We start from the raw sequence: 53529 nt of genomic DNA on the forward strand, positions 1-53529 counted from the left end.
CGGATGCCATGGGCTGGCGCAGCGCGATGACGCGCACCGCGCGCGCTTCGATCTCGGCTTCCAGCGTGTCGATTCGGCGATCTTCCTGCACGGTGCGTTCGGCAAGCTCGCTATCGCGGCGCGAGACGCTTTCGATGGCGCCTGCCAGCTGCGCTTCGGTCAGCCCACCCATCTGGGCGATGCTCGCGGTGATGCCGTCGAGCTCTTCCTGGAAGGACTTCACTGTGTGATCGGTCACGCCTCGTCTCCTCTTGCCCTCAAGCCGGCCCCGCGGCCGGTTTCCGCCCCGTCGCGCATCGTTATGCGGGGGCAAACTAATGCGCCGGTACAAATAGTACGTGACGCTTGGGTGTCACTTTTATGACATAAGCCATTTTACCCCCGAAATCTGCGATCTGCCGAGTGGGTAGGCGCAAAATAAAGGGCAGGCCTCAGGCGGCGGGCTTGGCCTCGCCGGCGGCGGGAATCAGGACCGAAAACACGGTGCCCCTACCGACTTCGCTGTCGACCGCAAGCGTACCCTGATGACGGTTCACGATGTGCTTCACGATCGCGAGCCCCAGTCCCGTTCCGCCCTTGGCGCGGCTGGCTGCGGCGTCCACCCGGTAGAAGCGCTCGGTAAGGCGCGGCAGGTGTTCGCGGGCGATGCCGGGACCGAAATCGCGGACGGTCAGCCGCACGACGGGCTTTCCGGCCTTGGCGTCAGGCGCGAGGTTGATCTCGACGCGCTTGCCTGAGCGGCCATAGCGCAGCGCATTGTCGGCGAGGTTCTGCACCACCTGTCCAAGCTCGTCGCGATCGCCGCGCACCTTGGGCAGGTCCGGCGCCGCCGTAACGACGATTTCGACCGCATTTTGTGCCGCCAGCGGCATTAACCCGTCCGTCACATCGTTTACGACGCCGAGAAGATCGACCACGCTGTCGGGGCGGACATGCTCTCTCAACTCGATGCGCGACAGCGACATAAGATCCTCGATCAGACGGCGCATGCGGCCCGCCTGATCCGACATGATTTCAAGGAACCGCTCCTGTGCCTGCGGATCGTCCTTCGCATGACCTCGCAGCGTGTCGATGAAACCGGAAAGCGAGGCGAGCGGCGTCTTCAGCTCGTGGCTGGCATTGGCGATGAAATCGACGCGCATGGCCTCGACGCGGCGCATATCAGTCACGTCGCGCAGCAGCACCAGAACCGGGCGGTCGCGGCGGCGGCGCGCCGGATCGACGCCCGGCACCGCCGCTGCGGCCTCGGTATCGATCGGCGAGATATAGGCATCGTAGTGGCGCTCGACCGGCACGGGAACGCTGTATTCGACGCTGCGCGCCGCGCCACCCCGCATCACCTCCTCGATCGCGGTGATGAGCGGCGCACTGCGGATGGCCGTCGCGACATGCTTACCGACGGGCGAGGGCCCCAGGATCGGCGTCGCCGCACGGTTGGCAAGCGCCACCCGCCCGGTACCGTCAAGAATAATGAGCGGATCGGGCAGTTCATTCAGGATGGTGAGGCCCGCTCCGGAGCCCAGCAGGGCGGCGGCTGAAAGCGGCTGTGTCGTCGCTGTCCGCATCATCGTCCCTCTTGCTTCGCCCGTGAGAATGCTCTGAAGGACCGCTACCCCGGCAAGTACGACGAAGGCAATGAGCGAGGACCACAGACCCAGCGCGCCCACGGAACCCAGAACGACGAAGACGATGGCCGCGGCGGCGATGAAGGTACGGGTGCTGTTCCAGCGTCCGGCGAATTCGCGCGCCTTCTCCCGCATCAGGTTCGCATCTCCGTCCGTGGTCGCCATATCTATTCGCCCGCCTCGTCTCGCCACACGCAACCCGACACCAGAATTCCGACTCAAGCGGCTCTGTTAGCATCTGAGTATGCCATTCGCGATGACAATACGATGAAACTCTTCAACCACCACGGCCTCTGAAATCCCTGTTTTCGGGCCCGGGGCCCGCCCGCTTCAAAAGCCAGCGCCGGGCGACAGCCCATTTCGCCATATTCGGGTTGATGACATTCGTCCGGTTTTCCGTAAATTCGATCCATTGGCGCGGTTCGCGCGGGTTCGCTTCGAGAGGCCATTTCAAATGACCGATATCAAAGGCAAGACAGCGGTGATCACTGGCGCCGCCAGCGGCATTGGCCGGGCGACCGCCGTTGCGCTGGCACGGGAAGGCGCCCGCGTCGCCGCCGTCGACCTCGACCGGGCTGGCCTTGCGGAAACTGCATCGCGTATCGCCGCCATCGGAGGCGAGGTCACGACCTATCTTATCGACGTCGCCTCGCGCGATGCCGTCTACGCCTTCGCGCACGAAGTGGAGAGCGCCTTCGGCGGCGCCGATATTGTCATCAACAATGCGGGCGTCGCCCAGGTCGCCACGGTCGAGGAACTTGCCTATGAGGACTTCGAATGGGTGATGAACATCGACTTCTGGGGCATGGTCTACGGCACCAAGGCCTTCCTGCCGCAACTTCGCGCCAAGGGCCAGGGCCACATCGTCAATGTGTCGAGCGTCTTCGGCCTTTTCGCCGTACCGACGCAGGCGGCCTATAATTCCGCCAAATTCGCCGTGCGCGGCTTCACCGAGGCCTTGCGCCACGAGATGCGCGGCTCGGGCATCGCCGTTTCCTGCGTCCATCCAGGCGGCATCAAGACCAACATCATGCGCAATGCGCGCTTCCTTCAGAGTGTGCAGACGACGGTGCGCGAAGAGGCTGCCACCGGCTTCGACAGGCTCGCCCGCACCACGCCCGAACGCGCCGCCGAGGTCATCATTTTCGGCATCAAGAAGAACAAGGGCCGCATCCTCATCGGCCCTGATGCGAAAGTTCTCGACATCATCCAGCGCCTCATGCCGGCGTCCTATGGGCGGATCCTCTTTCGTGGCCCCAACAACGGCGGCCTCGGCATGCTGACCAGCGGCGAGGCGCCCAAGACGACCGTCTGAGGCCCGGTTGGGTTTCCGCCCCCCGATGGACTAATCTGTCGCAAAGAAATGAAAAACAGCGGAAGCGTCATGTCGTCATCGGCCTCCGGCCTCATTGGTCCCAGTTCGCAATTCTATTTCTCCCAGCGCCTTCGGCTTCACTATGTCGACTGGGGCAACGAGAACGCGCCGCCGCTGCTGCTCGTTCATGGCGCGCGCGACCATTGCCGCAACTGGGACTGGGTAGCGGCCGAACTGCGCGACCGCTACCACATCATCGCCCCCGACCTGCGCGGCCATGGCGACAGCCAGTGGATGGTGGGCGGCACTTATGAAATGAACGATTACGTCTACGATATCGCGCAGCTCATCCATCAGAAGGGATTGGCGCCGCTGACCATCCTCGCCCATTCGATGGGCGGGGCCGTTGCTTTGCGCTACGCCGGGCTCTACCCCGACACGGTCAAGAAGCTCGTCGCCATCGAAGGACTCGGTCCCTCGCCCAAGATGCTGGCGGAGCGCACGAAGGACAGCATCGACGAGCGTCTTCGTAAATGGATCGACGAAATGCGCGCCATGTCTGCGCGCCAGCCGCGGCGCTACGCCTCGATCGAGGAGGCATGGAAGCGGATGCAGGCGGAAAACCCGCACCTTTCGCCGGAACGCGCGCGACACCTCACCATTCACGGCGTCAACCAGAACGAGGACGGCAGCTACAGCTGGAAATTCGACAATTATCTGCGCGTCCTTCCGCCTTCAGGCTTCGACCCGCAGATGGCAACCTGCCTCTGGGCGCGCATCGATTGCCCGACGCTGCTCGTTCGCGGCAAGGAAAGCTGGGCGAGCGATCCCCTCGCAGATGGCCGCGCCGCTCATTTCCCGAATGCGCGCGTTGCCAATATTGATGGCGCGGGCCACTGGGTGCACCACGACAAGCTCGACGAGTTCATGAGCGTCCTGAACGAATTCCTGAACGAATAATCTTATTCGGGAATGGCGTCGCCGCGGCAGGGGATGAGCGCTTGCCAGGCAAGACCCGCCTCGCGATGAGCCAGCGCCGCCTGATAGTCCGGCATGGCAATCATCTCAAGAAAAGCCTTGCGCGACGGGTAGCGTATGATGGCGACCATATCCCATTCGTCGGTCTCGCTGCCGATGAGCGGCGCGGAACTCGGCGAGCCCCAGAAGAAGCGGCCGCCGACCGCCTTGATCTTCTCCATCGCGACCAGCCCGTAAAGCCCATAGGCGTCCTGGCCAGAAAGCCCGCCTGCGTCGCGACCGTCTTTATATTCCGCCTTGTCGCGGAACTTGAGCAGATTGAGCATGCCGATGGGCGCCGTCTGGTCGGCCTTCATGAAGGCCTCGAGTTGCGGCTCGGTAGGCTCAATGGCTCGTGTCATTTCCTGTCCTTCTTTTTCGTGGCGCGCTTCAGCGCAGCGAGAGTTTCCGTCGACACCGGCGCGGTCAGGAAACCAACAATCGAGTCGAAGAGATTGGCGAGGAAAAGCGCTCGCGCCACCGTGTCAGTCGCTGCCCCATGGTGGCGCGTCCAGATCGCGAGCGAGCTCACGGTCATTTCGACAAGGAACCGCTGGCGCTGGATGGCGATCTCCGGCGGCAGGTCGCCCAGCGCCGCCGTCAGCAGCGACGCCGTCTGCCGGATGCCCGCGAAGTCGCTCCGCAGCGCAATAGCGGGCAGATCGATTTCAGGCTCGTTGAGCACCTGCGCGAGGAAGCGCACGAAGCGGACGCCCTCTTCCGAATCGAGAAGCTCGGCCATTGGCAGGAATGTGGCGGAGACGACGGCGCGGAGATCATGCTCGCCGCTCTTGCGCATCAATTCGTCGAGATAGGCAACCCGCCGCTCGTCGATCGCCTTCACGCGATGTTCGAGGATCGCCTCCAGCAATGACGCCTTCGAGCCAAAATGGTAATGCAGCGCCGATTCATTGCGCTGACCTGCCGCCTCATTGATCTGCTTCAGCGTGACGCCATGAATGCCGTGCTCGCCGAAGAGCTTCTCTGCGGCGAGGATCAGCCTTTCGCGCGTGTCACCGCGCCTGGTCGTTTCTTTTTGCTGCATATGTCCACACTAATGTTACTCATTAAACAGGTCAAGGCGGCTTCGGAAGGCGCTCAATCCCTGTATGATCGCATCATGCTTCGATCGGGATTGCACGTCCTCGGGCGCTGGCGGGGGCGTTTTCTTTGCGCAGCCGCCAACCGGCCCCAGTCTGGACCGGGCCAGCACCGGCCTCCAAGGGAAAGCCGACGGCTGCGGATAGTCCTTGCCGCGCTACGCCATGAACTCGCGCCTGCCACGGGCATTGCGCTCCTCTCCTGCCTCGCGGCGGTCTCCATCTTCTCACCACTCCGCGCCGCGCCGCCGGAAGCACAGACAAACACCACGGCGAAACAACCCTCCACACTCGCCTTCGGCACACGCGTCGAGGGAACGAAAATCCCCGACGACCTGCGCGCGACACTCACCGACAATATCCAGCTCGGCAAGGGCAAGGCCCCCTCGCCCGCGACGCTCGGCCAACTGCGCCGCCGCGCCACGGAGGACGCAGCAAGACTCAACGACGTGTTGCGGTCCGAGGCTTATTATAACGGCCGTGTCGATGTCGAGATCGAGGAGGCGCAGGGTGGCCGCCTCGACGTCGCCTTCAGGGTGACGCTCGGCCCCCGCAGCATGATTCGCAGCTTCATCATCCAATATACCGACAGCCCTTGCGACATGGCCTCGCTGCCGAAGGACGGCACGGCGCTCGGCCTGAAGTCCAACCGCGCGGCACGGGCCCAGCGCGTCATCGACCTGACCGCCGCCGCCATGAGCTTTCTCGAAAATCACGGCCATCCGCGACCGAAGCTCGCGGAGCGCAAGGTCATCGTCGATCTCGCCGCCAATCAGGCCGACATCACGCTGACCATTAAGGCGGGCCCGCCCGAACGCTTTGGCGATCTCACCATCGCGAATGAAGGCCGCACGAAGGACGACTATGTGCGCTCGCTCACGAAGTTCAAGCCGGGCGATCCCTATGATCGCAGCAAGGCCGACGCCACCGTATCCGAACTCCGCAAGACCGGCCTCTTCGATCGCGTGACGCTCGATGCCGTCGATACATCTGGCGACACCGTGCCGCAAAAGCTCACCCTCACCGAGCGTCCCCACCGCTCCGTCGGCGTGGGTGCGCGCTGGTCGTCGGATCAGGGAGCCGGCGTCACCACCTTCTGGGAGCATCGCAATTTCTTCAGCGCAGCGGAAAAACTCCATCTCGATCTCACCATCGCGCAGGAGTTGCAGCTTCTGGGCGCGCATTTCAGCAAGCCGCACTTTCTGCGCGACGACCAGACCCTGCTCGCGGATTTCGAGGTCGCACATGAAATCACCGACGCCTATCACGAGAACCGCGTAAAGACGGCGGCGGGCATCGCGCGGAAACTCCGCGAAACCCTCAATGCAAGCGCAGGCCTCTCTTTTGAAATAGAGCGCACGACCGACAGCACGGGCTACCACGCCTATGAACTCTTCGGCATTCCGATGACCGGGCGCTATGACGGCAGCAACGATCTTCTCGATCCGACGAAAGGCATGCGCCTCGGCCTTGCGCTCACGCCCTATGCGGGCAGCGCCGATGGCGCGGCGACGACTTTCGTGAAACTCGACGCAACGGGCTCGACCTATTTGAGTTTCAGCCGCAAATTCACTCTCGCGTTGCGCGCCCGCTACGGCTCCATGCTTGCGCAGCAAACGGGCGATGTGCCGGGCTCGATCCGCTTCTATGCCGGCGGAGGCAGTTCCATCCGCGGCTATGGCTATCAGCTCGTCGGCCCGATCAATGCCAAGAAGGAGCCTCTCGGTGCGCGCTCCGTCTTCGAGGCAAGCGCGGAGACACGATATCGCGTCAGCCGCGACATCGGCCTCGTCGCCTTTCTTGATGCGGGCAATGCCTGGTCCACACCTACGCCGAAATTCAGCGAACAATTGCGGCTCGGCGCCGGCGTCGGCGTCCGCTACTACACGGTCGTCGGGCCCATCAGGGCCGATATAGGCATTCCACTCAACAAACGGCCCGGCATCGACGATTCTTTCCAGCTCTATTTCTCGCTCGGACAGGCTTTCTGATGGCTCGCGCGCAATCGCCCAATCTCAGCCATACGACGGGCCTTGTTCGCGCCATTGGCGCCATCGCGCTCGGCATCTTCGCCATGCTGCTCGGCCTCGTCGCAATTATGGTCGTCGCGCTGCAAGTGCCGGATGTCCGCGAGCGGCTGCTCGCCCTCGCGCTCGGCGCGGTCAATCAGGGCGGCACCCGAGTCGAAATCGGCGAGATCGGCGGCGCATGGCCCCAGCACCTCGAAGTCCGCAACGTTACCCTCAGCGACGCCGAAGGCGTCTGGCTTTCGCTTGAGGAAGCGAAGCTCGACTGGCATCCAGCCTCGCTTCTCATCGGCACGTTCCACGTCGAAAATCTCTCCGTCGTGGCGCTCGGCATTTCGCGCAGCCCCGCGAGCGACACGCCCTCCACCTCCAGCGGCTTCAGTCTCCCCACGCTTCCCGTCGCGATCCGCATCGATGCAGCAAAGGCCGAGCGGCTGACGCTCGGCAAGCGACTCACCGGCATCGCGGAGAAGGGCATGCTGGCGCAACTCGACGCGACAGCGCAGCTCGGGTTCAGCGCAAACCGTCTCTCGCTGACACTTGCCGCGCAGCGCACCGACCGCGTGCCCGGCAAGATAGACGCGACGATTTTTTTCGACCGCCGCACTCAGGAACTCGATGCGAACGTCTTTGCCGAAGACGGCAGCGTGGCCAAGCCCGGTCTTATCGCCACGCTCGGACATGTCGCGGGCGCAGAGCATGTAACGCTTACGGCACGGGCGCGGAACGACAATGGCAAGGTAACGGGCGAAGCCAAACTTGACGCTGGCAGCGCGCTCTTCTTTTCGGCCAATGCGCAAGGCAGCTGGAACCGGACGCTCGCCCTTGGCACAAGCATGAGCGCCGAAGGCAATCTCGTCTCCAATGCGCTTTCCGATCTGGGCCGCGCTCGCCGTGTCGAGCTCGCGACGAATATCGCTCTCGACCCAGACGACACACTGACATTGAAAGACTTCCGCCTCGACGCAGCTCCTTTCGCGCTTATAGGCGGCGCGCGATTGACCGACGCCTTCGGCTCCGCATCGCGCGACCTCGCTGCCGATGGAACGCTTTCAGGCCTCGACCGCTTCGCAGGCAAGTCGGGCAACGCCGCACTCGCATCGCTCGAATGGCACATCGCGGGCCAGATCGACACCGCGTCCAACCTCGCCCATATCACGGAAGCCACACTCGCCACGCCCTCTGGCAAGCTCATCCTTTCGGGAGATGTTTCGCTCGACGGCACCAGCGTGAAGGGCGGGGCCGAGGCGACACTTACCGACCTCACGCCCTATGGCGATCTCGTCGGGCAAAGCATGAGGGGCGCCGCGCAGATTACCCTCTCGCCCTTCGCGCGCGCTCCGGATGGCGACGGCGCAGGCGACCTCGTCATCAAGACTAGCGGCGTCGATCTCAACGATGCGACGCTCAACCCGTTTTTTGGCGGCGATGTCGCGATCGATGCTTCGCTCATCCTGCCGAAGGCGGGCGGCTTCGCCTTTCCCTCCATCGCGCTTACGCCTTCGACGGGTGCCTATCGCTTCCACGCGTCCATCGCGCAAAGCGCCAACGACGTTCTTTCCGGAGAAGCGCATTTCGAAACCGGCGAAATCGCGACGCTGCTTCCCGGAGAGGACGTTGCGGGCCGTTTCGCCGCTGACGCCACGCTGGCCGGTAGCCTCTCCGCTCCCCGCGGGGCCGTGAAGGCGCGGCTGGCCGATGGCTCACTCTATGGCTTCGGCACAAAACTCGCGTCGCTCGATCTCGCTGCCGATGAAGGAGGCGCCGGCCCCGTCGCCTTCCGCTTCGAAGGACCGGATGGCAAGGCCGCGCTCGACGCCACGCTCGCGCTTCCGAAGGAAGGCGGTGCGAGGCTCGATACTCTGAAGGCCGATCTCTTCGGTACGTCGCTCGACGGCGCGCTCGCTATCTCCAATGATGGGCTTCTTTCCGGTACGCTCAAGGGAGAGCACACATCGCTGAAACTCTTCACAGCGGTGACCAGCCTCGACATCGGCGGAAACGGCACGGTCTCGCTCACCGTCGAGCCCCGCGACGGCAAACAGCACGCGGCGCTTACCGTCGATACGCAGCGCATGACCGTCGATATGATCGACAGGATCGAATTCGACCGCGCCGCGCTCTCCGTGAAAATCGACGATCTTTTCGGGGCCATGGACATCGACGGAACATTCACAGCGCCCACCGGTCAGGTGGGCCTCACACGGCTCGATGTGACGCGGCTGACGGCAAAGGGCCCGCTCGCCAGGCTCGCGCTCAACCTCGATGCCGCAGGCACACGCGAGTCCTACAAGGTCGAACCTGTGTCCCTTTCCGCTGCTGCGATCTATGCGGAAAAAACCGAAACGATTTCCGTTTCGAAATTCGACCTTGCTCTCGGCGCCGCGTCGCTCGCGCTTGCGAAGCCCGCAAATATCGACGTTCGCGGCGGCGTCGATGCAAAGGCGGTGACATTTGATGCGAAGGGGCCTTCCGGCAGCGGCGCGATAAAAGGCGGGCTTGTCTTGCAGTCTCGCACGGTGCGCCTCAACGTCGAAGCGAACACACTGCCGCTCGAACTCGTGAGCCCCTTGCTCCTCAGCGAAACCGCGCATGGCTTGGGCGATGCGCAGCTCGCGCTCGACAGCGGCAAGGGAACGGGCTCGCTCTCGCTCAAACTCTCGAAACTCACCCTCGCTCAGGCAGATGAAACGGAACGCCCGGCCTTCGACGCAACGCTCGACGGCACCTGGGCGCGGGGCCGCCTCGATCTCTCCGCCAATGCTATGGGCGTCTCGACACGGCCATTCGAACTCAAGGCCTCGCTTCCCGTCAGCCGCGCTTCCGACAGCGCGTGGCCCGCGCTTGCGAAACGGGGTGCCGTATCGGGCAGCCTCGACTGGGAGGGGCCAGCCGCATCGCTGGTGGCGCTCGCCGATCTGACGACGCAGCAGCTCGGCGGCGATGCGAAAGTCGCGCTGCGAGCGAGCGGCGACATTTCAGGCCCGCTGATCAATGGCCAAGCGAGCGTCACGAATGGCACTTACGAGAATTTCGACAGCGGCACGGTATTGCGCGACCTCTCGCTTTCGCTCACCGGACGCAACAGCCAGACCGTGAACTTCACCCTCGATGCGAATGACGGGGCGAAGGGCCATGTCGCGGCGAGCGGCGAAATCCATCTCGCAAAAGGCGCCTTCCCCGCCATTTCCGCCAACGCGACATTCGACAATGCACATCTGGTGCGACAATCCGAAGCGGATATCGCAGTCAACGGCGCGCTCGAACTTGCGGGCGCGACCTTCCCGCCCGGACCCGACGCGCCATTGAGCCTCAAGGGTAAGCTCACGACGACGCTCGCCCAGATCCGCATTCCCGAAAATCTGTCGAGCAGCGTCGCACAAATCGATGTTGTCGAAATCAATGGCGCCCCCTCACGCATCGCGGCCGTCGGCCGGTCGACGCCGGTGCCCATCGACCTCGATGTCGCACTTGGCTTCGGCGAGCCGCTCAAGGTCAGCGGACGCGGACTCGACTCGCTGTGGGACGGTGACCTCAGGATCGACGGAACGGCGATGGATCCGCGCATCGACGGCGCACTGACAAGCCGGCGCGGCACACTCGATTTCGCCGGCAAGACCTTCACCCTGACCAAGGGTGCCGTCCATTTCCTCGACCGGCCCCCCATCGATCCCGACATTGACACTACGCTCACCTACAAGCGCACGGACCTCACCGCGTATGTCGCCGTCACCGGTCGCAGTTCCGCGCCGCAGGTGACACTCACCTCCGATCCCGAACTCCCGCGCGACGAAATCCTCTCGCGCATCCTTTTCAACAAGGGGGCGGGCGAACTCTCCGCCATGGAGGCGGTGCAGCTTGCCAATACACTCGCCCAACTCTCCGGCAAGGGTGGGCTAAGCGGCGCAGGCATTCTCGGTTCCGTGCAGAATACGCTCGGCCTCGACGTGCTCAGAATCGATCAGGCCGAGTCGGGTGCGACCACAGTCGCCGCGGGCAAATATATCCAGAAAGGCATTTACGTCGGCGTGGAACAGGGCGCTCTGTCGAGCGACAGCTCCGTGAAGGTCCAGATCGAGGTGACGCCGCAGATCACCGTCGACACACGCATAGGGCAGAGCACCGGCGGAGACGTCGGCGTCAACTGGAAGTGGGACTATTAGAAAGTCTCAGTAGGACGAACGGGGCGGGAAACCGTCGTCCACGCTACCGCGCTGGCCGCCGGGTGCGATCTTGTTGCCGCTGTTTAGCAGCTTCTGCCGCCGGGCTTCTTCTTCCTGACGCCTCATCTTGTACTGGTCGGCATACATCTCGGCGTCGTGCTGGGCCTTCGTGTCGTAACGGGGATCCTGATCCGAACGGTTGTTCACGGGCGGAGAATCGGCCTCGTCCTTGAGTTCATAGACCTTGTGACCTGCCTGCCCCGCCGACTCCGACGGAGCGGTGTCCTGTGCGAATGCCGACGAAACCGCCAAAACCGTGGCAAAACTCGCCACGCCCAGGGCCAACAGAGGCCTCGCGATTCGATTCTTCATGATCTCAGCACCTTTTTTCAGGACCGTTTGCGGCCTCAATATAGGAATGCGCCGCCGTCTCGCATAGTTGCATTTGCATCACGGTTGCATTCGTTCAGTTGCACCCCAGGGAACGACACTATCCGCTTACGGATGATAACGAATCGCAGCCTCCGCCGTCCCGTTTGGCTGGACTATCTGTCGCACCCGTCACTGGGCTTGCGGACATTGTGACGCAGCGTCAACTTTCGCGTCATAGATCACATTTCTCCTATGGGTATTGCCTGCGTGAGAACAAGCCGCTCGAACGGCCAACCGCCAGGCAACAGGAAACCGCGGGAAGTGAAGTCGCGATGGCGAAGATTAAATACATCGAATGCGACGGGACCGAGCATCAGGTCGATGTTCCCAATGGCCTCTCCGTGATGGAAGGCGCCATCCGCTACACCATTCCGGGCATTGACGGGGATTGCGGCGGGGCCTGCGCCTGCGCCACCTGCCACGTCTATGTCGAGAATGGCTGGATGGAGAAGCTCGCACCGATGGAAGACCTCGAGCGCGACATGCTCGACTTCGCCTTCGACGTCAAGGAGAACAGCCGCCTTTCCTGCCAGATCAAGGTGGACGAAACGATCGACGGTCTCGTCGTTCGCACGCCCGCCCGCCAGTACTGACGTTGACGTGAGATAGCGGACGCTCGCGCCCGCAGAGCTTCACCGGCCGCCGACAAGAACAACAAGCGGCCCCATGACGGAGGAAGGTCTATGAACGCTAAGGCAGAGGCAAAAATCGTCCAGAAGGGCGATTGGAAAGTCAGCATGACGCCGGACGACATCTATCGTCACCCGATGGATATCGCATGGCACTTCGCTTACGAGTTCGGCGAGGAAAAGGTCGCCGATCTCTACAAGCGCGCGAAGCAGAACCAGTGGGATTCCGACGACCTCCTGCCCTGGGACACACCGGTCGATCCCTCGAAGCCGCTCATCAACAACGAGCAGGACATCTACCACAAGATGTCTTTCTTCAAGAAGCTGTCGAAGTCGCAGCAGGAAACCTTCACCGCTCATTCGACGGCGCAGCTGCTCTCGCAATTCCTGCATGGCGAACAGGGCGCGTTGATGACGGCGGCCTGCGTCACCCATTCGGTGCCCGACTCCGGCGCCAAGCTCTATGCCGCAACCCAGACCATGGACGAAGCGCGCCATGTCGAGGTTTATTCGAAATATTGCGACAAGATCGCCATGGTCTATCCCATGTCGCCCTGGCTCAAGGCGCTCATCGATGCGACGCTTCAGTCGGATCGCTATGAGAAGGTCATGATCGGCATGAACATGATCGTCGAAGGCCTCGCTCTCGGCGCCTTCAACAACATGTACCGCTCCACGACCTGCCCGCTGCTGAAGCAGCTCACCTTCAACGTGATGCGCGACGAGTCGCGGCACGTCTCCTTCGGTCACGTCTTCCTCGGGCCGGTCATCAAGACACTGCATCCCGACGATGTGGAAGATCTCGCCGAATTTGCCTTCAACGCGGTCAATATCCTCGTTCAGGCGCAGACGGCGGGCACGATCGCCAACAAGGTCGATCCGGGTTTCATGGAGGTGCTGCAGAATAGCGGCATCGACGCCGATGACTTCTTCAAGGGCCTCGCGGAAGCGGCCGACGAAGGCATCGCCCAGACGCTGCCTCCGGGGCAGGTCCACGCGCTGAAAGATCTGATGATGCCCGCCATCGCCCGCGTCGGCCTGCTCACGCCGACCGTACTGAAGAAGTACGAGGAAGCCGGCATTCCGGTGTTCGACGATCCGCGCGTTCTCAACGCCATGGAAGGCGGCCACCCGACCGGCGAAAGTGCCGCCGCCGAGTAAGCGACATGCGGCCCGCCCCGGCACGATGCCGGGGCGGGACTTTTTCGACGGGACGACAAAGATGACGAGCAGCAGCGAAATCGGCGACGCAAAGACGGGCGAAAGCTTCCGCGCCATTGTGGAGGGCTTGCCGGAAGCGGTAGTCGTGTCGACGCCGGAGGGGCTGATTACCTATTTCAATCCCGCCGCCGAAAAGCTTTTCGGCTTTGCCGCCTCCGAGGTCGTCGGCAACAACGTCACCATGCTTGTGCCGCGCAATTCGCGCCGCCATGCCGATCCGCTGAAATGGCTCACGAGGTGGGCGGCGGAGCCGGAACACACGCAGTCGCGTTTCCTCGATCTCATCGGCACCACGAAGGCGGGTCACGAGATGCCCGTCGATGTCCGTGTCTCGGAAACGGTGCTTAATGGCGAACGACGCTTCCTCATCACCGTGCGCGACAACACGGCGCGGCGTGAGGAACAGGCCGCCTTCAAGGAGGCGCATCTCAAGGCATCACGCATCCTGATGATCGCGGAGGATGGCATTGTCTCCGCCGATGAAGATCAAAAAATCACATTCTTCAATCTCAAGGCCGAGGAAATCTTCCGCTACCGCGCGGAAGAAGTTCTGGGAAAGCCGCTCGACATGCTTCTGCCTGAACGCTACCGCGCACATCATGGCGATCAGGTGCGCGGCTTCGGCACGGGCAAGATCGCGTCGCAGCTTATGAGCCAGCGCGGCGAGGTCGTGGGCCTTCGCAAGAATGGCGAGGAGTTCCCGCTCGAGGCGACGATCACCAAGGTTTCCGTCGGCGGACACATCACCTATACGGCGCATCTGCGCGACATCACCGAGCGCAAGGCCGCTCAGGCTCGCCTCCGGGAAAGTGAACGCCGCTTCCGCGCGGTTTTCGATCACGCTTTCGAGGCCATCGGCCTCTTGAGCCCGGATGGCACGGTGCTGGAAATCAACCGCGCAGGCCGCGCGCTCACGGAAGGCATTTCGAGCCTTGAAGGCCTGCCGCTCTGGGAACTGCCCTGGGCGGGCGGCGAATTCGCCACGGACGATTTCGCCCGTCAGCGCCTCAAGGCCGCGATTGCCGCCGCCGCAAAAGGCGAGACCGTGCGCTACACCGCGGAAATCAAGAAAGGCGACGAAGTTCACAAGATCGACCTTTCGCTCGTGCCCGTGAAGGATGAGAGCGGAAAGGTGATCTACATCGTGCCCGAAGGCCGCGACGTGACGGGGCAGGCCTTCTAGGCCAGCCCCGCTTTTGCCTTGCTCAGACGTTCGCCGGATCGACGATCTTCACGATGAGCTTGCCGATATTCTCGCCGTCAAAAAGCTTGTTGACCGCGACCGGCGCCTCCTCGAGCCCATCGACGATAGTTTCGCGATGCTTGATCTTGCCTTCAGCCACCCATTGCGCGAGTTGCATGGAGCCTTCGGCATATTTCGACATGAAGTCGATGACGATGAAGCCGCGCACCGTGATGCGCCGCATGAGGATCGGCGAGAAGTCGGCGCGCATCGGCTGGTCGGTATTGTAGCCAGAGATCATTCCGCAAAGCGGCATGCGACTGAAAAGGTTCATGCGCGCCATCACGGCTTCCATGATCTCGCCGCCGACATTCTCGAAATTGACATCGATGCCATCAGGGGTCGCCTCTACGAGACGCTCTTTCCAGTCCGCCGCCTTGTAGTCGACCGCCGCATCGAACCCGAGATCCTCGACGAGGTGACGGCATTTTTCCTTGCCGCCCGCAATACCGACTGCGCGGCAGCCCTTGATCTTCGCGATCTGACCGACGACGGAACCGACCGCGCCGGCGGCCGCGGAAACGACAACGGTTTCGCCGGCCTTTGGCTGGCCGAGTTCGAGCAATCCGAAATAGGCGGTGAGGCCCGTAATGCCGCAAGCGCCCATCATGGCGGTGAGCGGCACGGGCAGGCCCTTGGGAATCACACCCATACCCGTCTCGACCGTCTCACCTGCGATGGTGTAGTCCTGCCAACCGACGAGGCCCGTCACCTGATCGCCGACCTTGTAGGCGGATGAATTCGACTTCACGACGATACCGATACCACCGCCGCGCATGACCGCGCCAAGCTCGACGGGCGGCATGTACTGGTCCATGTCACTCATCCAGATGCGGTTCGTCGGATCGAGGCTCAGATAGACATTGCGCACCAGCGCCTGGCCGGGGCCAGGCTCCGGGATCGGCGCTTCGACCAGATCGAAATCGGATTTCCTGATGCGCCCCTGTGGCCGCGCCTTCAACCTGAACTGGCGGTTGATGTCGTTCTTCATTTTGTGCTCCCTCGCCTCACGGCATTACGATTTCGAACCAGAAGTCGAAGACATCGAGGAGTTCGACGAGATCGTCGAATGCCTTGCCATTGCCTTCGACCGAAGCGGTATTGGCCGCGACAAGATCGGCGAGCGTCTTTTCGCGCAGCACGATGTCGGCGAGCCCCATCCGCGTGAGCTTGATGCTCGCATCGGCCTTCGGATCGATGCGGTCACGGCGATGGTGAAGCACGCCGTTTTCGACGCTGAGAAGAAATGTCTCGCCTGTATCGGTGAAGCCGAGATTGAAGGCGAAGTGGCGCGCGCCCGCCTTTGGCCCGTTGAGACGCACGGAAAGCGAGTCAAGAATCCGCTCGACCGGCAAAGTCCGTACCTGTCCGGCAGCACCGGGGCGCGGCGTGGGCGAGGCCGGACGCGGATTGCGAAGTTCCATCGCGGCCGTGAGATAGAAGGCGCGCCACGGCCCCGATTCCGCCTGATAACCAAGCTGTTCCAGCGCATCGGCCTGCAGGTGCCGCGCGTCCGCGTTGGCGGGGTCCGAGAAGACGAGATGGTTCACGACTTCCGCCACCCAGCGATATTCGCCCTTGTCGAAACATTCACGTGCCTTCCGCAGCACGGCGGCCGGGCCCCCCATGAACTCGACATAGCGCTTCGCGGCATCGACGGGCGGCAGCGGATGGAGATGCGCCGGGTTGCCATCGAACCAGCCGAGATAGCGCTGATAGACAGCCTTCGCATTGTGATTGAGCGTGCCGTAATAGCCCCGCGTATACCATTCGGAGGCGAGCGTCGGCGGCAGCGCGATCTCTTCCGCGATTTCAATGGGCGTCAGCCCGTGGTTCGCGAGGCGCAGCGTCTGGTCATGCACATATTTGTACATGTCGCGCTGCTTTTCGAGGAAGGCGATGGCGACATCGCGGCCCCAGCGCGGCCAGTGATGGCTGGCGAAAAGCACTTCGGTCTTGCCGCCGAAAATGTCGATCGCCTCGTCGATATAATGGCTCCACGACTTCGCGTCGCGCACCTGGGCACCGCGCGGCGTATAGAGATTATGCATGTGGCAGGAGCAGTTCTCCGCCATGCAGAGCGCCTTCATCTGCGGAAAGAAGAAGTTCATTTCCGCAGGTGCTTCGCTATCGGGCGTCAGCTGGAAAACGATCTCGACGCCATCGACATTGAGCGTCTCGCCGGTGTGGGTGATGATTTCATTCGGCGGCACGAGGCTCACCTGACCGAGAGATACAGTCTTGCCAAGGCCCGCATCGACATGGCCCTTCGGCCCGCGCGGCAGCAGCGCGCCATACATATAGGTCGCGCGGCGGCCCATCGCATTGCCCGCGAGCACATTCTCGCTCACCGCCTCTTCGAGGAAGCCTTCCGGCGCAATGATGCGAATGTCGCCCCGCGCGATATCCTCATCGCTCAGAACGCCCTTGACGCCGCCATAATGATCGACATGGGAATGGGTGTAGATGACCGCAACGACGGGCCGTTGCCCCCTGTGCTCGCGATAGAGCGCGAGCGACGTCCGCGCCGTTTCAGACGAGATCAGCGGATCGATGACGATGATGCCCGTCTTGCCTTCAATGAAGGTGATGTTCGAGAGGTCGAAGTTGCGGACCTGATAGATGCTCTCGGAGACCTTGAAGAGGCCGTGGATCGAATTGAGCTGTGCCTGCCGCCAGAGGCTCGGATTGACGGTCGCGGGCGCCGGGCTACCTTCCTCAATGAAGGAAAAGGCTGACATGTCCCAGACGGGAAAGCCCGCTTCGTTCAGCGATTTCGCATCGGGGATCGTGGCAATGAAGCCGCGCCGCGCGAGCTCGAAATCTTCGCCCGTTTCCTTCGGCAATTGGCCATGCAGGTATCCATGCGCCCGGCAGGTGGCCTCGCTCGCTTCCTTGGGTGCGTTCGCTTGCGGCTTGTTCATCGTCTCTCCCTCATGTTCCGGTACCTTTACGGCTCTTGCCGGGAGAGTAGAACGAGGGTCGCCCAAAACGTAATACTTATTGCGCGAAAAACGCCGCTCTGAACCTCACATTTTCGGCGAAATGCGTTCAGGGCTGCTTCACGTAACGGCCCGGCGCCGGCTCAAGCGGCGGATAATCGGCAGCGCCCATGGCGGGCGGCGCGACCTTGTCACCGCCATGCGTATCGAGCCAGTCCACCCAAGCGGGCCACCACGAACCCTCGCTTGTCGGCGTCACCTCGACCCAGCGCTCGGAGTCGACATGCTTGTCCGTCGCGTTTCGATGCGCAAGGCGGTAGTGCCGATGCGGGTGGCCGGGCTCGCTGACGATACCCGCATTGTGGCCGCCGCTCGTGAGCACAAAGGTCACATCCGTGTCCGCGATGAGGTTGATCTTGTAGACGGACCGCCAGGGCGCGACATGGTCCGTCTCTGTCGCAACGGCGAAGAACGGCGCACGAATATCCGTCAGCGCCACCGGCGCACCGAGCGCCGCAAAGCGCCCCTCGAAAAGTTCGTTGTCGAGGAAAAGGTGCCGCAGATATTCGCTATGCATGCGATAGGGCATTCGCGTCGCGTCCGCGTTCCATGCCATCAGATCGTTCATGGGTTCGCGCTCGCCAAGCAGATATTCCTGCACCGCGCGCGACCAGACGAGATCGCGCGAGCGCAGCATCTGGAAAGCGCCCGCCATCTGCTTCGTATCGAGGAAGCCCTTGTCCCACATGAGGTCTTCGAGAAGCGCAAGCTGGCTCTCATCGACGAAGAGAAGCAGCTCGCCCGCTTCCGTGAAATCGGTCTGCGCCGCAAGGAGCGTAACGCTGTTGAGCGGGCCGTCGCCGTCCCGCGCCAACCATGCGGCGGCGATCGAGAGCAGCGTGCCGCCGAGGCAGTAACCTGCGGCATTGATCTGGCGGTCAGGCACCACGGCGCGAACGGCATCAATCGCGTCGAGAATACCAAGTTTCAGATAGTCGTCCATGCCGAGATCACGATCCTCGGCGTCGGGGTTCTTCCACGAGATCATGAAGACGGTGTGGCCGCGATCGACGAGATATTTGACCAGCGAGTTCTGCGGCGACAGATCGAGAATGTAGTACTTCATGATCCATGCCGGCACGATAAGGATCGGCTCTGCGCTCACCGTTTCGGTGGTCGGCTTGTACTGGATGAGTTCGATCAGCCGATTGCGGAAGATGACTTCGCCCGGCGTCACCGCCACCGCCTCGCCCGGACGGAAAGCCTCGGCGCCCGCAGGCCCCTGCCCCCTGAGCCCACGCTGCAGGTCGTCCGCCATGTTCATCGCGCCTTGCAGCAGATTCTGCCCGCCTGTCTCCAGCGTCTTTCTCAGCACCACCGGATTGGTGAGGATGTTGTTCGATGGCGACATCATGTCGAGCGCCTGGCGCGCCATGAAGGAAACGACATTCTCATGATGGCGGTCGACGCCGCGCACCTCGGTCGTCGCGACATGCCACCATTGCTGCGTCAGCAGAAACCCCTGATAGAAGCAGTCGAAGGGCGGCTTGCGCCACGCCGGATCGTCGAAGCGATGGTCCTGCGGCAGGGGCTCGATGCAGGCATCCATCTTCTTGCCGCTCAGGCTCTGCATGGCGTGGGTCGCAAGCCGCGCGGTCTTCGTCACGGCCTTGGTCGCCAGTTCCTGCTGCTTGCCGGGCGAGCTTGCCAGATGCAGCGCCCAGTCGAGCGCGGCGAGGCCGGCGCTGGCGGGCGAAATGCCAAGCGACGACTGCGCGACGGTCGCGCGCAGGAGCCGATCGAGGCTCGACCAATTGTGATGATGCAGGGCCAGCGGATCGGGCGCAGAACGGCGCGATGCAGCGGGTGCGGCAGGCGGCACGTCATCAATGAGTTTTCGCGGATTGCGCTTCGACGCCTTGAGCGCGGGGCGTTTACGGGCTGGTTGTTTCGGGCCTTGCGCCATGGAGCCTCCGGCATTGGCGCCGGAACATCCGGCGCGAAACTCCCCCCATTTCACATCCTACCCGTGATGTTTCAATGAACAAGGCTTCGCTTGGGCTGAAACGCCGCATCGGAGCATCCCCTCGGCGACTGGCGCCGGTCAGTCCATATATTGTTCGTTGCCGACGAAGCCGATGCGGGTGACGCCGAGCCTCTGCGCGGCGGCCAGCACCCGTGCCACATAGTCGTATTTGACCAGTCGGTTGGGCTTGAGATGGATTTCGGGTTGGGGCGTCTCTGCTGCCGCCGATTTGAGATATTCGTCGAGCTTTGCCGTATCGGGCACCGCGACGCCGTTCCAGAAAACGGTGCCGTCGAAATCGAGTTCGAGATCGACCACCTTCGGCTCCCGCTGCGGCGTCTGCACGTTGCGCGGCATGTCGAGCTTCACGGCATGGGTCTGAATCGGAATGGTGATGATGAGCATCACCAGAAGCACGAGCATCACGTCGATCAACGGTGTCGTGTTGATCTCCATCATCGGCTCGTCGTCCTTGCCGCCTCCGATGTTCATCGCCATGCTCGTATCTCCCCCGGAGCCAACATTACTGTGCCACGCCGCGATCGGGCTCGGTGATGAATGCGACCTTCTCGATGCCGCCGCGCTGGCAATCGACGATCACCTTGCCGATGAACTCGAAGCGCACTTCCTTGTCGCCGCGCACATGAATCTCGGGCTGCGGCTGCTTCGCCGCCGCTTCCTTGATCTTCGCCAACAGCGCCGCGTTGTCGGCCATTTTGACGCTGCCCCAGTACACCGCGCCCTCGCGATCCACCGCCACGACGATGTTCTCGGGCTTGGTCTGCGTCGCCACGTTCGAAGCCTTGGGCAGGTCGACCGGCACGGTCTGGATCGCCACCGGAATGGTGATCAGGAAGATGATGAGCAGCACCAGCATCACGTCCACCAGCGGCGTCGTGTTGATCGCGGAGATGACGTCGTCCTCGTCTCCGCTGCTGCCAATATTCATCGCCATGCCGTCATTCCCCGAACGTCAACCGAACCGCCTTCGCGTCGCCTTCTCAGCCCTTCGTCAACAGGCGCGTCTCGACTTCCGCCGCGAAGCGCCGCACCTGATCGAGCGCGGCCTTGTTGCGGCGGATGAGCCAGTTGTAGCCAAGCACTGCCGGCACGGCGACGGCGAGGCCGATGGCCGTCATGATCAGCGCTTCGCCAACGGGCCCTGCAACCTTGTCGATCGAGGCCTGGCCCGCGAGGCCGATCTGGATCAGGGCGTGATAAATGCCCCAGACCGTGCCGAAAAGACCGATGAAGGGCGCCGTCGAACCAACAGTCGCGAGGAAGGCGAGACCGCCCTGCAGCCCGGATGCAACGCCATCGATGCCGCGGTTGAGCGCTGCGGTCGTCCAGTCGATCAGCGTCACCTGCGCCGCCAGGCCACGGCCATGCTGCTCCGACGCCGCGATGCCCTGTTCCGCAACGGCGCGGAAAGCCGAATTCTTCGCGAGCGTGTCCGTCGCCTCCTTGAGGCTTGAAGACCTGGCAAAGCTCTTCTGGGCCGCGCGAGCCTGAGCGAAAAGGCCGCGCTGTTCCCAGAGCTTGGTGAAGAGGATGTACCAGCTACCCATCGACATCAGCGCGAGGATGAGCAGCGTGACTTTCGCCACGAGGTCGCCCTGCGCCCAGAGCGCGGCCAGACCATAGGGATTGGCAGCCGGCTCCGCCGCCGTCTCGGCAAGCGGGCTTTCCGCGCCGGGCACGGCAGCGGGTGTTGTCGCATCAGTCGTGGCAGGCGCCGCTGGCGCTTGTGTTCCCGCCGCGGCGGCGGGGGCGGCCGGAGCTTCCGTTTCGGCGCGCAACGGTGTCGACAGCGCGAGGCTCAGCGCCACCAGCGCACCCGCCGACATCAGCGTCAGCGCCCGCAGCCGCGAACCAAAGCAGGCCTCACCCGCATTGCGCGCCATACTTCCAGTCGTCATGGGACACTCCGAACAATTGTTAGACATTCCCGGCGCGGATCAATATCCACCTGCCGCATCCTCCTGATGCGCCCGATCGCCGGACGCCCCCTTTTATTTTCGTTGGCCGCGCCCGCAACATGAGCAGGAAAACCCGGCGCAGCATTTCGCCCTCCTTCATTGACCTCGTCAATGCGGAAAGTCGCCGGCCGCCTCGGCAGGCGGCTGTTGGGGTGGCTACGGACGGAGAATGGAGGGTCCCGCGCGCGGTGTCAGGCGGCGGAGGGTGCAGAGGCGCCTATTTCCACGTCAGCGTCGTGGTAAATCCTCGTCATCATAAAGGATGCGCTCGGCGGCACCGTCGAGATCATCATACTGCCGCGACTTGAGCGACCAGAGAAAGCCGAGCAGGCCAAGAAAGCCAAGAAGCAGCGCCGCGGGCATCAGATAGACAAGGATATCCATTAGTCTGCCTTCCGAACCCGCCCGAGGCGCAATGAATTCAGTGTGACCGTAATAGACGAGGTCGACATCGCCACCGCAGCGATCAGCGGCGTCACAAAGCCCGCGAAAGCGAGCGGGATCGCGACGGCATTATAAGCGAGCGCAAGCCCGAAGTTCTCGAAAACCAGCCGCCGCGATTTTTTTGCCACCTCGACCGCCTCGATCACTGCCCCGAGCTTCGCACCCTGGAAGATGAAATCTGCCGCCGTCTGGCTGATATCCGAGGCGTCCGCGGGCGACATGGAGACGTGCGCCACGCGGAGGGCAGGCGCATCGTTGAGACCGTCGCCGACCATCAGCACCTTGCGGCCCTCGCTCGCGAGTTCCTTCAGCCGCGCGATCTTTGCATCGGGCCGGGCGCCTGCACGCCAGACGGAAATGCCGAGCGCTTCTGCCGCGGCGCGAGCGGCAGGCTCGCGATCGCCCGATAGAAGCTCGATGGAGAAACCGAGCACCTTGAGCGCGCGAACAGTTTCGATTGCGTCGGGGCGAAGCTGATCCATGAAGCGGAAGCAGCAGGGCCGCGCGATCCCACGGCGCAGCCAAAGTTCCGGGCCGCCATGCGCATTGCCGTCAAAGTCCGGCGCGCCGACCCATTCGCGGCTGCCGAGACGCACCACTTCCTCGCCCAGCCGGCCTTCGAGACCCTGCCCCGGCTCCTCACGAATATCGGTGAGAACGGGGAGCGGCTTCGTGCCTGCACTTTCGACGAGCGCGCGCGAGAGGGGATGGCGGCTGGAGCGCGCCAGTGCCGCTCCGACCGCAAGATCGGTAGCAGACACCACGCTGTCGACGAGACGGGGACGACCGACAGTCAATGTGCCGGTCTTGTCGAAGACGATCGTGTCCACTTCCGCCAGACGTTCGAGCCCGTCCGGAGCCTTGAGCAAAATGCCATGCTTGAGCAGCCTGCCGGTCGCGACGACCTGCACCACGGGCACCGCGAGCCCCAGCGCGCAAGGGCAGGTCACGATCAGAACCGCAATCGCATTGGTGAGCGCGGTGACGAAGCCCGCCCCCATGGCAAGCCAGAAGAGCACGGTGGCAAGCGCCAGGATATGAACGGATGGTGCGTAAATACGGGCTGCGCGATCGGCGATGCGTACATAGGCGGAGCGGCCCTGCTCGGCAGCCTCCATGAGCCGCACAATCTCGGCAAGCAGAGATTGGTCATCGCGCGCTGTCACAGTGACCTGCATGGGCGCGGTGATGTTCATGGTGCCAGCAAAAACATGTGCGCCGGGGCGGACCACTTCCGGCAGGCTCTCGCCTGTGACGAGGCTCGTATCGACGTCGCTGATACCGGAGGCGACGACACCATCGGCAGGCACGCGGGCACCCGCCGCGACGGCGACCAGCATGCCCGGCTCAAGCGCTTCGACGGGAACGGAGCGCTGCGACCCGTCGGCCTCCATCACCGTCGCCGCGACAGCCCGGAGCCCGAGCAGGTTCTGCGCAGCCTCGCAGGCGCGGTTGCGTGCCTGAACGTCGAGATAGCGTCCGATCAACAGGAAAAAAAGAAGCGTGATGCTTGCATCGAAATAGACGTGCTCGGCATTCGCGATCGTCTGCACCAGGCTCATGCTGGTCGCCAGCGTCACCGCGAGCGAAATCGGCACGTCCATGTTCATCTGCCGATTGCGCAGGGCTGCAAAGGCGGAGCGAAAGAAGGGCTGCCCGGAATAGACTATGGTCGGCAAAGCAATGAGCGCGGATATCCAGTAGAAGAGCGCCCGCGTCTCCGGCTCCATGTCGCTGACAAGGCCGGCCCAGACGGATACCGAGAGCAGCATCACATTGGCCGCCGCAAAACCCGCGACACCCATGGCGCGCAGCAGCTTGCGGCCTTCATTTTCATCGAGCGCGCCGATGAGCTTGGGATCGAAGGGCACGGCCTCGAAGCCAATGGAGGCAAGCTTTTCGACGATGGCAGCGGGCTTCAGGCGGGAAGGATCCCACCTCACCCCGACGCGCTTCGTCGAAAGATTGGCACGCGCGAAGGAAACGCCATCGAGCTCGCCCAGCGCCCGCTCGATGCGGCGCATGCACCCCGCGCAATGCATGGACTGAACGACGAGATCGAGCTTGGCCTCCCGGCTACCTTCGTCGACGCGAACGAAAAGACCAGGATCGGCGCGCGAGGTCAACGGCGTGGCCGTCTCTCCGACTGTCTCTCTTGCAGCGTCGCTCATCCAGGCCTCCGACTCTGCGGCGTTTAACGAGCCGGCTTGATAAAGGCGCGTGTTTCCTGGGCAAACTTCTCGTTGCTGGCGCCAAGCGCGGCGAGGCGAACGATCCAGTTGCCATCATAGTCGAGCTTGAAATCAGCCTCGTAACGGCCAGGTGCCGTTTCGCGCATGACTGCCGTCTGGTCGACACCCACCATGACCGGGCGGAAGAAGGTCGCATTCACCTTGAGGCCGATGAGCGGCGCGCCCGTCTTGTCGGTGAAGCGCACGGCGAGATGCGTGACGCCGCCAGCCGCACTCACGGGGTCTGAGAGTTCCGCCTTCCAACCCAGCGCCTTCTGCGCCTCCATGGCGGCGAGATCCTTGTTGTAGGCACGACCGCGCTGATAGGCGTCGTCGGCCTCAATGCCATCAAAAGTCGACAGGGCTTCATAGATAAAGATGCCGTTGACCGCAAAGATCACGCCGAAGCTGAGGATCATGATGATCAGTACGTGACGGCCGGTAAGCTTGCCGAAGCGCTCTGTCGGGCGATAGTCCGTATCCTCGATGCTCATTGGGCCGGTCCTCTGAAAGTCGTCTCGCTAACGGTGCGCCGTCCGGTCTCATCTGTCACGACGAAGCTGAGCTTCGCCAAGCCGCCATCGAGAGCGGAGAGGCGGTCCTTCGGCAGGCTTACATAGAAGCGCACATTCTTGAGCGCGTCGGGGCCGATCTCAACCTCTGTCGGGTTCGCTTCTTCAGCGGAGATCCCGGCAAGGCTCGCACCTTCCGGACCCTGGATCGCAACATGAAAGACATGCGCCGCAGTATCCTTGTTGATGATCTTGATGCCGTAGCCGTTCCGGATACTTCCATCCGACAAGGTGACGAAGAGCGGATTTCGATCTCGAAGCACGTTGAGCTGCAAGGTCTGACGATTGGCAAGCGCTATGAGCATGGCGGCCGAAACGACCAGCAGAGCTACCGCATAAACAATGGTACGCGGGCGAATGATGCGGAAACGCAGCGGCTCGCCGGCCTTGCGGCGTTCCCGATTGTTCAGCGTGTCATAGCCGATGAGACCGCGCGGGCGGCCCACCTTGTCCATGATCTCATCGCAAGCGTCGATGCAGAGCGCGCACTGGATGCATTCGAGCTGCATGCCGTCGCGAATATCGATGCCCATCGGGCAGGCAGCCACGCACTGGCCGCAATCGATGCAATCGCCGCGGCCTTCCCAGCTCGAGCCCTTCTTGTGCGGCCCACGCTTCTCGCCACGGTCGTCCTTGTAGCTCACAAGGAGCGATTCCTCGTCGAACATCGCGCCCTGAATGCGCGGCCAGGGGCACATATAGATGCAGACCTGCTCACGGGCAATGCCACCCAGCGTGTAGGTCGTCGCGGTAAAGAGGCCGACGAAGATATAGGCCGTTATCGGTGCGGAAAACGTGACCATCTGCGTGGCCAGCGTAGGCGCATCGGCAAAATAGAAGACCCAGGCACCGCCGGTGAGGATCGCGATGAGGAGCCAGACCACATGCTTGCCCGCCTTGCGCGCAAGCTTGCTCAGGCTCCAGCCTTCCTTGTCGAGCCTGATGCGCGCGGAGCGATCACCCTCGAAGAGGCGTTCGACAAAGACGAAGAGATCGGTCCAGACCGTCTGCGGACAGGTATAGCCGCACCAAACACGACCGGCGACGCTGGTCGCGAGGAAGAGGCCGAGCGCAGCAAGGATCAGCAGACCGGTGACGTAGTAGAATTCCTGCGGCCAGATTTCCAGAAAGAAGAAATAGAAGCGCCGCGCCGGAAAATCGAGCAGGACCGCCTGGTCGGGCATGCCCGGCCCGCGGTTCCAGCGAATGAACGGCGTCACATAGTAGATGGACAGCGTGAGCGCCATGACCAGCCACTTGATGCGGCGGAACGTGCCATGGACGAGCTTTGGCTGAACCTTGATCCGGCTCTGGTATAAAGGCCTGTTCAGCTGTGAATTGACCGCGACCGCGCTGTCATCGTTCAGCGCGGAAGAGGAAGCGGCGGAGGCTGCACCAACAGCCTCCGCCACCAGGGTTTCAAGATTCGCGGCGGGTTCGCTCATAACTCACTCACTCCTTCGGCGCAAAACTCACGCCGTTATTTGCCTCCGCCCAGCGAATGGACGTAAAGGGCCAGTTCTTTGATGGTCGAACCCGAGAGGCGGGTTCCCCAAGCCGGCATCACGCCGCCGCGACCATGCGAGACCGTCGTAACGATGGTGGCCTTGTCGCCCCCATAGAGCCAGATCGCATCCGTCAGGTTCGGCGCTCCGAGCTCCTGATTGCCCTTGGCGTCCGCTCCATGGCAGGAGGTGCAATTCGCCTCGAAAACCGCAGCGCCCCGCTTGGCAGCTTCGGCATCGTCCGCCTTGTTGCTCAATGAGAGGACGTATTCCGCGGCGTCATTGATCTGCTCGCGCGTCAGCATCTGATCGTCAAGGAAACGAGGCATCATGTTCTGGCGCGTGTCGGCATCGGCTTCCCAGCGAATGCCGTGCGTCACCGTGGTCTGGATGTCGGCGAGCTTGCCGCCCCAGAGCCAGTCGTCGTCATTCAGGTTGGGGAAGCCGTTGCCGCCCGCCGCGCCCGAGCCGTGGCACGGCGCACAATTGTCAGCGAACGTTGCCTTGCCACCGGCAAGCGCTACTTCCATGAGGCTGTCGTTCTTCGCGATGTCCTCGATCGGCATCGCGTCGATCTGCTTCAGGAACACGGCGCGGCCTTCGGCAACCTTCTCCAGCTCGGCGGAAACTTCGCCGCGCTGCGTATAGCCGAAGGAACCGGCCGTGTGTTTCCAGCCGCCGCTCGTGAAGTAGGGCCAGGCCGGGAACACGACCCAATAGGCGATCGACCAGAGGATGCAGACATAGAAAGTGTAGATCCACCACTTTGGCAGCGGATTGTTCAACTCCTTGATGCCGTCCCATTCGTGGCCGGTCGTTTCAACGCCAGAGACTTCGTCCTTATGTTTCTGCGTGCTCATTGCTCGCCCCCTTCATGATCGTCATTGAGCGGCAGCTGTGCCAGACGCTCAAAGGTCTGCTTGTTCGACGGCCAAAGCGCATAGCCGACGGCAATGAGGAACAGGACGCAGAAGAGCACCAGTCCCCAAGTTCCAGCGAGAGCGGATATTTCCTGATGTGTCATGGTTGTGCTCACTGGGCGAACTTGGCGCTGTCATAGGCATTGAAGTCGACCAGCGTTCCAAGCATCTGGAGATAAGCCACCAGCGCATCGAGCTCGGTGATCGTCTTCGGGTCGCCGTCGAAGTTACGGATGACGGCCTTGGGATACCGCTGGGCGATACCAGTGGTGTCGCCATCCGGATTGACCTGCGCCTCGAGATCCGCCTTTGCATCGGCGATATCTTCATCCGTATAGGGAACACCTGTCACGCGAAGCGCCTTCATATCGTCGGCGATATGCGTGTAGTCGAGCGGCGTCTTCGCAAGGGACGGATAACCCGGCATCACAGATTCCGGCACGACCTGGCGCGGATTGGTCATATGCAGACGATGCCACTCGTCCGAATATTTGCCGCCGATACGGGCAAGATCCGGCCCGTTGCGCTTCGATCCCCACTGGAAGGGATGATCGTACATGCTTTCGGCTGCCAGCGAATAATGACCGTAGCGCTCCACTTCAGAACGGAGCGAACGGATCATCTGGCTGTGGCAGAGGTAGCAGCCTTCGCGCATGTAGATGTTGCGTCCGGCGAGTTCAAGCGGGCTATAAGGCCGCACACCCTTCACATCCTCAATCGTAGTCTTGATGAGGAAGGTCGGAATGATCTCGACGATACCGCCGATCGACACCGCGATGAGCGAGAGGAGGAGAAGCAGTATCGAGTTCTTCTCGATGACTTCATGCGAAAATCTGGACATCTACGTCTCCCTCACTCAGCCGGCTGCGCAAGCGCGCCGATGGGCCCGTTGGCGTTGGCAGGTGCGTTGGCGATGATCGGTTCACCAGCTCGCACGTCGCCCTTGATGGTCCGCCAGCAGTTGTAGACCATGATGACCGTACCCGTGAGGTAGAGCAGACCGCCCGTAGCACGGATGACGTAGAAGGGGTGCATGGCCGCGACGGTCTCCACGAAGGAATATTCGAGGAAGCCCTGCGCGTCATAGGCACGCCACATCAGACCCTGAAGGATACCCGACACCCACATCGACGTGATGTAGAGGACGATGCCCATGGTCGAAATCCAGAAGTGCCAGCTCACCAGCGCGATCGAGTAGAGCCGCTCGCGCTTCCACAGCCACGGAACGAGGCAGTAGACAGCACCGAAGGTCACGAAGCCGACCCAGCCCATGGCGCCCGAATGCACATGACCGATGGTCCAGTCGGTGTAGTGCGAGAGCGAGTTCACCGCCTTGATCGACATGAGCGGACCTTCGAAGGTTGACATGCCGTAGAAGGCGACCGACACGACGAGCATGCGGATCACCGGATCGGTGCGGAGCTTGTCCCAGGCGCCCGAAAGCGTCATCAGGCCGTTGATCATGCCGCCCCAGCTGGGCATCCACAGCATGATCGAGAAGGTCATGCCGAGTGTCTGCGCCCAGTCAGGCAGGGCCGTGTAGTGCAGATGATGAGGGCCCGCCCAGATGTAGAGGAAGATCAGCGCCCAGAAGTGGATGATCGAGAGCCTGTAGGAATAGACCGGACGGCCCGCACGCTTCGGCACGAAGTAGTACATCATGCCGAGGAAGCCCGCCGTCAGGAAGAAGCCGACCGCATTGTGGCCATACCACCACTGGATCAGCGCGTCCTGCACGCCCGAGAAGGCGCTGAAGCTCTTGCTCGAGAAGATCGAGACCGGCACCGTCAGGTTGTTGCCGAGGTGGAGCATCGCGATCGTGACGATGAACGCCAGATAGAACCAGTTCGCCACATAGATATGCGGCTCCTTGCGCTTCATCAGCGTCCCGACGAAGACGAGGAGATAGGTCACCCAGACGATTGTCAGCCAGATGTCCGCGTACCATTCGGGCTCGGCATATTCGCGAGCCTCGGTCACACCCATAAGGTAGCCCGTCGCCGCGATGACGATGAAGAGGTTGTAGCCCCAGAAGACGAACCAGGGAGCGATATTACCCGCAAGGCGCGCGCGGCAGGTCCGCTGCACGACGTAGAACGAGGTCGCGATCAGCGCGTTGCCGCCCATGGCGAAAATCACGCCCGATGTGTGCACCGGGCGAAGCCTGCCGAAGCTGATATAGGCAAAATCGAAATTAAGGGCCGGGAACGCCAACTCGCTGGCGATATAGACACCCGCAAGCATGCCGGCGACACCCCAGAAGAGCGTCGCGATCACGCCGTATTTGATGACCGTATCGCTATACCCCTGGCCGTCATCCGCGCCGGGAAGCCTTTTCAGGGCGTTGAAATGGCGATTTCCGATCGCCAGAACACCAGCGACGAAAGCCAGCGTGAACATCCACGCATGGATCGCCATGGGTACATCGTAAGCCTTAGCCGCGACGACGAGGCTGTAAAGCGCCCCCGCCACCAGCGCGATCGCCGTCAAATAAGACGACGTTGTCATTGTTCCGTAGAGACGACCGCCCGCCCCGCCTGAAACCGCCATTTGACGATCTCCTTCATGTTGCCTGTGGCATTGAACATGCCGTGGGCTTTTTTAAGGCGAAATCAGGAAATGTACGTAGGGTGTTTCGCCGCTGCGCGACATTGCCGCAGTGCGGGAAATGCGAGGCCTTTCAGGCCTCTCGCGCAGCGAGCGCGTGCTCGATCGAATCGATGAGCTTGTCCTCATCGGCGGGCTTGTCGAGGAAGGCGATGGCGCCGGCCCTCTGGGCCCTCGCGCGCAGGCCTGCATCGCTCCGCCCGGTCATGATGATGGTCGGGATGTTGACCCGCTCGGCCCTGAGCTTTTCCAGAAGCTCGAGGCCGTTCATTTCCGGCATGTGCAGGTCGAGCAGCAGACAGCCATCGCCGGGGACCTCCGCAAGGAAGGCGCGCGCCGACGAATAGTCGCGCACGGTGAGACCGTGGGACTCGAGCAGGACGCGCATTGAATCGCGCACAGCCTCGTCGTCGTCGACGACACAGACCGCGCGCCCGGAACTGGCAATCACAGCCGCCTCCAGAACGGAATTCGGTGGATGACAGAAATAAGATAAGGAGCCTTGGGGAATATCGATATAGGGGTTTTCCCTAGGCCCCCGGCGCCTGAACACCAGCGGTAAGCGCGACTCGCACCAGGTCGGACAGACTGCGCGCCTGCATTTTTTCCATCAGATGGGCCCGGTGGATCTCGACCGTCCGTGGCGATATGCCCAATTCATGGGCAATGACCTTGTTAGGCTGTCCGCCAACCAGATGCTCCAGCACCTCGCGCTCGCGCGGCGTTAACGCGGCAACGCGGGCCTCGGCCTCCCGGGTGCTCGATGACTGGGCCAACTGGCTGATGCTTTGCTCCCGCGCCCGGCGAACACTCGAAAGCATCAACTCATCGTCATAGGGCTTTTCGATGAAATCGAGGGCGCCTGCCTTCATGGCGCGAACGGCCAGCGGCACATCCGCATGGCCCGTAACGATGATGACGGGAAGAGTTACACCGCGCCTGCCGATCTCTTCCTGAAGCGTTAGCCCGTCCATGTCCGGCATCCTGACATCGGCGACGAGGCACACGCCGCGGCCCGGCGTCAGGGCAGCCAGAAAGCCGGCCGCCGAATCGAAATCCTCGACCCGGAAGCCATCGGATTCGAGCAGCGCGCGCAGCGAATCGCGCACATCGGCATCGTCATCCACCACAAAGACAGGAGCTTCAGCCATTTTCGTCGACTTCCTCCCTGTCGGTCACAGGAATGCGGAAGGAGAAGGTCACGCCCGCATCCTCGTTCGGCGTCGCCCAGAGCTCCCCGCCATGCGCCTCAATGATCGACCGGCAGATGGATAGGCCAATACCCATGCCCTGCTCCTTGGTGGTCATGAACGGCTGGAACAGGTTCGCCGCCACTTCCGGGGCGAGACCGGCCCCGGTATCACGCACACTGACCAGCGCATATTCGTCATTCTCGCGCCGGGTGGAGATCGTCAGGTCGCGCAGCGCGCCACCCTGCATCGCCTCAATGCTGTTGCGGATGAGATTGAGCGCGACCTGCTGGATCTGGATCTTGTCGATCAAGACCTGCGGCAGCCCCGCCTCGAGATCGACCGTAACCTTGACATTCGTCTCCGCGACACCGACCAGCGCCAGCGCGATCGCCTCTTCCACGACGCGGTTCAGGTTCTCGAAAGCCTGGTTGGACTTGCCCTTTTCAATGAACTCGCGAAGGCGCCGGATGATCTGGCCCGCGCGACTCGTCTGGGCGCCGGCCTTGTCGATCAATTCGCGCGCGCGCTCGACCTGCGGATCGTCGATGCCATCAATCGTCCTCCGCGCCGCCTTGGCGTAGTTCATGATTGCCGAGAGCGGCTGATTGAGCTCATGCGCCAGCGCTGAAGCCATCTGGCCCATGGCGCTCAGGCGTGAGACATGCAGCAATTCCGACTGCAATTCCTGCAAGCGGCGCTCAGTGCCCTGACGCTCGGTAATATCGCGGATGAAGCCGGTGAAAAGCCTGCGCTGACCGACGCTGATCTCGCCAACCGCCAGCTCCATCGGAAAAGTCGTGCCGTCGCGGCGCTGGCCGACCACGATCCTGCCAATGCCGATAATGTGCTTCTCGCCCGTCTTGCGATAGCGCTCCATATGGCTGTCGTGGCTCTCGCGATAAGGCGAGGGCATCAGAAGTTTGACGTTCTTGCCGAGCACATCGGCGAAGGCATAACCGAACAAGCGTTCGGCAGCGGGACTGAAGGACTCGATCAGGCCCACTTCGTCGATAATGACGATAGCGTCGGGCACGGTTTCGAGAATCGAACTCAGCCGCGCCTCGCGCTCGCGCAGCGCATGTTCCTGATAGCGGCGCTGCGTGATGTCGTGGATGATGCCGACGAACATGCTATCGCCGTTGAATGTGCCCTCGCCGACAGAGAGATACATCGGAAAGGTCGTGCCATCCTTGCGCTGGCCCACGACCTCACGGCCAATGCCGATGATCCGTTTCTCACGCGTCTCGCGATAATGCTCGATATAGCCATCATGCTCCTGACGATAGGGCGCAGGCATGAGCATCTTCACATTGCGGCCGACCACTTCGTCGGCGCTATAACCGAAGAGCTTTTCGCAGGCAGGGCTATAGACCTGGATCAGTCCCATCTTGTCGATGATGACGATGCCATCAACGGCTGTAGCAAGCAGCGCGTCGAGGCGCGCCCGGCTTTCCTTGTCGTGATTCTCGTCCGGAGGCAGTTTCGTCATCCACGCTCGAAGCTTTTGCGGCCCTGCATGCGCCAAGATCTTGGGACAGGCGGTCATTTTACCGATTAAAGTGAGAATTTCACCCACAATCGGTTGGCGTCACATCGCTTCTGCTACGATGATTTGCAAGAACCGGCAAGAACCACGAGGGCCCCATGCGCGCCATGCTGCTTGAAAAGCCCGGTACACCGCTCGTCGAGCGCGAATTGCCAGATCCCCATGCGGCGAGTGGGGAAATTCGAGTCCGCGTTCTCGCCTGTGGCGTTTGCAGAACCGATCTCCATGTTGTCGACGGGGAATTGCCTAACCCGTCCCTGCCGATCATCCCAGGCCATGAGATCGTCGGCATCGTCGACGAGATCGGCGCCGATGTGAAAGGTTTCACCGTCGGCCAGCGCGTTGGCATTCCGTGGCTCGGACATACCTGCGGGACATGTCCCTATTGTCGCTCCGCTCGCGAAAACCTCTGCGATCATCCGTTGTTCACCGGCTACACCCGCAATGGCGGCTATGCGACGCATGCGGTGGCAGACGCGGCCTATGCATTTCCGCTCGACGGGCTCGGCGATGACGTCGCCATCGCGCCGCTTCTCTGCGCCGGTCTCATTGGCTGGCGCTCGCTTGTGCTCGCGGGCAAGGGCGAACGCCTCGGCATTTACGGCTTCGGGGCTGCGGGCCATATCGTGCTTCAGGTTGCCAAGGCTCAGGGGCGCAAGGTCTTTGCCTTCACGACGCCCGGCGACAAGACTGCGCAGGACTTCGCCCACTCGCTCGGCGCGGCTTGGGCGGGCAGTTCCGACGAAATGCCGCCGGAGTTGCTCGATGCCGCCATCATCTATGCGCCGGTTGGCGCGCTGGTACCTGCCGCACTGAGAGCCGTCGCCAAGGGTGGGCGCGTCGTCTGCGCAGGCATCCATATGAGCGACATTCCGAGCTTCCCCTACAGCATCCTCTGGGAGGAGCGGCAGCTTCTCTCCGTCGCCAATCTTACGCGGCAGGATGCGATAGACTTTCTGCGCATCGCTCCCTCCGTCGGCGTTCACACCAGGACTGTTCCCTATCCGCTTGCACGCGCCAATGAAGCACTCGACGATCTGCGCGCGGGCCGGCTCACCGGCGCCGCGGTTCTCGTTCCCTGATACAAGGCGCCGAATAGCGGCGCGGAATGACGCAGCCCCGCGATTCTGACTTCAATCAAGGCGGCCCCCCTCCGGTCACAGCAAAATGATCGCAACTTGCTAGTGGGCTCTGCGGCAGTCGTCAGCCAGCCCCATGGAGTGATGTGAAGGACGAGGCCATGTTCAAATCCATTCTTGTGCCCACAATGGGCTTTTCCAGCGACCCTGTCGCGCTTGAGACGGCGATGCTCGTCGCGCGCGACTTCAAGGGCCATCTCGAATGTGTGCATGTCCGGCCCGACACGCAGCAGATCCTCATTCAGGCTGCGGGCTACGACATGGGTATGGGCATGGGAACGCAGATGGTGATGGGCGATCTCATCGACGTGCTGCAGCGGGAGGATGCGAAGCGGACCGAACGCGCGCAGAAGACCTTCGAGGCTTTCTGCAAGCGCGAGGCGCTGCCGCTTGCCACTGCGCCGACCGGAGAACCCGCCGCAACGGCCGCGTGGCGTGAAGTCTCGGGCCGCGAATCCGATATCCTCGTCGCCGAGGCGCGCGTCCACGATCTAACTGTGTTCGGAAACGTGACCGCGCTTGGCGGACTCGCCCGCACGGTTGCCGGAACCATACTCATCAACGGCGGACGTCCGCTGCTGCTTGCCGGACCGCGCGCGCCGAAGCAGATCGGCAAATCGGTTGTCGTCGCCTGGAAGCCTGCGCCGGAAGCAGCGCGCGCAGTGAGCGCCGCCATGCCAATCCTCGCCGGCGCCGCGAAGGTCACAATCGTTGCCATCGCGGAGAACGAAGAAGAGACGGCAAACTCCGCCGAAGCGCTTGCCACAAGCCTGCGCTGGCATGGTGTCAACGCGGAGATCTCCTACATGGCGCATCCGGCCGGGCCGGTGCAGGACACCATCCTGCAATGCGCCAAGGAAGCAAAGGCCGATCTTCTCGTCATGGGCGCCTATGGGCATAGCCGCCTCAGCGAATTCGTCTTCGGCGGCGTCACGCGCCATGTGCTTGGTGGTCCGCCGATTCCGGTTCTCCTCGTTCACTGAATCCGCAGAGAAAGTAGAGAAACTAGCGTGTCACCGATCCTATCGACGCAAAATTTGAGTCGACGATTTGGCCCGGTGACTGCGGTCGATGGAGTCACGCTATCGGTCGCGGCAGGGGAAATATTCGGACTGCTCGGGCGCAACGGTGCCGGCAAAAGCACGCTCATAAAAATGCTGACGACGCTGCTGCCGCCAAGTTCGGGAAGCGCGCAGGTGGCAGGCTTCGACATCGAGGGCGAGGCGGCCAAAGTCCGGCGGGTGATCGGCTATGTGCCACAGGCACTATCCGCCGACGGCGAGCTCACAGGCCGTGAAAATCTCGACATCTTCGCGCGGCTCTACGATATTCCATCGTCTCTCCGCAAAGCGCGCGTGGGTGAGGGGCTTGAATTCATGGGGCTTGGAGACTCCGCGGACCGGCTCGTCGCGACCTATTCGGGCGGCATGATCCGACGGCTGGAGATCGCGCAATCCATGCTGCACCGGCCTCAGGTTCTGTTTCTCGATGAGCCGACTGTCGGCCTCGATCCGGTAGCGCGCGAGGCGGTGTGGGAACATATCATCCGTCTACGCCAGAGCTTCAAAACAACGATCATCCTGACGACGCATTATATGGATGAAGCTGAGAAGCTCTGCGACCGTATCGCCATCATGCAACAAGGAAAACTTGCGGCAGCGGGGACCATTGCCGAGCTGAGGGCTGCGACAGGCGATGAAACGGCCAGTCTCACCGATCTATTCACCAGGCTTACGGGCAACGCCGCGGAAGCCGGTGGCGGCTATGCCGCAACCGCCGGCACCCGCCAGACCGCCGAACGGCTCGGGTAAGGCCATGAGCATTCAAGAAAAATCCGGCATCCTCGCCGCGCCTCTCAGCTACCTCCAAAAGGTCATCGCCCTCACGGGAATGGACGTTCGCAAGCTTCGCCACGACCCGACGGAATTGCTGACCCGCGCAATCCAGCCGGCGCTATGGTTGATCGTTTTTGGAAAGGTCTTCGCGGGCACGCACGCCATTCCCACCGGCGGCGTTGACTATATCGCGTTTCTCGCGCCCGGCATTCTCGCCCAGAGCGTCCTCTTCATCGCGATCTTCAACGGCATATCCGTCATCTGGGAACGCGACCTCGGGATCGTCCACAAATTTCTCGTCAGCCCAACGCCACGGACCGCTCTCGTTCTCGGCAAGGCCCTTTCCTCCGGCATGCGCGCACTAACGCAGGCAATCATCATCTATGCGCTGGTTCTCTTGCTCGGCGTCGAAGTGAACTGGAGCCTGCCGGCGCTTGCAGGCGTCGTCATTCTGGTACTTCTTGGCGCGGGGCTTTTCTCGACCTTTTCGTTGATCGTGGCCTGCATCGTGAAAACGCGCGAGCGCTTCATGGGAATTGGGCAGGTGCTTACTATGCCGCTCTTCTTTGCCAGCAGCGCAATCTATCCAACCAGCATCATGCCCGTCTGGCTGCAATGGGTGGCGCGATTCAATCCGCTGACCTATGAGGTGGACGGCCTGCGAAACCTCATGCTGGCCGGCGGACAAGGGGGCGGAAGCCTTCCGGTCGATTTCACAGTGCTCATTTCCACGCTTGCGCTCCTCGTCATCATAGGCGGCCGCATGTATCCGCGGCTTGCAGTGTAAGGTCAGGGATGGATTTCTATTGGCGTCCCGTCATCCACCGCGTTCCAGATTTCCTCGATGGCAATATTGCCGACGGCGATGCAGCCATTTGTCCAGTCGGTGAAAAAACGCACGGGATCCTTGCGGCCGAAGGCGCGCGGCATTCCGTGAATGAAGATATCGCCACCAGTATCGCCACCCTTCGCGCGAACGCGGTCGGCGGGATTCGGATAGGAGATGTGAAGCGCACGATGATATTCTGTCTGGCGCAAGCGACGGTCGATTACATAGATGCCCTCGGGCGTCCGACCGTCGCCCTTCAGCAGCTTGGGGCCCTTGGGGTGGCCTCCCAGCGCGATCGGATAAGCGCGGATCACTATGCCCTTCGCCATCAGGTCGAGTTCGCGCTTTGCCTTCCAGACGACAATGCGGTCGGCCTTGGGCAATTCGTCGGGCGCGAGCGGCGTCGCCGACGCAGCGCCACCAATCAGCGTGAAGAGCGCGGCGGCGAAGAGGGCGCGGAGAGGTAGCGGGATCATGAGGCCTTCAATTCTGAAACTCTTCGGCATCGGCGCTCTCGCCGCCATCATGCTTGGCGCCACCCGCCCTGCGTCGGCGGATGACCTCATCGGCATGACGACCGTCTACGAGACGCGCCATGAAGATACTCTGCCCGATATCGCGCGGCGCTTCGACCTTGGCTATGTCGAAATCAGAACCGCCAATCCGGATATCGATCCCTGGCTCCCCGGCGCCGGACACTGGCTGCAACTGCCAACACGCCACATCATCCCTCAGGCGCCGCGGCACGGCATTGTCATCAACCTCCCGGAACTCCGGCTCTATTATTTCGGCGCGAAGGGCGAAGTCAGGACCTTCCCCCTCGGCATCGGCCGCGAGGGCGGGGAAACGCCGGTCGGCACAACGAAAGTCAGGGCCAAACGCATGAATCCGACCTGGGTGCCGACAGCGTCCGAACATGCGGAAAACCCGGACCTGCCCCAGGCGGTGGGTCCCGGTCCCGACAATCCCATGGGCATACGCGCGCTCTATCTCGCTTGGCACGGTTATGCGATCCACGGCACCAACAAGCCCTATAGCATCGGGCGGCGCGACAGCCATGGCTGCATCAGGCTTTATCCGGAGGATATCGAGGCGCTTTACGACATGGTCCCTGTTGGAACGCCGGTAACGGTCGTCAACCAGCCGATCAAGGCCGGCTGGTCGAATGGCGAATTCTATGTCGAGGTGCATCCCTATCAGTCGGACGCCGACACCATTGAAACCGGCGGCAAACCGGAGACCGAGGCCGCCATCGACGTCGACGATCTCGTCGTGCATATGGCGGGAGAGGCGACCGGTCGGATCGACTGGCCGGCGGTAGAGCGCGCAAAGCGCGAAAGAACCGGAATGCCGGTTCGCGTCTCCCTGCCCGACGACATCACCTTCGCGCCTCAATAAAGAGCCGGACACCCTCCCCGCATTGCCGCACGGGAGAATATCCGGCCTGCACTTTCGAACGTCAGATCACTTCCGCAGCGAATGCTGGAAAATGCGATCTGCCTTTTCATTCGCAGCCTGTGCCGACGCCGCCGCGCGGTCAGCGGAAGCTGCCGCCGCTTGCGACTGGGTCATCGCCTGCTGCGCCATCTCTTTCGCCTCGCCGGAGTCCTTCACGGCCTGATCGAGCTTCGCCTGGTCCTGCTCGTTGAGATGGGTGGCGCAACCGCCAAGCAGCACTGCGGAGGCGAGAGCGGCGGGCAGCATGATACGTGACAGCATGTTCATAGGGCTTCTCCTGTTGATGCCGCCCGCACCTCTTGCTGTGGTACCGACGGCATGAAATCGCCATGCCACCCTTTTTCGGACGCGGGCTTCGAGACAGTGAGCGCATCATCGATTTCGCTCACACGATTCCGCCGTGAGGAATTAAGGGGCGCTGGTAACTTTGCGTCCGCAGTGCTCCCAAAACCTTGATTCCGATCAAAGTGAAGAAATGTCGCAGTCTGGTTCAGGTCGCGATGGCATGGCGGAAACGCACAAGAGAGAGGCTGAAATAGAAAATACTGATGCCGACGAGCCAGAGCATGTCGGGCCAGACGATCTGAAATCCGGCGCCCCGATAAAGAACGTCCTGCGAGAAGGAGACGAAATGCGTCGAGGGCGCGAACTGCATCACGGTCTGCAACCATACCGGCATGCTCTCAAGCGGCGTCGCGCTGCCTGATAGAAGCTCCAGCACAATCAGCACAGGCATCGAGAGCAGCGCGAATTGGGGCATCGAATTGGCCCATGTCGCCAGCAAGAGGCCGAGACTGGTCACGGCCACGAGATAGCTCGCGATACCGCTCGCATACAACACCAATGAACCGGCGATCGGCACGCCGAGAAAGAGATGCACGACAAAGACGAGCGACGAGATGGAGGCCACCAGAATCACGAGGCCATTGGCCGCGATCTTGGCCAGCATGATTTCGACGGCCGTCACCGGCATCACAAGCAGATGCTCGATCGTTCCATGCTCACGCTCGCGGATCAGCGCGGCGCCGGCCAGCAGGATGGAGAGCATGGTCACATTGTTGATGACCTCCATGACCGCACCGAACCACATCGATTCCGAGTTCGGATTGAAGAGTCTGTGGAGTACGACGTTGATGGGCTGGCTGGTCGCAAGCTCCGTATGCGCGACGCGCTTCTGCACCTCTTCCGTGATGATGTTCTGAATATCGACGGCACCGCTGCCGGCAAGCGACATGGCGGTCGCATCGACGTTGAGCGCGATGGTCGGCCCGCGTCCGGCAAGAAGATCCCGTTCGAAGCCGGAAGGGATTTCGATCAGAAAGACAAACTTGTTCTCGTCCATGCCCCGCGACGCTTCTGCGGGCGTCACGGTTACGGCCTCTTTGAACAGAGGCGGCAGGAGTGCCAGGCGGATCTGGCGCGAGAGTTCCGAATGGTCTTCGTCGACCACGGCCACGGCGGCATTCGACACCTCCGTCCTGGCGCCGGTCGCTGTCGAATAGATGGCGAAGGTGAAGATGAAGGCGACGAGCACAAGCAGAATGGGATCGGCGAGGAAGCTGCGCAGCTCCTTGTAGGTAAGACGGCCGACATTCCGGATGAAACGCTGCATGTCAGACCTCCTGCTTTACGAGGAGGACGCGTGCGGCAGTCGTATAAAGCAGCGCGAAGAAGATGAGCATGAGGGTGGGCTCCCATAAATCCGCAAGATAGAGCCCCTTGGTGAAAACGCCGATATTGATCTGCTGGAACCAGCTCGACGGGAAGGCGAGTCCGATGGCGCGCCCTGCACCGGTGAGCGAGGAAACGGGAACCAGCAGGCCTGAGAAGTTGACCGCCGGAATGAGCGACGTCACGGCCGTCGCAAACATGGCGGAGACCTGCGTCTTGGTGAAGGTCGACATGAAAATGCCGTAGCCGGTCGTTGCTATCACGTAGAGCAGGGAACTCAGCAGCAGCAGGCCTACCGATCCCTTCACCGGCACGCCGAAGAGAAAGAGTGCGATCAACAACAGCGTGAGGAAGTTGACATAAGCCAGAGCAATATATGGCGCCTGCTTGCCAAGCAGAAATTCGAGGCGCGTCACGGGCGTCGAGCGGAAATTCGCAATCGACCCATATTCCTTCTCGCGTACCACGCCGACGGCGGTGAGCATGGCGGGAATGAGGATCAGAATGAGCGTGAAGACCGTCGGTACGATAGCGTAGACACTCTCGAATGCCTGATTGTACCGCGTGCGGGTTTCGATGCTGAAAAGCGCTGTCGTCTTCTGCCCTTCATAAAGCTGTGCGACATATTTCTGCGCGATCCCGCTCAGATAGCCGACCGCCGTCGTTGCCCGGAACGGGCTGGCGCCATCCACGAGAACGCCGATCTCCGGCTGGCGTCCACGCAGAAGGTCGCGCCCGAAGCCTTCGGGAATTTCGATCCCGACCGCAATCTTGCCGCTCTGGAGCATATTCTGGAGATCGGCGACCGTTTTTGCGGGCGCGCGCTGCTCGAAATAGCGCGAACCTTCGAATTGCTCGAGCAGGCCACGGCTTTCGCGCGACTGGTCCTGATCGATGACGCTATAGGCAAGATTCTCGACGTCGAAGGAAATGCCGTAGCCGAAGGTCAATATCAGAACAACCGGCCCGACAAGGGCGAAGGTCAGGCGGATCGGATCGCGCAGGATTTCCATTGTCTCGCGCCGAGCATAGGCCCACAGCCGTCGCCAGTCGAACCGGCGCTTCGATGGCGCTGCCGCCGTCTCGGCGACGACGATCGCATCCTCGGCACCGCCGTCCACCGCTATGGCACCGCCCGCCTCGGTCAGATAGTCGATGAACGCGTCTTCAAGCGTCGCCCGCCCACGCGCCATCGCAATGGCATCCGGCTCGCCAACCGCGAGCACCTTTCCGGCATGCATCAACGAAATGCGGTCGCATCTCTCGGCCTCATTCATGAAATGAGTCGAGATGAAGATCGTCACCTCGCTGTTGCGCGAAAGGTCGAGCAGGTAGCGCCAGAACTGGTCGCGCATGATCGGATCGACGCCGGAAGTCGGCTCGTCGAGGATCAGGACCTCCGGCCTGTGGACGACGGCGACCGCGAGTTGCAACCGCTGGCGGATACCGAGAGGCAGTTTTTCCGGCATCTCGTCAGCGACGCCGGCAAGGTCGAAGCGCTCCAGCATTTCCTCGACGCGTGGACCGACCTCTTCGCGTGGAAGTCCGTAAAGCTTCGCGTGAAGATCAAGGTTCTGGCGAACGCTCAACTCGCCATAAAGCGAGAAAGATTGCGACATGTAGCCGACGCGACGGCGAGTCTCCATGTCCCGCGCGTCGAGAGGCTCCCCGAGGAGTCGCGCCGAGCCCTCCGACGCAGGCAGAAGACCGGTGAGCATCTTCATCGTCGTGGTCTTGCCGCAACCATTCGAACCGAGGAAGCCGAAGATTTCGCCGCGCTCGATGGAAAAGCTCACATGATCGACGGCGACGAAATCGCCGAAACGGCATGTAAGGTCCTTCGCCTCGATCGCTGGCTGCCCATCGCCCGGCGAGCGGGGTGGCACCACCACCGGAACATGAAGCTTGCGTATATCTTCCGGCAGGAGCGCGATGAAGGCCTCTTCCAGCGTTTCCTTCCCGGTCCGTGTCTTCAATTCGGCAGGACTTCCTTGCCCGATCAGCTTGCCGGCGTTCATTGCCGCCAGCCAGTCGAACCTGTCGGCCTCTTCCATATAGGCCGTGGCGACGATGACGCTCATGCCGGGTCTTCGCGCGCGCATGCGGTCGATCAGTTCCCAGAACTGACGGCGCGACAGAGGATCGACGCCGGTTGTAGGCTCATCAAGGATGAGAAGATCGGGATCGTGAATGAGCGCGCAGCAAAGCGCGAGCTTCTGCTTCATGCCCCCCGAAAGCTTGCCTGCAGGCCGATCCGGGAAAGGGTCGAGGCCCGTCGATTTCAGCAACTCGGCGATACGACGTTCACGCTCTGCCTTGTCCTGACCGAAGAGACGCCCGAAGAAATCGAGATTCTCGAAGACCGAGAGCGTCGGATAGAGATTGCGCCCGAGGCCCTGCGGCATGTAGGCGATGCGCTTGTGGCAGTGGCTGCGATGGATCCGGTCGACCATGTCGCCGCCAAGCGCGATGACCTGACCCTGCTGGATCTTGCGCACACCGGCGATGATGGCGAGCAATGTCGACTTGCCGACACCGTCGGGACCGATCAATCCGGCCATGATCCCGGCCGGGATATTCATCGTCACATCGTCAACAGCCGCGACGCGCGCATAACGCTGCTTCAGCGACCGGATTTCGACGACAAACTCTTTGTCAGCGTGGCTCATCTGGGAGCTTCACAGCAAGCGTGGCGGGCCATTCGACACCCTGCCTATAGCGGACATAGGCAACGCCGCGCACACCCGTCTTCACGACAGTGGCATAGCGCATCAGCAGGTCGCGATTGACGTTGAGCTTGATGCGAAACATCAGCTTTTCGCGCTCGTCCGACGTTTCGACGGATTTCGGCGTGAACTGCGCGTCGGTCGCCACGAAAGTGACGTTCGCCGGAATGACATATTGCGGCGCCGGATCGAGAACCAGCCGCGCCTCGTCGCCGAGCCGCACGCCTCCCGCCATTTTGGCCGGCAGGAAAACCGTCATGTAGACATCCGACACGTCAAGAAGCGTAAGGATGGCCGTGCCGGCGCCCACAACCTCGCCCGGCTGGATGAGCTTGTATTGAACGCGGCCCGAACGCGGCGCCACAAGTATGGCGTCTTCGAGAACAGTCTGGATCTGCTGCACTGCGGCCTTGGCCGCTTCGATCGACGCCGCCGCCTGATTGACGCTGGCGACAGCGGCATTATATCCGGCATCGCCCGCATCGCGCTGCGCGCGCATCTGATCGAGCTGGTCATTCGACGCATAGCCGGATTTGTTGAGGCGGGCGACACGGTTGAACTGGCGGCGATAAAGCGTGCGCTGCGCATCGCGCTGCGCGACGGCGGCAACCGCCTCTTCCTTCGCGCGCTGCGCGGCGACGAGTTGCGCCTGGGCCTGAAGGAGCTGCGCCTTGGTATCGCGCGTATCCATCTTCGCAAGGACGGCGCCCGCCTTCACGAAATCGCCCTCCTCAGCGAGAACCTCCATGACGCGTCCGGGGGTCTTGGCGGCAACCTGAACCTGCTCTGCCTCAATGCGGCCATTGGTCTCAGCGATTCCGTCCGGAAGACCGGGATGGGACCATTTCCACCAGCCATAGCCCGCGACGACAACCGCCAGCGCGACGCCGGCCGCCGCCAGGCCCAACATCCTCATACGCATAACAATCTCCGCAGAACGGGAAAATCAGTTGTCGCCGTCGATAATAGCGCGAAGCGCCTTGATGTCATTGACAACAATCTGATGCGTGGTCGGAACGGAGATGACGCCCGCCCGCTTGAACTCGCTCAGTGCCCGGCAAACTGTCTCTATTGTCAGACCGAGATAATCGGCGATGTCCTGACGGCCCATGGGCAGATCGATAGAGGCGCCGTCCTCCGCCTCGCCATCGAGCCGTTCGGCCATCTGAATGAGGAAAGAGGCAATCCGCTCCTTCACCGTCTGCCGGCCAAGCATGACGAGCAGCGTATGCGTGCGCGACAGGCGCTGGTGAAGCATGCTCATCAATTCGCGCCGGAAAGTATCGTCCTCTTCCTCGAAGCGCCGCACATGGGAACGGGCATAGCGGACCAGGACGACATTGGTAATCGCTTCTGCGCTGAAGTCGTAGCTGTCGAGATCGAGAAAGCCGAACATCTCACCGTCGAGGTAGAAATCCGTGATCTGACGGCGGCCATCGGCCAGAAGCTTGCAGAGGCGAACGGCGCCACTGACCAGCTTGTAAGCATATTTGGCGCCATCACCCTCGTTGAAGATGGTTTCATTGCGCGCGAAGGTCACCGTCGTGCCGACTTCGTCGAGTGAACGGTAATCTTCGGAAGGGGAAAAGGCGCCGGGAGCCCGGCGGCCCCGCGCTAGAGCACCGCCGACAATGACCGGCCAAGGCCTGTGAGCTACCGCGCCGTTCGATGCCGTTCCGCTGTGAGCCAGGTTGATAGCCATGACGAGCCCTTCGCTTTCATTAGGTGATGTTCGTCATGATGTCGGGCGCAGCAGAGCCGCGAAATCCGGTATTCCACCTATAGGGGAATTTACTTATCCATCTGACCACGCACACCGGTGCGACGAGCGCTGCAAGCCGGAATGTCCCGTTATGACGCGACCCGCGCCGGGCGCGAAACGCGCGTTGACCCGGGCGCCGCCCCATCGGCGTCGTAGCCCATCAGGCGGGGGGCCGGAAACCGCGCCGTGACTACGGTGCCCCTGCCGAGCTTGCTTTCGATCGAGAGTGTGCCGTCATGCAGCCGCATGAATTCGTTGCAGAGCGAAAGGCCGAGTCCTGTGCCCTGAAAGCGGCGCGACAGATGGCTTTCGATCTGGACGAAGGGCTTCATGAGCCTGGGAATATCGTCTGCAGCGATGCCGATGCCGCTGTCCTTCACCGACAGGCAGAATTCATTTGAAGGCGAGACGGACAATCCGATGCACACACGCCCGCCCGCAGGCGTGAACTTGATCGCGTTAGACAGAAGATTGATCAGTATCTGCTTGCAGAAGCGCTCGTCGCCATTGAGACGCGGCAGTCCTCGATCCGCATCGATCTCGATGCGCAATCCCGCCGCAGAGGCGCGTTCCTCCATCATGTGGAGGCAGTCCAGCGCCATATCCTCAGGTGCGAAGGCGGCTTCGTGCAGGATCGTGCGGCCGGCCTCAATGCGCGCAAGGTCGAGCACGTCATTGACGACTTCGAGCAAATGCTCGCCGCTGCTATGAATATCGCGCGCATATTCACGATAGCGGTCGACGTCGAGCGTACCGAGAATGTCGCTCGACATGATTTCCGAAAAGCCGAGTATCGCGTTGAGCGGTGTGCGAAGTTCATGGCTGATATTGGCGAGGAATTCGGACTTCGCGCGGTTCGCGGCCTCGGCTTCTTCCTTGGCGTGCTTGAGCTCGATCTCGATCTGCCGGAGACTCGTGACGTCCTGAATTGTGCCTGTCGTTCCGGTTGCGATACCCAGATCGCCGCGCTCTATCTCCATCTCGAGATGGACATGGCGAACGGCACCGTCCCCCAGCACAATCCGGTGGCCAAAGCCGCAGCTTTCACCTGCCTCAAACGCCTTGCGAAACCGGGCGGTAACGAGAAGTCGGTCGTCCGGATGCACCAGCCGTTGAAAGGCCGCATAGTCGAGCGGCTCCCCCTCGGGCAGGCCGAATATCCGGTAGGTTTCCGTCGAACCGGTGATGATGTCGGCGCGGAGATTCCAGTGCCAGCTTCCGATCCGCGCTATTCGCTGCGCCCGGGCGAGGTTCTGTTCGCTCCATCGCAGATAGTCGAGTGCCTTGTTGCGGTCGCTGAGGTCGCGCACGACGGCCGTGTAGACGACGGAGCCGCCAAACTCGAACTTCGCGATTGAGGCTTCGGCGGGGAAGCTCGATCCGTCCTTGCGGAGCCCTCGAATTTCAGCCCGCTGCGACATGAGACGCGAGCGTTGCCGCTCTCCCTTGAAAGATGAGACATGCGCTTTGTGCTGTTCGCGCATGTCATGAGGAAGAAGCAGGGAAAGCGGTCGCCCCAGAATTTCCGCCGAGGTGAAGCCGAAGAGCGTTTCGGCCTGACGATTGAACAGCACGATGTTTTGTTCGGCATCGATCGAAAGAATCGCATCGCCCGCCGTATCCAGGAGGTCGGCGAAGCGCTGACGCAAAACGTCCACCTCACTCGTCTCTTCGGGGTGCGGTGTCGATATCTCCACGACGAGAACCGTCTCGGCGGATTTCGACCACATGCGAACCATGCTGATGGTCGCGCCGCCCGGCGTGAGGCATGTGCGGCGAAGCTCGCGCATGCTGCTGCCGCTGTCTGACGGGGGCAGGGAAGTTGCAATCAACTGTCCTTCCGCCGCGATGCGTTGTTCGAGTTGCGACAGGCTCGGCCGGTCATCCGGCGCAAGGCCGAGCGCGGCGAGGAGCGCCTCACCTCCAGCACTCAGCGAGAGGAGACCGCCACCGATCTGATCGAAGACAAAGACCGGCGGCGTCAGAAGGCCGAGATTGCTGAGCTTGGACATCCTGCTCCCCCTCGCAATGGGAATGTCGCGGTGGCACTCAGGCTGCGCGGGCGCGGGCAAGAAATGCGTCAACCTCGCGCTTCAATGTTTCGGCCTGGTCCGCGAGAAGCCCGGCCGAGCCGCGGACCTGTGCCGCCGCCGCGCCGGTTTCGGATGCCGCCTGCGCAACGCCTGCAATGTTCGACGAAACATCCTCGGTGCCGTGGGCCGCTTCCTGAACATTGCGCGCAATCTCCTGCGTCGCGGCGTTCTGCTCCTCCACGGCAGCCGCAATGGCGGCGGCGATTTCGTTCATCTCCGTGATGACCCGCTCGATCGAGCCGATCGCATCGACGGACTCGGTGGTCGCCGTCTGCATCGCCTTGACCTGATCGGCGATTTCCTCGGTCGCCTTGGCCGTCTGGTTGGCGAGCCCCTTCACTTCGGAGGCAACCACCGCGAAGCCCTTACCCGCCTCGCCCGCGCGCGCCGCCTCGATGGTGGCATTGAGCGCGAGGAGATTGGTCTGCGCGGCGATGTCGTTGATGAGCGTCACTACATCGCCGATGCGCTGCGCGGCGGCAGCAAGGCCCTGCACCTTCTCATCCGTCTTGTGCGCCTCCTCGACGGCCTGGCTCGCGATCTTCGTCGAAAGCGCCGCCTGGCGGCCGATCTCGGAAATGGAGCTCGAAAGCTCGTCGCTCGCCGTCGCGACCGTCTGCACATTCGCCGACGCCTGTTCGGAGGCAGCGGCCACCGCCGTCGTTCTCTCGCTCGTCTGATCGGCATTGACCGTCATCGACTGGGCAGCCTCCTGCATCTCGGTCGCCGCCGCGGAAACGGAACCGACGACACCGCCCATCACCGTTTCGAAGTTCGCAATTGCGCCCTCGAGTTCGCGCTGGCGCTGCTGACGCTCGATCATCACCGCTTCCTGATAGACCGAAATTGCAAGATCCATGTCGAGCATGACTGCGGCGTTGAGCGCCGAGATGGCGCGTGCCGCGCGGCGGGGCGAAAAGCGGTACTTGTTGACCACCACTTCGACGAGGCGATTGAGGACATATTTATAGCCACCGATATACCAGCGCGGCTCAAGGCCGATACGGCTGTGAACGAGACCGATGGTCCGCACACCCTCCATATAGGTTTCATCGAACTTGCCGTCGAAAAGGCGGGCCCAGTGGCTGCCCTGCGCCTGTTTCAAGCGGTTCGACTGATTGCCGACGAGCTTTGCAAGCGCGGGGCTGGATCCGAGATGTGCATAGAAGCCATCCAGCACGTCGGGGAGCCGCGGCTCGATGATGTGCCACAATTCACGTAGCGTCTTGCTGACGTCCGCATCAATTTCCATGAACCGCAAGCGGCCCTCGCGGTCCGTCGATGTTGTCGTGCTCTCCATATCCCCACCTTGATCCCTGAAATAAATGCCTGCCGATGCGCACACTCCGATACTCAACCTGGTGCGACTTTATTTCGCACCTCCAAAATATTGGTTAATTTCATAAGTATTGAGATATTTAACTACTTACACTGATTTATAATCACGATTTATAATCTACATAATAAAAAGTATAGTTATCCGACGAAAAGTCTTCAGACCGACAAAATGTCGATTTTTGTCTGTCGCCATTACGACGAAGATCGATAATGTCCGGACGGGAGTTTTGTCTCGGCAGGGATTGCTCGATACACAAGTCCCGGTTTTCCAACCCACTTCCGGTATGTATCGATGAGCCCCAGTGCGCCTGAGTTAAGACGGACCGCATCGCCCGCCGAAAATTCAAGGCACGGCGGCAAAGACTCGGAGTGGAGTGGCTGCAACACCTGTCCCTTGCGCGATCAAGGCTTCTGCTCAGTCCTCCAGCGCGATCATAAATCCTTCCCCGAAGTGACGCCGCGCGAGAACACCGTCCGCGCACGCCAGCACATTTATCGGGCGAAGGATAAAGCAAGGCATATGGCGATCATTCGCGAAGGCGTGGCCTTCCGTTACGTCACCGTGACTGACGGACGACGACAGATCCTGTCGTTCGGCATGCCGGGCGAATTCATCTCCGCATCCTTCGTCGTCAGGGACGCTGCGTATTTCTCCGTCCAGGCACTCACGCCCGTCCGGCTCTGCCTCTTCGAAAAGACAGAGCTCCAGCAGTTCATCCATAGCGACCCTGCCGCCCTTCGCTCCTTTCTCGAAATCTGTATTTCCGAAAAGGAGAACCGCGAGGCGCAGATCGTCGATCTGGGACGGCGCACTTCGGAAGAGCGGATCGCGCGCTTTCTCCTTCATATGGCAACGCGAAGCGGCTGGAAGGGCGAGAGCGGATTTTCGTTCACCTTCCCGATTCGCCAGCAACACATCGCCGATATGCTCGGACTGACGCAGGTGCATGTGAGCCGCGTCATCAGCAAGTTTCGTCGCTCGGCGCTTATCGTGCTCGGTGCCAGTACGCTGAAAATCGCCGACGCCTATGCCCTTCGCCAGGCCGCCGGCGGGCGCGACGTCTGACGCGAGTTGGCCGATCAAAGCTGGGGAAAACGAACGTCGCCCGTGGCAACGCCGATTGTGACCACACAAATGAAGGTCAATAAAGCGGTGACCAACCCGATAGTGCAAATTATACTTCACGCGCCCCGGAAAATCGGAATCATTCACGTGAGGAACATTTTCTATTTTTGATTAACGCATTTCAAGTTCATGCCCCTGATCAGCATTGCATGCGGTACCGGGCGCCTGCCGCAAGCCTCTGTATTGCAGGCGTTGGCGGATATTTGGCGCGAGCGGGGCATCGTAAGCGTTTGGGGCCCTGCCTACGCGCCCGAGGCCGATGCCTGCATTCTGCATATTGATCGGACCCGACTTGAGCCAACAGATGTTCCGCCACCACCTCGCGGATTGAGGGCGATCAACGGAAGCATCCTCGACATTTCGAAACGCCTTTTCTCGGTTCTCGAAGTGTATCCGGGGTCGGACTGGAGCGGGCAAGTCATTGTAAAGACCAACCTCAACCATTTCGGTCTGCCGGAGCTGCGTGGCAACCACCCGGCCCAACGGGCACTGGATCGCCTGCGCATGAGGATCGCCGACATCTCCTGGCACATTGCCCGCACCCTGCCGGATCGAACTTACCCGGTCCTGCCATCGATCCGGCATGTGCCTCGCTGGGTATGGGACAATCCCCGCTACATCGTCGAAAAGTTCATGCCGGAAAAAGACGGCGATCTTTACTGCCTGCGCGGCTGGATGTTTCTGGGCCCGGTGAGCTACGGCTGGCGTCTCTTCTCCACCGACCCCCTGGTCAAAACGGGGACCATGGTCCGGTATGAATTCATTACCGAGGTTCCCGGCGAGCTTGTTGAACTCAGAAACAGAACCAAATTCGATTTCGGCAAATTCGACTATGTCATGCATGACGGCAAGCCGATCGTGCTGGACCTGAACAAGACGCCCGCTTATTCCGGCGACCCCGCCTCGCCCCGTCTGCATAAACTGGCTGAAGGGATCGAAGGGTTCCTGCCATGAGCGCTCACCTGATCCCTGCGATTTCCGATCGGGACATGCTGCCAGCGGATGCGGCATTCATGGCACGTACCGATCTCACGCAAACGCGGATGCTGGGTTATACGCCACTCAACATTGATGCAGTCACCACCCATTTAATGGGGCTTCTGGGCGAGCGTCCGTCGGTGCGTCACGTCTCTGGCGCTACAGATGAAATCCTCACTATTCTTGAAGCAGCTGGACTGCAGGTGGTTGAGGATATCCGGCGCTATGAGTCCGGCGCCGAGGCCGAGAGGCAGGCTGATGCGTTGATTGCCGAGGGCTACCGCCTGTTCTCACCTTACCCTTTGCCCCGAGGCCGATATCCGGAGAACGCCCAGCTCGTGCCGCCCGCACTTTGGGTGCACCTGAATTCAAAAGAGAACCTTGGCGACCTCGTAGACCCCGCGCATTTGCCGGAACGCAAGATCATGACGTTCGATGAGGTAAGGGCTCGCAAGATCAACACTCCCATCTGGCTGAAGGCGGCAGGTGATGAAGCCACCGGCTGGGGCTACGCCGTGCGCCATTGCACCGATGCTACCGGCTTTGATATTGCCTTGTCAGAGATGCGCAAGCTCGACACCTCCGACAGGGTGATCGTCGAAGAGCATGTCCCCGTCACCGATAGTTGGTGCGCCTCCATCATCGTGCATGAAGACCGGACGCTCTATGCCGGAAGCGCCGAACAGGTTTTCTCTTGTCCGGGCCACCAATCGGGCAGCCTGATCGATCCCGCCAATCTGCTGCCGGATCCAAACCTGGCGATTGCGGTAGGCGAGGCAGCACGAAAGCGGGGGTTTCTCGGCATCGCCGGGATGGACATCGGCCAGACCGTCAATGGCCGAACTGTGGTCTTCGATCCGAATTTCCGGTTCAACTCGTCGACGTCGCAAGCGCTGCTGCATCCGGCTGCCGCCGCGCGGGCCAGGCTACCTGTTTCGCTTTCGCTGAACCTAATGACGACGCTTTCAATGGCCGAAATTGCACGCCGACTGCGCGAACCGATCGACGATTTGTGGTTCGTCCCCACCCGCCTCGTCGATGCGGCCCGGCTGAGCGCAGCAAACGGGCGCTCAATCGTCACCGGCTTCGTCCTTGCCGAGAACCGCGACAAAGCTTTCGCAACCCAGGCAGTGATCGCTGCCATGCTTGATACGGCCTGATCAGTCGTCGTCGCTGCGCGGATCGGCAAGGCGGAGCTTTGAAATATGAAGCGGACTGACGGGCGCGCCGCTCGGGCTCTGCCCTCGTATGTACCATTTCTGCCAACCTTGCCGCACCGCATCGGGCTCCTCGCGTTTCAACCGTTCGTTGAAATCGAGGCGCTCTCTGGACCAGGTTTCAAAGTGGCGTCTTTCTTCCGGCGCGTCGGCGATATCGGCGATCTCCGGCACCAGCGTGCCGAGCGCGCGATATCCGACGGGCGAGATGAAGCAATAGGGCTCATCCTTCGCGAAGGTGACGCGTCCAGGACGTGTGAACTGCCAGTTCATTGTGAAGGAGAAGGGCAGCCAGTCGGTTTCCACCAGGCCTTCGAGGGGCGCGATGCCATCGCGCGGCCAGTTGGGCACACCGCGCACCAGCAACCCCACCGAAGGGTCGGTGCGAAAAAGATAGCCCGTCTGAAATGTGAGTACGCCATGGCCGAAATGCGATACGGCGAGCTTGCCCGCGGACCATGCCTCGTCATCCACTTCGACCGTGATATCGTCGAGTCCGGATCCACCATTCCACTCCGCCGTCACACCGGCGGGCAGCAACAATTCCCATCCGAATGAATTTGCGATGGTGAGCGGCAAGCAGCGATAGGCAAATCGCTCGTCGGTGGCATCCATCCACGCGCGCTCGGGACGGCCCGGCATGATTTTTGGCGCAAGTTCGCGCAGGCGATAGCAGATGAGCCGGCGCAACTCGCCTATTTCAATATCCTGCCCCTGCATATCGTCCCCTTGCCGGCCAACTCGACTATGACGACGGGTACGGAACACCCGCCGAGCCTCAACTCTGGACAGTAAACACGAATAGTCTAAGCTTAAAAGCAGAGCAGTTGCAGTTATTGGTGCTGCTCAGCCTGACTGCTTCATTTTGGGAGAATGTGAATGCTTATTTCAGCTGAATCAAAGACCTTCATCACGACGAAAAAGCCGCTCGGGCCCCCTCCCCCGCCTCCTATCGCCTCATTCTGATCCGTTCGCGGTGAGGCCAGACATTGTGCCGCTGAGCCGTAATCCCTCCGGGGAGAGGTTGCGGTCCGGTTCTGGCCTCTCGCACTTCACACAGGCCATCAAGACCGCTTGGGCGGGAGAAGGCCGAAACGCCAGCGACGGCATTTCCTCAAAAGCGGCGTCGGCTCTATCGCAACCCTCCCCCCACCATTTGTATCGATTGCTTCCAATGCCCGCGCCAGACGCTCACGCGCAATGGTTTGCGTCCGCAAGCGGAGAGGCTTCGGGTCCGGCACATAACGCCCGATATTGGGGTTGGTGTTGATTTCATAAATGATCGTTCGCCCACGAACCATTGCGTGATCGGCGCGGCCGAAATCGATCCCGGCGACATCGAAAGCCCTGCGCATATCCACCTCGAAACGGTTGGTCGCCACGGCATCATGCTCGTCGGCGACAACCTCATCGGAGAGTTTGTCCCAGTCGCCATATTTCACCAGCCACTTGTTATCCACCGAAATGTGATCGACCGAGATAGCCTGCCCGACGCGGAAGGTCCCCCATTTGTGCCAGAGACCCTGCGCATAGGGCTCGGCGCATTGCTCCACCACAATCACCCCGCGCAAGGGCGTACCGCCATCGCGCAACGCCTCAAGCGCCCTGTCGAGCTCTTGCTGGGTATCGATCAGTTCGGTGAGCGGCGATGCGTGATCGGATTCGAAGCGCAGGAAGACCGGAAATCTTTCCGGGCGCGGTCGTTCCTCGGCCCGGTAGACATCGAAGGGGTTGATGCCCTCCCCGTGAAGGGCGCGCAGCAACTCCACGCGGCACTTCGCGCGCGCCGGATCGTTCAGGCAACACAATCCGGCATCCGAAAGGGCGCGAAAGAGATCCGCCGCTACCCGCAGCTCCCAGGGCGAAAGACGTTCGAAGTCGGTGAAGATATAGGTCGCACGCGGCACGCGGCGCGCCCGCGACAGCTGCTCATAATTCACGACCCGGACATCTGGCGTCGGAAAACCGAACTTCCCGTCGCGCATGCTCGCGACGGTATATTCGTGGCCCCGGCTCGTAACGAAGACAATCATGAAGCGCCCTCAGGGAAGGAGGCTTCAGGATACAGGGATTTCCGGGAAGAATGGTGCGCCGAGAAGGATTCGAACCTCCGACCCTCAGATTCGTAGTCTTAAAATAGCCTTGTAATTCAACGGGTTAGATCGTCATTGATCGAGATTTTGATTGCCAAAACCGCACCCTGACCCTTACCGATAGGGGATAGATCGAGGCGCTTCGTGAGACCAAGACGGTACCCATGTGGTACCCACTCCAACCTTTGGGAACGAAATTAGCCAAATCACCGCTTCTTGCCGGGGGCGCTTCGGCCCCGCGCATACGGGACGAAGACTATATCGTGACCTTCGCGCTGGGCTTCTTCGCCTTCCCTTCAACAGGCCCGGATTGCCGTGGCATTTGGAGCAAATCCAAATGCGAGACCCCAAGGGCTGTTGCCAACTCATAGACAGTCACGATTGTGGGATTTCGACGGCCCTTCTCCAGACCGCTTATGTACTGCTGATGACGTGCCACTGAGATTTTCGTCCAGAAGGATTTAGAGTCCGGCCCTATGGAAGGGAGACGGACGATGAAGAGGCAGCGTTTTACGGAAGAGCAGATC

General features: G+C 61.7%; 47 protein-coding genes and 1 pseudogene (1 of these 48 running past the window's edge). 15 read left to right on the forward strand and 33 right to left on the reverse strand.

What is annotated here, in order from left to right:
- Together phoU and F2P47_RS06045 are read right to left on the reverse strand one after the other, a co-directional pair.
- A protein-coding gene (phoU, locus tag F2P47_RS06040) for a phosphate signaling complex protein PhoU (RefSeq protein WP_152215270.1) crosses the window boundary here: on the reverse strand, positions 1 to 238 show its beginning. The gene continues 473 nt to the left of window position 1, outside the view; the window shows 238 of its 711 coding nt (coding positions 1–238); its start codon is at positions 236 to 238; the stop codon falls past the left edge of the window.
- A gap of 193 nt (positions 239 to 431) precedes the next feature.
- Complete coding sequence (locus tag F2P47_RS06045) at positions 432 to 1790, reverse strand: ATP-binding protein (RefSeq protein WP_152215271.1); 1359 nt, start codon at positions 1788 to 1790, stop codon at positions 432 to 434.
- Positions 1791 to 2079: 289 nt separating this feature from the next.
- Here F2P47_RS06045 and F2P47_RS06050 point away from each other — a divergent pair, with 289 nt between their 5' ends.
- Both F2P47_RS06050 and F2P47_RS06055 read left to right on the forward strand, forming a co-directional pair.
- On the forward strand, positions 2080 to 2940 hold the full coding sequence (locus F2P47_RS06050; RefSeq protein WP_152215272.1) for an SDR family NAD(P)-dependent oxidoreductase: 861 nt from the start codon (positions 2080 to 2082) through the stop codon (positions 2938 to 2940).
- A 69-nt stretch (positions 2941 to 3009) separates the two neighbouring features.
- Positions 3010 to 3900 (forward strand): alpha/beta fold hydrolase, encoded by an 891-nt coding sequence (locus F2P47_RS06055; RefSeq protein ID WP_152215273.1) that lies wholly within the window; start codon positions 3010 to 3012, stop codon positions 3898 to 3900.
- A gap of 2 nt (positions 3901 to 3902) precedes the next feature.
- Here the strand turns inward: F2P47_RS06055 and F2P47_RS06060 are convergent, their stop codons facing one another.
- Together F2P47_RS06060 and F2P47_RS06065 are read right to left on the reverse strand one after the other, a co-directional pair.
- The gene (locus F2P47_RS06060; protein WP_152215274.1) at positions 3903 to 4319 is read right to left on the reverse strand and encodes a DUF1330 domain-containing protein; all 417 of its coding nucleotides are present in this window, start codon (positions 4317 to 4319) and stop codon (positions 3903 to 3905) included.
- Complete coding sequence (locus F2P47_RS06065) at positions 4316 to 5002, reverse strand: TetR/AcrR family transcriptional regulator (RefSeq protein WP_152215275.1); 687 nt, start codon at positions 5000 to 5002, stop codon at positions 4316 to 4318. The genes F2P47_RS06060 and F2P47_RS06065 overlap by 4 nt, the downstream gene beginning before the upstream one ends.
- 75 nt (positions 5003 to 5077) lie before the next feature.
- Between F2P47_RS06065 and F2P47_RS06070 the strand changes: the two genes are divergently transcribed.
- Positions 5078 to 7048, forward strand: coding sequence for an autotransporter assembly complex protein TamA (locus F2P47_RS06070; RefSeq protein WP_185680974.1), 1971 nt, complete (start codon positions 5078 to 5080; stop codon positions 7046 to 7048).
- The gene (locus F2P47_RS06075; protein ID WP_152215277.1) at positions 7048 to 11247 is read left to right on the forward strand and encodes a translocation/assembly module TamB domain-containing protein; all 4200 of its coding nucleotides are present in this window, start codon (positions 7048 to 7050) and stop codon (positions 11245 to 11247) included. The genes F2P47_RS06070 and F2P47_RS06075 overlap by 1 nt, the downstream gene beginning before the upstream one ends.
- Before the next feature lie 6 nt (positions 11248 to 11253).
- On the opposite strand, the gene F2P47_RS06080 is transcribed toward F2P47_RS06075, so the two are convergent.
- On the reverse strand, positions 11254 to 11592 hold the full coding sequence (locus F2P47_RS06080) for a hypothetical protein (protein ID WP_152215278.1): 339 nt from the start codon (positions 11590 to 11592) through the stop codon (positions 11254 to 11256).
- 359 nt (positions 11593 to 11951) lie between these two features.
- On the opposite strand from F2P47_RS06080, the gene F2P47_RS06085 reads away from it, so the two are divergent.
- The 3 genes from F2P47_RS06085 (at position 11952) to F2P47_RS06095 (ending at position 14712) form a co-directional block, all read left to right on the forward strand.
- Complete coding sequence (locus F2P47_RS06085) at positions 11952 to 12272, forward strand: 2Fe-2S iron-sulfur cluster-binding protein (RefSeq protein ID WP_152215279.1); 321 nt, start codon at positions 11952 to 11954, stop codon at positions 12270 to 12272.
- A gap of 90 nt (positions 12273 to 12362) precedes the next feature.
- On the forward strand, positions 12363 to 13469 hold the full coding sequence (locus tag F2P47_RS06090; protein WP_152215280.1) for a ferritin-like domain-containing protein: 1107 nt from the start codon (positions 12363 to 12365) through the stop codon (positions 13467 to 13469).
- A 61-nt stretch (positions 13470 to 13530) separates the two neighbouring features.
- Positions 13531 to 14712 carry a PAS domain-containing protein gene (locus tag F2P47_RS06095; protein WP_185680975.1) on the forward strand — a complete coding sequence of 394 codons (1182 nt, stop codon included), beginning with the start codon at positions 13531 to 13533 and terminating at the stop codon, positions 14710 to 14712.
- A 22-nt stretch (positions 14713 to 14734) separates the two neighbouring features.
- Here the strand turns inward: F2P47_RS06095 and F2P47_RS06100 are convergent, their stop codons facing one another.
- The 17 genes from F2P47_RS06100 to F2P47_RS06180 all read right to left on the reverse strand — a co-directional run bounded on the left by F2P47_RS06100 (position 14735) and on the right by F2P47_RS06180 (position 32680).
- Positions 14735 to 15763 (reverse strand): NADP-dependent oxidoreductase, encoded by a 1029-nt coding sequence (locus F2P47_RS06100; RefSeq protein ID WP_152215282.1) that lies wholly within the window; start codon positions 15761 to 15763, stop codon positions 14735 to 14737.
- A gap of 16 nt (positions 15764 to 15779) precedes the next feature.
- On the reverse strand, positions 15780 to 17696 hold the full coding sequence (locus tag F2P47_RS06105; RefSeq protein WP_152215283.1) for an alkyl/aryl-sulfatase: 1917 nt from the start codon (positions 17694 to 17696) through the stop codon (positions 15780 to 15782).
- A 127-nt stretch (positions 17697 to 17823) separates the two neighbouring features.
- On the reverse strand, positions 17824 to 19680 hold the full coding sequence (locus F2P47_RS06110) for a PHA/PHB synthase family protein (protein WP_152215284.1): 1857 nt from the start codon (positions 19678 to 19680) through the stop codon (positions 17824 to 17826).
- A 138-nt stretch (positions 19681 to 19818) separates the two neighbouring features.
- Positions 19819 to 20238, reverse strand: coding sequence for an ExbD/TolR family protein (locus tag F2P47_RS06115; RefSeq protein ID WP_152215285.1), 420 nt, complete (start codon positions 20236 to 20238; stop codon positions 19819 to 19821).
- Positions 20239 to 20263: 25 nt separating this feature from the next.
- Positions 20264 to 20695 carry an ExbD/TolR family protein gene (locus F2P47_RS06120; RefSeq protein WP_152215286.1) on the reverse strand — a complete coding sequence of 144 codons (432 nt, stop codon included), beginning with the start codon at positions 20693 to 20695 and terminating at the stop codon, positions 20264 to 20266.
- A 46-nt stretch (positions 20696 to 20741) separates the two neighbouring features.
- The gene (locus F2P47_RS17900; RefSeq protein ID WP_246176766.1) at positions 20742 to 21659 is read right to left on the reverse strand and encodes a MotA/TolQ/ExbB proton channel family protein; all 918 of its coding nucleotides are present in this window, start codon (positions 21657 to 21659) and stop codon (positions 20742 to 20744) included.
- Positions 21660 to 21947: 288 nt separating this feature from the next.
- Complete coding sequence (gene ccoS, locus F2P47_RS06130; RefSeq protein ID WP_152215287.1) at positions 21948 to 22103, reverse strand: cbb3-type cytochrome oxidase assembly protein CcoS; 156 nt, start codon at positions 22101 to 22103, stop codon at positions 21948 to 21950.
- On the reverse strand, positions 22103 to 24334 hold the full coding sequence (locus F2P47_RS06135) for a heavy metal translocating P-type ATPase (protein WP_152215288.1): 2232 nt from the start codon (positions 24332 to 24334) through the stop codon (positions 22103 to 22105). Before F2P47_RS06135 ends, ccoS begins: the two co-directional genes overlap by 1 nt.
- Positions 24335 to 24357: 23 nt before the next feature.
- Positions 24358 to 24888, reverse strand: coding sequence for a FixH family protein (locus tag F2P47_RS06140; RefSeq protein WP_152215290.1), 531 nt, complete (start codon positions 24886 to 24888; stop codon positions 24358 to 24360).
- Positions 24885 to 26411 carry a cytochrome c oxidase accessory protein CcoG gene (ccoG, locus tag F2P47_RS06145; RefSeq protein ID WP_152215292.1) on the reverse strand — a complete coding sequence of 509 codons (1527 nt, stop codon included), beginning with the start codon at positions 26409 to 26411 and terminating at the stop codon, positions 24885 to 24887. The genes F2P47_RS06140 and ccoG overlap by 4 nt, the downstream gene beginning before the upstream one ends.
- 35 nt (positions 26412 to 26446) lie before the next feature.
- Positions 26447 to 27331 (reverse strand): cytochrome-c oxidase, cbb3-type subunit III, encoded by an 885-nt coding sequence (gene ccoP / locus F2P47_RS06150; RefSeq protein ID WP_152215294.1) that lies wholly within the window; start codon positions 27329 to 27331, stop codon positions 26447 to 26449.
- Positions 27328 to 27495: a cbb3-type cytochrome c oxidase subunit 3 gene (locus F2P47_RS06155; RefSeq protein ID WP_152215295.1), complete on the reverse strand. Its 168-nt coding sequence runs from the start codon at positions 27493 to 27495 to the stop codon at positions 27328 to 27330. Before F2P47_RS06155 ends, ccoP begins: the two co-directional genes overlap by 4 nt.
- A gap of 8 nt (positions 27496 to 27503) precedes the next feature.
- Positions 27504 to 28232 (reverse strand): cytochrome-c oxidase, cbb3-type subunit II, encoded by a 729-nt coding sequence (gene ccoO, locus F2P47_RS06160; RefSeq protein ID WP_152215297.1) that lies wholly within the window; start codon positions 28230 to 28232, stop codon positions 27504 to 27506.
- Between the two features lie 11 nt (positions 28233 to 28243).
- Entirely contained in the window at positions 28244 to 29941 is a 1698-nt protein-coding gene (gene ccoN / locus F2P47_RS06165) for a cytochrome-c oxidase, cbb3-type subunit I (protein WP_152215299.1), read from the reverse strand.
- 130 nt (positions 29942 to 30071) lie between these two features.
- Positions 30072 to 30449, reverse strand: coding sequence for a response regulator transcription factor (locus tag F2P47_RS06170; protein WP_152215301.1), 378 nt, complete (start codon positions 30447 to 30449; stop codon positions 30072 to 30074).
- Positions 30450 to 30528: 79 nt separating this feature from the next.
- Positions 30529 to 31149, reverse strand: a complete 621-nt coding sequence (fixJ, locus tag F2P47_RS06175) for a response regulator FixJ (protein WP_152215303.1) — start codon at positions 31147 to 31149, stop codon at positions 30529 to 30531.
- Positions 31142 to 32680, reverse strand: a complete 1539-nt coding sequence (locus tag F2P47_RS06180; RefSeq protein WP_152215304.1) for a PAS domain-containing sensor histidine kinase — start codon at positions 32678 to 32680, stop codon at positions 31142 to 31144. The genes fixJ and F2P47_RS06180 overlap by 8 nt, the downstream gene beginning before the upstream one ends.
- Positions 32681 to 32835: 155 nt before the next feature.
- Between F2P47_RS06180 and F2P47_RS06185 the strand changes: the two genes are divergently transcribed.
- From F2P47_RS06185 to F2P47_RS06200, 4 genes are all read left to right on the forward strand, one after another.
- Positions 32836 to 33819, forward strand: coding sequence for a zinc-dependent alcohol dehydrogenase family protein (locus F2P47_RS06185; RefSeq protein ID WP_152215306.1), 984 nt, complete (start codon positions 32836 to 32838; stop codon positions 33817 to 33819).
- Positions 33820 to 33977: 158 nt separating this feature from the next.
- Positions 33978 to 34859 carry a universal stress protein gene (locus F2P47_RS06190; RefSeq protein ID WP_152215308.1) on the forward strand — a complete coding sequence of 294 codons (882 nt, stop codon included), beginning with the start codon at positions 33978 to 33980 and terminating at the stop codon, positions 34857 to 34859.
- A 75-nt stretch (positions 34860 to 34934) separates the two neighbouring features.
- Positions 34935 to 35687, forward strand: a complete 753-nt coding sequence (locus tag F2P47_RS06195) for an ATP-binding cassette domain-containing protein (protein ID WP_204886542.1) — start codon at positions 34935 to 34937, stop codon at positions 35685 to 35687.
- Between the two features lie 4 nt (positions 35688 to 35691).
- Complete coding sequence (locus F2P47_RS06200) at positions 35692 to 36498, forward strand: ABC transporter permease (RefSeq protein WP_152215313.1); 807 nt, start codon at positions 35692 to 35694, stop codon at positions 36496 to 36498.
- Between the two features lie 2 nt (positions 36499 to 36500).
- Here the strand turns inward: F2P47_RS06200 and F2P47_RS06205 are convergent, their stop codons facing one another.
- Positions 36501 to 37016, reverse strand: coding sequence for a L,D-transpeptidase family protein (locus F2P47_RS06205; RefSeq protein WP_185680976.1), 516 nt, complete (start codon positions 37014 to 37016; stop codon positions 36501 to 36503).
- Between F2P47_RS06205 and F2P47_RS06210 the strand changes: the two genes are divergently transcribed.
- The gene (locus F2P47_RS06210; protein ID WP_152215317.1) at positions 37015 to 37938 is read left to right on the forward strand and encodes a L,D-transpeptidase family protein; all 924 of its coding nucleotides are present in this window, start codon (positions 37015 to 37017) and stop codon (positions 37936 to 37938) included. The genes F2P47_RS06205 and F2P47_RS06210 overlap by 2 nt on opposite strands.
- Before the next feature lie 66 nt (positions 37939 to 38004).
- On the opposite strand, the gene F2P47_RS06215 is transcribed toward F2P47_RS06210, so the two are convergent.
- From F2P47_RS06215 to F2P47_RS06245, 7 genes are all read right to left on the reverse strand, one after another.
- Positions 38005 to 38265 carry an Lpp/OprI family alanine-zipper lipoprotein gene (locus F2P47_RS06215; RefSeq protein ID WP_152215320.1) on the reverse strand — a complete coding sequence of 87 codons (261 nt, stop codon included), beginning with the start codon at positions 38263 to 38265 and terminating at the stop codon, positions 38005 to 38007.
- 223 nt (positions 38266 to 38488) lie between these two features.
- Positions 38489 to 39610 (reverse strand): ABC transporter permease, encoded by a 1122-nt coding sequence (locus tag F2P47_RS06220; protein ID WP_152215322.1) that lies wholly within the window; start codon positions 39608 to 39610, stop codon positions 38489 to 38491.
- A 1-nt stretch (position 39611) separates the two neighbouring features.
- Complete coding sequence (gene rbbA / locus F2P47_RS06225; RefSeq protein WP_152215324.1) at positions 39612 to 42338, reverse strand: ribosome-associated ATPase/putative transporter RbbA; 2727 nt, start codon at positions 42336 to 42338, stop codon at positions 39612 to 39614.
- Positions 42325 to 43317 (reverse strand): HlyD family secretion protein, encoded by a 993-nt coding sequence (locus F2P47_RS06230; protein ID WP_204886544.1) that lies wholly within the window; start codon positions 43315 to 43317, stop codon positions 42325 to 42327. Before F2P47_RS06230 ends, rbbA begins: the two co-directional genes overlap by 14 nt.
- 24 nt (positions 43318 to 43341) lie before the next feature.
- Positions 43342 to 44097: a helix-turn-helix domain-containing protein gene (locus F2P47_RS06235; protein WP_152215326.1), complete on the reverse strand. Its 756-nt coding sequence runs from the start codon at positions 44095 to 44097 to the stop codon at positions 43342 to 43344.
- A gap of 149 nt (positions 44098 to 44246) precedes the next feature.
- Positions 44247 to 46169, reverse strand: coding sequence for a PAS domain-containing sensor histidine kinase (locus F2P47_RS06240; protein ID WP_152215328.1), 1923 nt, complete (start codon positions 46167 to 46169; stop codon positions 44247 to 44249).
- Positions 46170 to 46206: 37 nt separating this feature from the next.
- Entirely contained in the window at positions 46207 to 47550 is a 1344-nt protein-coding gene (locus tag F2P47_RS06245) for a globin-coupled sensor protein (protein ID WP_152215330.1), read from the reverse strand.
- 330 nt (positions 47551 to 47880) lie between these two features.
- Here F2P47_RS06245 and F2P47_RS06250 point away from each other — a divergent pair, with 330 nt between their 5' ends.
- The 3 genes from F2P47_RS06250 (at position 47881) to F2P47_RS06260 (ending at position 50852) form a co-directional block, all read left to right on the forward strand.
- Positions 47881 to 48654: a Crp/Fnr family transcriptional regulator gene (locus F2P47_RS06250; RefSeq protein ID WP_152215331.1), complete on the forward strand. Its 774-nt coding sequence runs from the start codon at positions 47881 to 47883 to the stop codon at positions 48652 to 48654.
- Between the two features lie 189 nt (positions 48655 to 48843).
- A complete protein-coding gene (locus tag F2P47_RS06255; RefSeq protein ID WP_152215333.1) occupies positions 48844 to 49668 on the forward strand; it encodes a hypothetical protein in 825 nt (274 codons plus the stop codon).
- Entirely contained in the window at positions 49665 to 50852 is a 1188-nt protein-coding gene (locus tag F2P47_RS06260) for a hypothetical protein (RefSeq protein WP_152215335.1), read from the forward strand. The genes F2P47_RS06255 and F2P47_RS06260 overlap by 4 nt, the downstream gene beginning before the upstream one ends.
- On the opposite strand, the gene F2P47_RS06265 is transcribed toward F2P47_RS06260, so the two are convergent.
- The 3 genes and pseudogenes from F2P47_RS06265 to F2P47_RS06275 all read right to left on the reverse strand — a co-directional run.
- Complete coding sequence (locus F2P47_RS06265; protein WP_204886546.1) at positions 50853 to 51629, reverse strand: DUF6065 family protein; 777 nt, start codon at positions 51627 to 51629, stop codon at positions 50853 to 50855.
- 344 nt (positions 51630 to 51973) lie between these two features.
- Positions 51974 to 52942 (reverse strand): hypothetical protein, encoded by a 969-nt coding sequence (locus F2P47_RS06270; RefSeq protein WP_152215338.1) that lies wholly within the window; start codon positions 52940 to 52942, stop codon positions 51974 to 51976.
- Positions 52943 to 53258: 316 nt separating this feature from the next.
- Positions 53259 to 53429 (reverse strand): annotated as a pseudogene (locus F2P47_RS06275) (helix-turn-helix domain-containing protein); the annotation flags it as partial.
- Positions 53430 to 53529: the final 100 nt, after the last annotated feature.

The sequence above is a fragment of the Parvibaculum sedimenti genome (genome assembly GCF_009184905.1).
GTDB classification, from domain to species: Bacteria; Pseudomonadota; Alphaproteobacteria; order Parvibaculales; family Parvibaculaceae; genus Parvibaculum; species Parvibaculum sedimenti.

Bases quoted from the DNA above. Each gene is read 5' to 3' on its own strand.
- F2P47_RS06140 (WP_152215290.1), bottom strand. From the start codon at position 24,888: ATGAGCATCGAGGATACGGACTATCGCCCGACAGAGCGCTTCGGCAAG.
- F2P47_RS06120 (WP_152215286.1), bottom strand. From the start codon at position 20,695: ATGGCGATGAATATTGGCAGCAGCGGAGACGAGGACGACGTCATCTCC.
- F2P47_RS06100 (WP_152215282.1), bottom strand. From the start codon at position 15,763: ATGAAGAACGACATCAACCGCCAGTTCAGGTTGAAGGCGCGGCCACAG.
- ccoN (WP_152215299.1), bottom strand. From the start codon at position 29,941: ATGGCGGTTTCAGGCGGGGCGGGCGGTCGTCTCTACGGAACAATGACA.
- F2P47_RS06190 (WP_152215308.1), top strand. From the start codon at position 33,978: ATGTTCAAATCCATTCTTGTGCCCACAATGGGCTTTTCCAGCGACCCT.
- F2P47_RS06135 (WP_152215288.1), bottom strand. From the start codon at position 24,334: ATGAGCGACGCTGCAAGAGAGACAGTCGGAGAGACGGCCACGCCGTTG.
- F2P47_RS06090 (WP_152215280.1), top strand. From the start codon at position 12,363: ATGAACGCTAAGGCAGAGGCAAAAATCGTCCAGAAGGGCGATTGGAAA.
- ccoO (WP_152215297.1), bottom strand. From the start codon at position 28,232: ATGTCCAGATTTTCGCATGAAGTCATCGAGAAGAACTCGATACTGCTT.
- F2P47_RS06050 (WP_152215272.1), top strand. From the start codon at position 2,080: ATGACCGATATCAAAGGCAAGACAGCGGTGATCACTGGCGCCGCCAGC.
- F2P47_RS06110 (WP_152215284.1), bottom strand. From the start codon at position 19,680: ATGGCGCAAGGCCCGAAACAACCAGCCCGTAAACGCCCCGCGCTCAAG.
- F2P47_RS06105 (WP_152215283.1), bottom strand. From the start codon at position 17,696: ATGAACAAGCCGCAAGCGAACGCACCCAAGGAAGCGAGCGAGGCCACC.
- F2P47_RS06265 (WP_204886546.1), bottom strand. From the start codon at position 51,629: ATGCAGGGGCAGGATATTGAAATAGGCGAGTTGCGCCGGCTCATCTGC.
- F2P47_RS06115 (WP_152215285.1), bottom strand. From the start codon at position 20,238: ATGGCGATGAACATCGGAGGCGGCAAGGACGACGAGCCGATGATGGAG.
- F2P47_RS06070 (WP_185680974.1), top strand. From the start codon at position 5,078: ATGCTTCGATCGGGATTGCACGTCCTCGGGCGCTGGCGGGGGCGTTTT.
- F2P47_RS06095 (WP_185680975.1), top strand. From the start codon at position 13,531: ATGACGAGCAGCAGCGAAATCGGCGACGCAAAGACGGGCGAAAGCTTC.
- F2P47_RS06235 (WP_152215326.1), bottom strand. From the start codon at position 44,097: ATGGCTATCAACCTGGCTCACAGCGGAACGGCATCGAACGGCGCGGTA.
- F2P47_RS06260 (WP_152215335.1), top strand. From the start codon at position 49,665: ATGAGCGCTCACCTGATCCCTGCGATTTCCGATCGGGACATGCTGCCA.
- ccoS (WP_152215287.1), bottom strand. From the start codon at position 22,103: ATGGATATCCTTGTCTATCTGATGCCCGCGGCGCTGCTTCTTGGCTTT.
- ccoP (WP_152215294.1), bottom strand. From the start codon at position 27,331: ATGAGCACGCAGAAACATAAGGACGAAGTCTCTGGCGTTGAAACGACC.
- F2P47_RS06065 (WP_152215275.1), bottom strand. From the start codon at position 5,002: ATGCAGCAAAAAGAAACGACCAGGCGCGGTGACACGCGCGAAAGGCTG.
- F2P47_RS06270 (WP_152215338.1), bottom strand. From the start codon at position 52,942: ATGATTGTCTTCGTTACGAGCCGGGGCCACGAATATACCGTCGCGAGC.
- F2P47_RS06250 (WP_152215331.1), top strand. From the start codon at position 47,881: ATGAGCCCCAGTGCGCCTGAGTTAAGACGGACCGCATCGCCCGCCGAA.
- F2P47_RS06215 (WP_152215320.1), bottom strand. From the start codon at position 38,265: ATGAACATGCTGTCACGTATCATGCTGCCCGCCGCTCTCGCCTCCGCA.
- F2P47_RS06075 (WP_152215277.1), top strand. From the start codon at position 7,048: ATGGCTCGCGCGCAATCGCCCAATCTCAGCCATACGACGGGCCTTGTT.
- F2P47_RS06185 (WP_152215306.1), top strand. From the start codon at position 32,836: ATGCGCGCCATGCTGCTTGAAAAGCCCGGTACACCGCTCGTCGAGCGC.
- ccoG (WP_152215292.1), bottom strand. From the start codon at position 26,411: ATGAGCGAACCCGCCGCGAATCTTGAAACCCTGGTGGCGGAGGCTGTT.
- F2P47_RS06200 (WP_152215313.1), top strand. From the start codon at position 35,692: ATGAGCATTCAAGAAAAATCCGGCATCCTCGCCGCGCCTCTCAGCTAC.
- F2P47_RS06210 (WP_152215317.1), top strand. From the start codon at position 37,015: ATGAGGCCTTCAATTCTGAAACTCTTCGGCATCGGCGCTCTCGCCGCC.
- F2P47_RS06085 (WP_152215279.1), top strand. From the start codon at position 11,952: ATGGCGAAGATTAAATACATCGAATGCGACGGGACCGAGCATCAGGTC.
- F2P47_RS06220 (WP_152215322.1), bottom strand. From the start codon at position 39,610: ATGCAGCGTTTCATCCGGAATGTCGGCCGTCTTACCTACAAGGAGCTG.
- F2P47_RS06055 (WP_152215273.1), top strand. From the start codon at position 3,010: ATGTCGTCATCGGCCTCCGGCCTCATTGGTCCCAGTTCGCAATTCTAT.
- rbbA (WP_152215324.1), bottom strand. From the start codon at position 42,338: ATGAGCCACGCTGACAAAGAGTTTGTCGTCGAAATCCGGTCGCTGAAG.
- F2P47_RS06245 (WP_152215330.1), bottom strand. From the start codon at position 47,550: ATGGAGAGCACGACAACATCGACGGACCGCGAGGGCCGCTTGCGGTTC.
- F2P47_RS06045 (WP_152215271.1), bottom strand. From the start codon at position 1,790: ATGGCGACCACGGACGGAGATGCGAACCTGATGCGGGAGAAGGCGCGC.
- F2P47_RS06180 (WP_152215304.1), bottom strand. From the start codon at position 32,680: ATGACGAAACTGCCTCCGGACGAGAATCACGACAAGGAAAGCCGGGCG.
- F2P47_RS17900 (WP_246176766.1), bottom strand. From the start codon at position 21,659: ATGACGACTGGAAGTATGGCGCGCAATGCGGGTGAGGCCTGCTTTGGT.
- F2P47_RS06155 (WP_152215295.1), bottom strand. From the start codon at position 27,495: ATGACACATCAGGAAATATCCGCTCTCGCTGGAACTTGGGGACTGGTG.
- fixJ (WP_152215303.1), bottom strand. From the start codon at position 31,149: ATGGCTGAAGCTCCTGTCTTTGTGGTGGATGACGATGCCGATGTGCGC.
- F2P47_RS06060 (WP_152215274.1), bottom strand. From the start codon at position 4,319: ATGACACGAGCCATTGAGCCTACCGAGCCGCAACTCGAGGCCTTCATG.
- F2P47_RS06230 (WP_204886544.1), bottom strand. From the start codon at position 43,317: ATGCGTATGAGGATGTTGGGCCTGGCGGCGGCCGGCGTCGCGCTGGCG.
- F2P47_RS06205 (WP_185680976.1), bottom strand. From the start codon at position 37,016: ATGATCCCGCTACCTCTCCGCGCCCTCTTCGCCGCCGCGCTCTTCACG.
- F2P47_RS06240 (WP_152215328.1), bottom strand. From the start codon at position 46,169: ATGTCCAAGCTCAGCAATCTCGGCCTTCTGACGCCGCCGGTCTTTGTC.
- F2P47_RS06255 (WP_152215333.1), top strand. From the start codon at position 48,844: ATGCCCCTGATCAGCATTGCATGCGGTACCGGGCGCCTGCCGCAAGCC.